Genomic DNA, 47,867 nt, shown 5'->3' with positions numbered 1-47,867 from the left:
GCACGATCGGCGCTTTGAGGCCGAGCGCGACCATCCAGGCATCGAGCAGCCGCGCCGTCGTCTCGATCGCGTAGCCGTCGGGCGCGTCATCGGTCAGGCCATGGCCCGGCAGATCGGGCGCGTAGACGTGAAAGCCCAGCCCGGCGAGAAACGGGCCGACGCGCCACCAGCCGCGCGCGTTGCTGGTAACGCCGTGCCAGAGCACAAACGGCGGCCCGTGATCGCCCCATTCGAGATAGCGCCAGGCGATGCCGCCAGCAGTGACGTGCTGCTCCGTGGGCGATAGGCCGTCTTCGCAGCGCAGCCCGGTGACAATTTTCATGGCAGCCTCAGGCGAGAACAAGGGAACAAGCGAACAAGGGAACAAGGCAGTAACGAATGTAAGTCTTTGTTCTTTTGTTCTTTTGTTCTTTCGCTACTTCACAACGATATTGACCAGCTTGCCGGGCACGACGACGATCTTGGCGACCTGCTTGCCGTTCATGCTGGACTGAACCTTGTCGCTTTGCAGCGCCAGCGCTTTGATCTGCTCCTCCTGCGTGTCGAGCGGCACCGTGATGCGGTCGCGGACCTTGCCGTTGACCTGCACGACCAGCTCCAGCGCCTCGGCGGCGGTCAGCGCCGGATCGTAGGCGGGCCAGGGCTGCTGGTGAACGCTGAACTCGCCGCCGAGACGCGACCACAGCTCCTCGCTGAGGTGCGGAGCCATGGGAGCCAGCAGCAGCACCAGCGCGCGGATCGCCTCCTGCCAGGCATCGGTGCCGTAGACCGCCGTCTCGCGCGCCTTGTACAGCTCGTTGACGAACTCCATCAGCGCGGCGATGGCCGTGTTGAACGCGAAGCGCTCCAGGTCGTCGCCAACCTTCTTGATCGTGCGATGGGTGACGCGCCGCAGCGCTGTCGGGTCGCCGCCCGACGCGGAGGATTGGCCGCCTTTGGCCTCCTCGGTGACGGCGTTCCAGGCGCGGTTGATGAAGCGCACGACGCCCTCCATGCCCCGGCTGTTCCACGGCCCGCCCTGGTCCCACGGCCCGATGAACATCAGAAAGGTGCGGACGGCATCAGCGCCGTAGCGCGCAACCAGATCGTCGGGATCGACCACGTTGCCGCGCGACTTGGACATTTTTTCGCTGTCCTCGCCCAGGATGATGCCCTGATTGAAGAGCCGCAGCATCGGCTCGTCGAAGCTGACGAGGCCCAGATCGCGCATCACCTTGGTCCAGAAGCGCGTGTAGAGCAGATGCATCACCGCGTGCTCCGCGCCGCCGGTGTACTGATCGACCGGCAGCCAGTGCTTGCCGATCTCAGGGTCGAAGGGGGCCTGCTCGTAGTGCGGCGACAGATAGCGGTACTGGTACCACGACGAGTCGACGAAGGTATCCATCGTATCGGTGTCGCGCTCGGCAGCGCCGCCGCACTGCGGACAGGTCGTGAAGCGCCAGGTCGGGTGCAGCTTGAGCGGCGACTGGCCGGTCGGCACGAAATCGACATCTTGGGGCAGCGTGACGGGCAGTTGATCTTCCGGCACGGGCACCTCGCCGCACTGCGGGCAGTAGATCATCGGGATCGGCGTGCCCCAGTAGCGCTGCCGCGAGATCAGCCAGTCGCGCAGCCGGTAGTTGACGGCGGCCTTGCCTTTGCCGTGCGCCTCCAGCCAGGCAATCGCCGCTTTGACGCTCTGGCCCTGGTCTTTGCCCGCCGGAGTGCCGTCGAGCGGCCCTGAGTTGACCATCACGCCATCGCCGGGCCATGCCTCGGCCATCGTCCGCCCATCGAGCGCCGCGCCTTCGGGCTGCACCACAACGACGACCGACAGATCGTACTTGCGGGCAAACTCGAAGTCGCGCTGATCGTGGCCGGGCACCGCCATGATCGCGCCGGTGCCGTAGCCCATCAGCACATAGTCGGCGATCCAGATCGGAATGCGCTGATCGTTGGCCGGATTGATCGCATAGCCGCCGGTCCAGACGCCGGTCTTCTCTTTGTCGGTGCTGAGCCGCTCGATCTCGGTTTCGCGGCTGGCCTGGAGCTTGTACGCCTCGACCGCCGCGCGCTGCTCGTCGCTGGTGAGCTTATCGACCAGCGGATGCTCCGGCGCGAGCACCATGAAGGTTGCGCCCCAGAGCGTATCGGGCCGCGTGGTGAAGACCTCGATCGGATCGCCCTGCTCGGTGTGGAAGATCACCTGCGCGCCCTCGGACTTGCCGATCCAGTTGCGCTGCATGGTGACGATCCGCTCCGGCCACTCGACGCCGCTGAAATCGAGCAGCTCATCGGCGTAGCTGGTGATGCGGAAGAGCCACTGATCCAGGTCTTTCTTGATCACGGGCGTGCCGCAGCGCTCGCAGACGCGCTCCTCGCCCTTGACCTGCTCGCGGGCCAGCGTCGTATTGCACGACGGGCACCAGTCGACCGGCGCGAAGGTGCGGTAGGCCAGGCCCCGCTTGTAGAACTGAATGAAAAACCACTGGTTCCAGCGATAGTACTCAGGATCGCACGAAACCATCTGCTGGTTCCAATCGACCATCATGCCCATCGCCTTGAGCTGAGTGCGCATGTAGTCGATGTTCGAGTAGGTCCAGATCCTGGGATTGATATTCCGCTTGATCGCCGCGTTCTCTGCGGGCAGCCCGAAGGCGTCGAAGCCGATCGGGAAAAACACGTCGTAGCCGCGCATGCGCTTGTAGCGGGCGCTGGTGTCGCTGGGGCTGTACGCATACCAGTGGCCGATGTGCAGGTTGCCGCTCGGATACGGCAGCATCGTCAGGGCATAGTGCTTGACCCCCTCCGGGCGGGGATGGAACCGATAGATGCCGCTCTCTTCCCAACGCTGTTGCCATTTCTTCTCGGTAGCAACAGGCTCGTATCGCTCTGCCATTATGTCTGCTCCTCATCGAACAATGTTTCAAGTTTCAAATTCCACGTTTCAAATTCCACGTTTCAAGTTTCAAGCTCAACGTTCCGGGTGCCATGCCGGGGTACCCTTTGGGTCTGGCACCCGCATGGCACCCGGTTCTCGGTTCTTAGTTCTCCGTTTGTTCTTTGTTCTTCCTAAAAAACTACCCGCCTTTGCTCGGCCAGTTCGAGCAGCCGGTCGGCCAGCGCGCTCAGCTCATCGCGGCCTTGCAACGGCTGAAGCCACTGCTCAGGAATTGCGGAGTAGCCCCAGTAAGCTCCGGCCAGCGCGCCCGCTACCGCGCCCTGCGTATCGGCATCGCCGCCCGCGTTGACGGCGGCTTTCACGGCCTCCTCAAAGCTATCGTGTGCCAGCAATGACCAGACCGCGATGCGCAGCGTATCGAGGACGTAGCCCGTCGTGGGCAGCGTATCGGAGCGCACATTGGCGTGGATCGTTTCGAGCACGCGGGCAACCTCGGCGGCGGCTTTCGGCTCGCGCCGGATGCGCTGCGCGACACTGCTGACGGCCTCGGCGCTCGACATGCCGTGCAGCAGATGATGAATCAGCAGATTGACGGCCATGCTGCCGCTTCCGGCCTGCGGGTCGAAGTGCGTGATCAGCGCCTCATCGCGCGACGTATCCATCAGCCGACGCTGATCGTACAGGTAGCGCAGGGCGATCGGCGCGCAGCGCATGATCGTGCCGTTGCCCGCGCTCTTGCCGCTAAACTGCCGATGCGCTCCCAGCGCGGCGGTCGGCAGCATATTGCCTTTGGTCCAGGCTCTCAGCGCGGCCCGTGTGATCTCGCCGACATCTTTTGGATTGGTCTGGAGCCAGCCGACATAGCGCGCGGCAACGTCGTCGACATCCAGATCGCCACACGCGACCAGACTTTCGGCGAGCAGGCGCGCCATCGCGGTATCGTCGGTCGTCTCGCCGGGCTTGAGCTTCAGCCAGCCGCCGCCGATCATCTTGCGCAGCGGGCCGCCGTACGTTCGCGCGATGTCGAAGCGGCTCATAAACTCGACGGGACCGCCGAGGGCATCGCCGACGGCCAGGCCAACCAGACAGCCGCGATACCGATCTTGCAATGTCGTCATGCTTTTACTCTTTCTGCGCGATATAGATCAATCGGGTTGCCGCCGGATGCGGCGGCTCGTCCTGCGGCGTGCGCCGCTCGACCAGCTTCAGCCCGGCCTGCTCGATCGCAGCCAGCATCTCGTCGTCGCTGTGGGCGCGCTGCCGGTGCGTCTCCGAGCCGCGCTGCCAGATGTCGCTGGCGGCCTCGCGCGCAAACCAGATGATCCGCCCGGTCGCCAGGCGCGTATCGGCGGCGTAGCGCAGACGATTGAGCACCAGCAGATCGTCACGGTCGGCGGTGATGACATACTGCCCGGTCCATGCGGTCGTATACTCGTAGGGCGTGTTCACGTCGGCGATAACGTACCCGCCCCGGACGATCGACCGCGCCAGCGTGCGCCAGGCAGTGCCCAGGTCCGCGATCGACGTGAGATAGTTCAGCGTATCGTAGAACGCGGTCGCCAGCTCGCCGGGCTGCTCGACCGGAGCGCTACACAGATCGGCCTCATGCCACGCGATCCGGCCTGCTGGCTGCGGGCGGCGACGAGCCAGCGCCAGCATCGCCCGCGATCGATCGATGCCCTGGACGTGCCAGCCTGCCTGGGCAAAGGACACCGCAGCCGCTCCATCGCCACAGCCCCAGTCGACGACTCGCCCCTCGGCGACGCCGCGAGCGGCGAGCCAGCCGAGCGTCCAGCGCGCCATCCGCTCGCTCCAGGCTCCCTGGTTCATCTGCCGATAGATCGGCGCGTATGCCTCGTAGATCCCCCGCATAACAAAAAAACCTTCATCCCGCTCAGGGACGAAGGCGCGCTCCGTGGTACCACCCCGATTTAATGCGGATCCCACAGCCCAGCGCGGCCCGATCCTGCACTCACTCGTTGCGCTATAACGGGCGAAACCCGTCGCCGACTACCGCGTGTCCGCCTCACCGACGCTGCCCATGAGCGAGTTCGGCACCATCTTGCGATCTTCCACCAGCCGATCGCTCTCTGTGCGCGTGCTTACTACTCTCATGCGTCGCTTCTGCCGCAAGTGTACCACGCTCCAGATACCACAGCAACCGACCGTAACTTGCAGGGGTTTAAGATCGTTTACAGAAGTAGTACTGTAGTACTGTTACGAATCATGACCTGATGCGGAATCGCGGCGCATGTTTGGACGACGGCGGATGCGATCCTGTATCAGCGTGGGGATCGCCGGGGGCATCCCCGACCGACGGCGTGCTAGCAACATCGATCACGGGATAGACGATGAATTGGCTTCTCACACTCTGGCATAGTATTCGGCCAGCGCAGCGCCTGCACCTGCTTCTGCTGAGCGTCTGCCTCGTCGTAGGCAGCGGCGTCGGCTGGATCGTGGCGAACGGCATGACCTTCTCGATCAGCCGCCGCACCGGGCTGGTCATGCTCAGGCCGACAGCGACGCCGAGCGTTCTCGATCAGCACATCGATCTTACCGACCGCCGACAGGAAAACGCGCCAGAATCAGCGCAGACGACGCCAGCCGAGAAAAGTGTCACGGATATGGTGCTGGATTTCTTCGGCCTCGATTCGGGACCGTCCGCGCCTGCCGCCGAGCCAACGCCTCAGGTTGCGATCGGCGCGGTGATCGGCGTGGGAGTCGAGCCGACGACGCTGATTCGTCGCACGGGAGTGCCCGCCAGGGCCGCACCGGGCACCGCCGGATCGCCAACGCCGGGAGCGAAGCGCGCCACGCCCACGCCGCGCCGGGGCCGCACGCCAGGTCCAGCGGCGGGACAGCCCACTTCGACAGCCGCTCCGGCAACAGGCCAGGCAACGCCCGCCGCATCGCCCACGAGGAATCCCGGCAGCGGAGCGACCGCTCAGCCGACGCGCGTGCCCGGGCACGCGCCAGCGCCCACCAGCACGCCCAACAGACCGCCCTCGGACGATCGCCCGACACCGATCCGCACGGCGACACCACAGCCTGGATCGACCGCCACGCCAGTCCGCTCGGCAACTCCGCTGCCGCGCCCGACCGCCACGCCCATGCCGGGCAACACCGTCATTCCGGCGACACCCGCTCCGAAGCCTCCGCAGACGCCTGTGCCGACGCCAACCAGCACGCCGCGCCCCACGCGCACGCCTGTGCCAACCCCGCTGCCGGAGCCGACCGAGACGCCTGTGCCAACCCCGCTGCCGGAGCCGACCGAGACGCCGCTGGAGCCGACCAGCACATCCATCCCTGAAGCGACGACGACGCCACAGCCCGATCCAACCGATGAGCCGAGCCCTGAGGCGATCGGCGGCGAATAACGCTCAGCGTTTCGAGTTTCAAGTTCCAGGTTTCGCGTTCAGGCCCTCACCCCCGGCGCTGCGCTCAGCACCCCTCTCCAGGCCGGGTGCCCATGCGGGTGCCATGCGGGTGCCCGCTGGGCATGGGCCATGCCACCCGGTGCTTTGTTCTCCGCCGTCCCTCTCCGTCACTGCGCGCTCGCGGCCAGCAGCGCGCCTTCCAGCAGCGCAGTCACCACATCGCCGGGCAGCGGACGACCAAAGTAGTAGCCCTGGCCGCGCGTACACTCCAGCTTCTTGAGCTGTCTCAGTTGCTCGACGGTTTCAATGCCCTCGCCGGTGACGCTCAGATTGAGCGCCTTGGCAAACGCGATCACCGCGCGAACGATCGCCGTATCCTCGACGTTCAGGCCCAGCCCGGCCACGAACGAGCGATCGATCTTCAAGGTATCGACCGGAAAGCACTTCAGGTAGCCCAGCGAGCAGTAGCCGGTGCCGAAGTCGTCGATGGCAAGCTGAATACCCAGGCGTTTCAGCTCGCGCATGATCGCCCCGTTCCGCTCGCCGTCTTGCATCATCATGCTCTCGGTAATTTCCAGCTTCAGGCTGCGAGGATCGAGGCCGGTTTTACGCAGCGTAGCGGCAATCTGCTCGACAAGCTGCGGATGCTGAAACTGCCGCGCCGACAGATTGACGCTCATCACCAGCGGCGGCTCGCCCGGAGCCAGCATCTGCCACGCGCGCACCTGACGGCACGCCTGCTCCAGCACATGCTGACCGATCTGCATGATCAAGCCGGTTTCTTCCGCGAGCGGGATGAACTCGCCCGGCGACACACGGCCACGGCTGGGATGATCCCAGCGCACCAGCGCCTCGACCTCGCACATCTTGCCGCTGACGAGATCGACCACCGGCTGATAGACCACCGTGAACTCGTTGCGCTCCGTCGCGCGGCGCAGGTCCGTCTCAAGCGCCAGGCGCTCCTTTGCTCGCGCGTTCATGCTCGGATCGAAGAGCGCGTACTGCGCCTTGCCCTGCGTTTTCGCGCGGTACATCGCCAGATCCGCGCTGCGCACCAGATCGTCGGGACGGCAGTGCTCTGCGCTGCTGATGACGATCCCGATACTGACCGTAGTAAACACCTCGTGGTCGTCGAGCGTCAGCGGCGCGCGCAGAACGTCGTGGATACGCTCCGCGACATGCACCGCATCTTTGACATCGGAAATATCTTCGAGCAGCACGATAAACTCGTCGCCGCCGAGACGCGCCACGGTGTCGGCGGGCCGGACGCAATCATGCATCCGCTGGGCAACGGCGCGCAGCAGGTGATCGCCCACCTGATGGCCCAGGCTATCGTTGATCACCTTAAAATTGTCGAGGTCCAGAAAGAGCAGCGCGACGCTCTTATGATTGCGCTGTGCCCGCTCCAGGCCATGCGTCAGGCGCTCCATGAAGAGCACGCGATTGGGCAGATTCGACAGCGGATCGTGGAAGGCCAGGTATTGGATCTGCGCCTCGAACATCCGGCGCTCGGTGACATCGCGGGCGATACACACGATTTCTGGCGAGCGCTGGCGGCTGCTGATCAGACGAGCGTGTACCTCGGTATAGCGCAGCCTGCCGTGCTTATCCAGCAGCGCCAGATCGAACGATCCACGCTCCTGCCGCCGCTGGCGGATCGGCTCCAGCGCCGTCACCGTCTTGGCCCAGCTTCCAGGCTCGCTCAACTGCGCCAGCGACACCCCCAGCAACTCCTCGGCGGTATAGCCCAGCAGTTGCGTGCCATAGCGGTTGATCGAGGTCAGCGCCGCGTCGAGGTCGAGCGTAAAGATCAGATCGTTGGCATGATCGAACAGATCGTGGTAGCGCTCCTGCTCCTCGGAAACCTGCTGAAAGAGCCGCGCATTCTCTAGCGCGATCGTGGCATAGTCGGCCAGCGCCGCCAGCAGGTATTGATCGTGCTCCGTGAACTGGCGCGACTGTTCGCAGTTGCTCATGCCCAGCACGCCGATCGCCTCATGCCCGGAGATCAGCGGCACCTGGAGCAGCGACTGTGCCAGGAAGTTGGTCTTGAGCTTAAGACCGCCCTCCGCCTGCGAGCGGTGCAGGCGGAGCGGCTGGCGCGTGCGAACGACATGTCCGGCAAAGCTATCGTCGATCGGCACGCGAAAGCACTGCACACGATCCTCGCCCAGATTTTTAGCCGCGCGCAGGTACATCTCGCCGCTCTCACGATCGACCAGCAGCAGCATGCCCTCCTCGGCCCTGGTCAGGTACACGCCCGCCTCGACGATCCGCTGCAAGACCTGTTCGCGATCGAGCAGCGCCGTCACCGACTTACCGATCGCCGAGAGGATCGACTGTTCGCGCACGCGCTGCTGGAGCGTCCGATCCAGATCGGCCTTCTCGCGGCGCAGCCGCTGCTCGCGCATAGCGCGCTCCACGGCGACGACGACCTCATCGTCGGCGAACGGCTTAATCAAGTAGTTGCGCGCGCCGTAGCGGAACGCAGCGACCGCCGTCTGCTCGGAGCCGTGCGCCGTCATCAGGATCACCGGAATCGTCTCATCCAGCTCGGCGATCCGCTGCAAAAGCTGCAAGCCGGAGGCATCGGGCAGTTGGAGGTCAAGCAGAATCAGATCGGGACGGCTGCTGCGCACCTGCACCAGGCCATCCCAGCCGGTAGTGGCGACCTGTACGGCATAGCCGTGCTGGGGCAGAATACTATGCGCTAGCAGCGAGGCGACGTGCTCGCTGTCGTCGATCACAAGAATATGTTCCATCGTTCCGGTTCCTCGCTCCCTGGAGCCTGCTTGGCCGATGCGACAACCTCTGATGAGCCGGGCACGCGGCGTGCGGCGCGGCAGTTCGATTCGCACGTCGTATAGTCGTTGGTTCTATCTTGCATGAAAGGATTGAGGAGCTGCTCTCTACCGCATGAGATGGGAGTCCTGCCTCGTAGATTCACTACTATGATTACTCTACCAGGATCGTATGACAAGCGCTAGTAGAACCAATCAGCGGTGAGACACATGGACGCCTGGATACGCCACAGGTGGATCGAGTTCTCGCGGATGGCTTAATCCCGCGCTGAGGATGCGGGGATACTCTACACCGCGCAGCTATGGGGCGCGTCGTACAAAGGTCTGAATCTCAGACGATGATCGATTGCCGCCTCGGTGTATAATCGCTGCATGTCGTAAAGTCCCACGTTTTCTAACGCAATGTCAGTCCAGGGCTTGGGCACCCCACATCATGCTCATCCTGTCACCGATCCAGACAGACAAGGCTTATCCGGAGGATCATCTCACATGGCAAAGCGTAACCCCGCCCCACCTCATCCGTTCCCGACCTGGGATGCCACAAATCCGACAGAGTCGCTCAAGGGTGTCTATGAGTGGGCAGCCAAGAATGGACAGGATCAGATCAGGTGGTATCAAGAGAAGAAACGGTCGAAACGACGAGGCTCGCTCTGGATACGCGCGCTCTCAATCCTGTTCGTTGCCATCGGCGGGCTGTGTCCACTCATCGATGCTACCGACCTCTTTGCAGATAGCACCACCTGGCTAAGCGGAACAAGCTTAGGCCAATGGGGCTACGTCTTCTTAGCGCTAGCCGCCGCCTTGATCGGCTATGATCGATACTTCGGCCTATCGACGGCCTGGATGCGCTTTATCGTCACACAGCTCTCGATCGAGCGGGCGCTCAAAGAGTTTCGGTACGACTGGCTTATACTGCTGGTTCAGCAAGACTCGACCGAGATGAACATTCCTGTGCTGCTCCAAAGAGCCAAAGATTTCACCCTCCAGGTAGAGAACCTCGTCAGACAGGAAACGGATAGCTGGGTTCTGGAATTTCAGAGTAATATCGCTCAATTGGAAAAAGTGCTAAAGACCGAGGCCGAAGCACGCAAGCCTGGGAGTATCAGAGTCGTCGTGGCAAATGGCCGAGATTTTGATAGGGTCTGCATACGGATGAACGATGCCCAGGTGAAGGAACTCGTCGGTGTGACCGAAGGCATCATCGATGGCGTTCCGCCGGGACGATACGAGATCGTGGTTGTCGGCAAGAAAGGCAGCGCCGAGCCCAGAGCCGCGAAAGTTGTCGAGGTGCAAGCCGACGCAATGGCATTGGTCGAGCTGGCCTTGCCGACTCCTGTGGCTGTGCCGATCCCCTAGGGCGCTGCGGGCGCGGAGAGCTGCCCGTGAGGCTGGCTGGTAAACCAAGAGAACCGTCATCCCCCAAGGAGTACATATGCGCTATCGATGCTGCCTGGCTCTTCTTGTCGTCTTGCTCGGCGTGCTGGGTGCTTCCACGGCGGCGGCGCAGACCACCACACCGCCAGCATCCACGCCGACCACAGGAGCGGCTGGCACGCCCGTGGCATCGCCCACGGCGATCGATGCTCAGGCGGTTCTGAAGCGCGCCGACGATGTTGCAGCCCTGGCGAAGGAGGCGGCGGAGCAAACGAGCAGAAATGCCGATCTGATGGAAAAACTGGTCTGGTTCTTGGGGATTGTCGTAGCGCTGGTCGGCGGCACGTTCGGCGTATTCGGCATCAAAACCATTCGTGATATACGCACCAGCATGCTCAGCACGGTGAAAGAATCGCAAACAACGCTCGACGAATACAAAACCAACCTGGAATCCTCGCGCGCTCAAATGAAGGCCAATATTCAGGAGCTAGACGCTGCCCGACAGCTTCTTCAGACCATGCAGCAGCAGCTCGATACTACGCAACAAGAGCTTAATCAGCTTGGCGTCTCGGTGAAGCGCCAGTTTGCCGCCACCCAGGCATCGCTCAAGATGATGAGCCTGGGCAATCAGCGGTTTAGCGAGGGCAACTACGACGAAGCGATTGCCGCCTACCAGCGCGCGCGCAGCCTCCAGCCGAACGATCCCGAAGCCAACTATCGCCTTGGACGGGCCTACAGCAACGCCGGACGTTACGGCGAGGCGATTCAACTGCTCAAAGAGGCGCTGAAAGCACGTCCGGACTTTGCGGAAGCCACGATGGAGCTTGGACTGGCCTATCGTCGGCAAGCCGACCAGGCGACGAGGGCGGAAGAGCGCGCGGCCAGCTACCGCCAGGCCGAGGATTATCTCAAACGAGCGATCACGTTGCGCCCGGACTTTGAAGATGCCTTAGGCGTGCTCGGCGGTCTTTACCGGCGAACCAGGCGCTACCAGGAAGCGCTGCAATATTATGGACAGGCCACGCTGGTCGATCCGAACTCATCCTATGCGCTAAGCAATGTTGCAAGCCTCTCCTGGTTTCTGGACGAGATCGACAATGCCCGCCGTTACTTTGTGCGCGTCGAGGAGGTTGCAAGTAGCCGCATTTTGATCGGACGCGAGCCGATCTACTGGGATTTATACGATCGTGCCCTGGCGCGGCTGGTGCTGGGCAAGCAAGCTGAGGCAGTGGAAGATTATCGACGCGCGATCGAGCTAACACCGCACGCTGAGAATATAGGCAGCGTCCTTGATACTATGCGCTTCCTGATGCAGGCGAAACGGCCAATTGAAGGCCTGGATCAAGCGCTCGCTCTGATCGAGTCGCGGCTCCAGGTACATTGAACGTTTCGGCTAGCGGCATAAGGACACCGACCACCCAGACGCACGCGAAAGTAACCTTCGAGGCTGATCATCCTTCGGAGCAACACCTGACAAAGCATAGATAGGGAACACGATGATGCGGATTGGCATTGTAGGCCATCGATTTTTTAGTCGGCCAGACGCTGCGGCATTCGTTACTCAGCAATGCCTGACTATTTTGCGGCAAGCGCAGGCCGCATACGCTGATGTCACAGCGCTGTCGGCCATCGCCGAAGGAGCAGACTCTCTTTTTGCGGAAGCTGCGCTATCGCTGAATATTCCGCTTGAGATCGTGCTTCCCTTCGAGGAATATGCTGCTGATTTTACAGGTACCATGGCAACAGCGTGCTATGCTCGGCTGCGTCGAGCGGCCTGTAAAGAAACACAGCTCGCGTACATCAGCCGCTCCGAAGAAGCCTACGTTGCGGCTATGCACTGGGTAGTCGCACACTCCGATGTGCTTATTGCAGCCTGGGATGGCGGGCCTGGTCGTGGCAGAGGTGGTACCGCCGATGCGGTGAGACAGGCCGTGCTTAGCGGACGGGATTGGATTCACTTAAACGTGGATGACCTATCGACCACCTTCCATGTGAGGCAACCATCAAGATATGTCTTTGAAAGGTAGGCTGATCATGATAGCCCAGAGTAAACGCTCTATCAGAGCGCGGCGGCGATCAGGCTTAAATCAGTTTATCATTATCGGTTTGATCGTTCTTCTCATATGCGCAATGATCACAGTGACGTACCTGTCGCAGATTCTTGTGGAGCGCGATGCCTTTACCTTCAATCCACCGCTCAACGTATCCACGCCAAAGGAACAGTACGAGATCGCGAAGCTCGCAGCAGAGATTCGGCAAATCCGCAGTGATACCAGCGGTAGCCTCTTCTGGCTCAAGCTGATCGCCCTGTTCGTCACCGTCGGCGGGGCGGTCGGAGGCTATCTCGTAGGACAGAGCCAAATAACACATGAGCGTTTGAACTTCGAGCATCGCAAAGATGTAGACGCCACCTATCAGGGAATCGTGCAGGAGCTATCGAGTACAGAGCCGATTCTCCGATCGGCGGCAGCGGTCAAGCTCGGCTCGATTCTCAAAGCCTTTCCCGTCGAATGGAACGTAAAGGATGAGCGACGGGACGAGCTGATTCAGCTAACCAAACAGGTCTTAGCGGCTGCATTATCCATCGAAGAAAACGATAAAGTCTTGAAGAGCCTGACCATTGCGCTCGTGCTGCACAAACCCTGGGAAAACAGCTCGACTGACAAGGAGAAGCAGCGCCTTGGCGATGTACGAGAGCTTGATCTCTCTGGAGCAAATGCCTGTGATGCCTACTGGGCACGAGTCGATTTTTCGTATACCGACTTTTATCGAGCAAATTTAGAGCTGGTATCATTCCGCAAGTCTATACTTCAGGGCGCGCAGTTCCGCGAGACGAAGCTAAAGGACGCGGTGCTCATTGAGGCAAATTGTGAGGGTGCCAATTTCAAGCTAGCAGACTTGCGCGGCGCGGATTTCAGCCAGGCCAGGCTTTTCAAGGCCAACTTTGAAGGGGCGAAAGTGCATGGCGTCAACATGAGCGGCGCTGAGCTTGGTGCTAATCCCAATGTTAAGGTCGATACCTCTGAAAAAGGCGATGGCTCGCAGATGGTAGACTTTGCAGATTGGCTTGCCGCGCATGCCGCAGACATCACACGAAGAGCTTAAAAAACCATCTCAGTTGGCGCAAAACACGACCCGGCAGGCGCAAGCAGATGTGCCAGCACCGCGCACGCCCCACACAATCAGATGATCTCCACGATCGCATTGTGTGGGGCACGCAAGGAATGCACATCTTCGCTAAGGCGCAGCCTCACGGTCACGTCTGGCGCGGGCGCATGTACACCGTCTCGCCGCCCTCAGGCCGCTCCTTTTCGATCTCGCCCTGGTAGGCCAGCGCCTCAAGGTGCGTCTTGGCCTCCTCGGTCGAGCAGCCGACCTGCTGCGCCATCTGCTCGACCGAAAACTGCTCGTTGGGATGCTCCCGCAGATAGTCGAGCATCCGCTGCGCGGTCGGTCCCAGCTCCTTGCTCGAATGGGGAATTCCAGACATAGCACCACCTCCTGATCGTCACTCCTTGTCAGAGCACAGCCCATGCCAGTGCTTGACCCAACGCACGGCCCGTGCTACAGTCGAGCGCATGTCGTTTGAAATCAACCTCAAGCCCGGTCGTGAGCGATCGGTGGTCCAGCGCCACCCGTGGATCTTTAGCAGCGCGATCACGCCCGGCGGTCGTGTGCCGCCCGATGGCGCGGTGGTGGACGTGCTGAGCAGCGGCGGCGACTGGCTGGCGCGCGGCACCTGGAGCGGCAAATCGCAGATTCAGGTGCGGCTCTGGACCTGGAGCCAGGACGACGCGGTCGACGGCGAGCTGATCCGGCGGCGGATTGCCCAGGCGATCGAGGGGCGTCGCGCGCTGGCGAGCGATCCCGCGACCAACGCCTACCGCCTGGTCTTCTCCGAGTCCGACGGCCTGCCCGGCCTGATCGCCGACCGCTACGGCGACTACATCGTTGCGCAACTGCTGACCGTCGGCGCTGCCATGCGCGCTCAGCCGATCGTCGAGGCGCTGGTTGCGCTGATGCAGCCGCGCGGCGTCTACGAGCGCTCCGACACGGATGTTCGGGCGAAGGAGGGGCTGGAGCCAGCCGCGCGGCTGCTGTGGGGCGAGGCTCCCGCCGGGCCGATCGAGATTCTGGAGAACGGCCAGCGCTATCTGGTCGATTTTATCGGCGGGCACAAGACCGGCGCGTACCTCGATCAGCGGACCAACCGGCGGCGGGTGGCGGCCTACTGCCACGATGCCGACGTGCTCTCGTGCTTCTCGTACACAGGCGGCTTCGAGCTACAGGCGGCAGCCGCGGGCGCGCGCAGCATCACGGCGATCGATAGCTCGGCAGAGGCGCTGGAGATCGCCGCGCACAACTTCGAGCGCAACGGCATCGCGCTGCCGGTCGAGCGGATCGAGGGCAACGTCTTTAGCGAGCTGCGCCGGTTTCGCGCCGAGGGCCGCAGCTTCGACGTGATCGTGCTCGATCCGCCCAAGTTCGTGCAGCAGCGCAGCCAGCTTGAGCGCGCCAGTCGCGGCTACAAAGACATCAACCTGCTGGCGATGCAACTGCTGCGGCCTGACGGCATCCTGGCAACCTTTAGCTGCTCCGGCCTGGTTTCGATCGACCTCTTCCAGAAGATCGTCTTTGGCGCGGCGGTCGATGCCAGGCGCGGCGTGCAGATCTTGGAGCGGCTGATGCAAGCGCCCGATCATCCGGTGCTGCTGACGTTTCCCGAAGCCGAGTACCTGAAGGGCTTGATCTGCCGCGTGGTCTGAGCGGACGCGCTGCGCGGCCTACATTGGCCGTGGCTGCGGATGAACGTCGATCTCGTCGGCCTCGTGCAGCGCCAGCACCTCGCGCGCCCGGTGGACCTCGGCGGAACTGCGCGCCGTCACGCCCAGCACGATCTGTCCCGCTTCGAGCGCCTGGCCGTAGCGCCGCGTGCGCTCCTGAGGCACGCCCAGCGCGACGAGATGCGCTACCCGCTCGCCGAGCGCCGATCCCAGCGCCGCGCCGCCGATCGTCGTTGCCAGCACGCCGACGCCGAGAAACGGACCAAGCGCCGGGATCGAAAAGAGCGCCAGACCGCCGAGCAGCCCGGCCAGACCGCCGAGCGTCCCGCCGATCGCCACATCCTCGCCCGTCTCTTCGGCCTCACGATCCAGCTCCACGACCTCTTCGGGCGATGCCTGAGTGGCATCGCGGTGCAGCACCACCGAAAGCTGCTCTTCGGCAAAGCCCTGCTGCTGCAAATCCCGCACGGCAGCCTCCGCCCGCGCCTGATCGTCAAAGATCGCCACGATAAGCTGCGTCTGATGCGGCGATGGTGGTTGCATGTCTGTCATCATACTGCCTCCAGCAACGATGTGATCTCGTAGTCGTCAGGCCGGGGGTCTGGAGGAGTCCCCAGATATTCCTCATCCTGAGCCGACTCCAAAAATGTCTCCTGACCATGCTCTAGGGTTCTGCTTATTAGACAGCGCCGCAAGGACTATGCCGCGCGTTGTTTCAGGCGGCGACGGCGTGTATAATCGCACTGCCAGAAGTAGGGATTTCATGCCTCAACGCCAGATCTTTTGCGCCGCGTACCGCTGCGGCAAAACCCAACGCCTTGTGGATGTTGCTGCCGCCGCGCTGCGTTCCGGTATGCCGCACACCCAGATCCTCGCGCTTGCCGTGCATCGTCCGGCAGCCGCCGTGCTGCGCGAGATGCTCCACGCTGCTACCGGACGCGACATTCCGACGACGACGCTACGCCAGCGCGCGCTGGCGATCCTGCAAGACACGCCCGCTGCGGCTCAGCTTCCATCGGGCTGGAGCGAGGCGGCGCTGCTGTCGGGGATCGATCGGCGCCGCCTGATGCGGCAGGCGTGGGCGCGTGTGGGCGCGGAGCACCCGTCGCTCTTTGCGCGGCGCGGACATCAGCCGGGCGCGCTCGATTGGCTGGCGCTGCTCTTCGATCGCTTCAGCGATTGGTGCGGTACCGCCGATCCGCATCGTCTGCCCGATCTGCGCCCCGCCGACGCAGGCTTGGCCGAGCTATGGCACGCCTATCGCGCCTACCTGCATCTCTGCCGACAGCACGGCGTTGTCGCCTTCAACGAGGTCTTCAACCGCGCGGTCGACGCGCTGCGCGTGCCTGAGGTGCGACAGAACCACACACGCCACCTGCTGCTGCTGGACGATCTCGATCTGTGGCAGCCCGCCGAGCTGCTCTTTGTCGCGGCGCTGATCGGGCCGCAGAGCGATGTGTACGCGGCCTGCGCCAACGCGCCGCACGCCGACAGCCCCCTAGCGCTTGAGCGGCTGCTGCATCGCTGGACGATGCGGCACGCGCTCCAGCCTGTGACGATCGACGCGGCAGCGCCGCCCGCGCCGGAGATGAGCGTCGGCGAGTACGCCACGCCCGACGCCGAGGCTCATGCCATCGCACGCCGGATCGCCGCCCTTACGCGCGCCACAGGCCAGCCCGACGACGCTGCGATCGTGGCGTTCGATCCAGAGCTGGTGCCGCTGCTGCAACGAGCGCTGCCGCAGTATGGCCTGCCGGTTCAGGGCCAGACCCCGCGCGATGGCTATACGCTCGCGCTCGCGCCGCTGGCCGTCGCCGGACTCAAGCTGCTTACCGAGCAGCCGCTCACGCCAGCGGAGACGATCGCGCTGCTGCAACATCCTGCGCTTGGCCTGAGCATCGCCGATGCACACGCTGCGGTCGAGGCGGTCGAGCAGCAGCGCTTCCAGCCGTTCGCCCTCGACGATCAGCGCTGGCCCGCCGCGCTCTCCGCCGCCGGACGCGAGCGCCTGACGGAGATGCGATCGGCCACCGCAGCCGCGCGCACGGACGATCAGCCGCCGAGCGCGCAGATCCAGCGCTGGCTGGCGCGTCTCGATCTGGATGCCCGCGCCTGGGAGCAAAGCGCTACCGTGCTTGAGCCGTGGGCCGTCATGATCGACCGGCAGCACTGGACGCGCCTGCTGGACTTCTTGCGCCAGTCGGAGGCGCTCAACGCCACGCTCGGCACGCCGCTGACGATCGCCGATGCGGTCGAGGTCTTCACAGCGGCGCAGGCGCTGATCCCGCCGCAGGGCCAGCCTCACGCCCACGCGATCCCGATCTGGCAGCCGTCGGCGCTGGGTGGCTGCACCGCGCGGCTGGTCTTTGCCGCCGGATTGCACGAGGGCGCGCTTCCACAGCCGATCCAGCCGCTGCCGCTGGCCGACGATACCGCGCTGATCGAGGCGTTCGGCGCGCTGCCCGGCTTTGTCGCGCCGCAGCATCAGGATCGGGCTGCCGCCTGGGAGCGGGCCACGCACGATCTTCAGCGTGTCGTCGGGCGAGCGTTGGAAGCGATCCATCTATCGTACAGCCGTACCGACCGCCAGGGCCGCGCGCGGTTGCCGTCGCCGGTGCTGGCCGCGACGATCGGCGCGTCGCTCGACCGCCACGGACGGCTTCAGTGCGCCGAGGGTCGCCCGCCGGTTGAGACAGCGCTGCCCGACGAGCGCGCCGACACGACCTTCACGCTGTGGCCGCAATCGTTTGTGACGGACAGCCTGATCGCAACGCAGCCGTCGCTCGACCTGCCGCCGCTGCCGGTCGAGTCGCCGTTTCAGGTCAGCCCCTCGGCGCTCGAAGATTATTTCACCTGTCCGCGCCGCTGCTTCTACGCCCGCATGCTCGGCCTGTACGACGTGGTTTCGTCGCCGCGCCAGACATTAGGCCAGGTGGTCCACGACGCGCTCAACGATCTGCTGCACGAGTCGCAGGGCGCTGCGATCGACGAGACTGGTGCCCGCGCGCTGGTCGCCCGCCACTGGATCGCCGACGACCACCGCTGGGGCTCGCGGCTCAAGCAGATAGTCTTTCGCCAGTTGGCCGAGCAGGCGGTCTTAAACTATGCGCGCTACGAGGCCGAGCGCGCCGAGCACACGACGTTTCTCGGCGGCGAGCTGCGCTTCCACTGGCCGCTCCCCGACATCGACACGATCATCACCGGGCGGCTCGACCGCATCGACCGCAGCGCGGCGGGCCTGCACGTGATCGACTACAAGCTCGGCCAGCACAGCCCGTCGATCAACGATCTGCTGGGCGAGTTCGTGCCGCCGCGCGATCCGCAGCAGGCAGCGGCGTGGCGGCCCGGCGATATTCAACTGCCGGTGTACGCGCTGGCGCTTGAGCAGGGCACGATCGAAGGGCTGGAGCTACAACCCGGTGAGCGCGTCGCGACCATGACGCTGGTCTATCCGCTCGCGCTCTACGGCGACAGCGGCAGGCTCAGCGCCAGAGGACGGCGCGAAATCAGGCTGATCGACCACCGTGACGAGGCATGTCCGGCGTGTGCCGCGCAGCCGGAGCGCAGCCCGAAAACTGGTACACTGTGCCGGGAGCAGCTTGCCGCTGTCGAGCAGCGCGTGCGTGAGGCGGTGCTGCGTATGCGCGCCGCTGAGTGGCAGCCTGATCCGCGTGAGGGCAGCCAGACCTGCGCGGGCTGCGCGTTTCGCCCGATTTGCAGCGATCCGCAGTAGCCGCGCTTGAGCAAGGAACGATAGACGGTTTTGGAAGAGCGAGTTATTCGATCGCGACGATTCGCGCAGTGGGCAGGGATGCGGCCCAGGATCGTGGGCACGTTTGGCCTACTGCTGACGCTGTGGTTTGCGCTGTTCGGCCCGGCGCTGGCGCAGAGCACACCGCCCGCCGTCGTCGATCTGACGCTGGGCACCTCCGCGCAGGGACGCCCGATCAGCGCCGTTCGCATCGGCAACGGCCCGCGCAAGCTGGTGCTGGTCGGCGCGACGCACGGCTTTCCTGAGCGCAATACCTTCGAGCTGGTAGAGCAGCTTGCCGCGCACTTCCGCAACGATCCCGCGCTGGTGCCGTCGGGCGTGCGGCTGTACATTATCCCGCTGCTCAACCCCGACGGCCTCGCGCTGGGACGGCGGCAAAACGCCAACGGCGTCGATCTGAACCGCAACATGGACACCAGCGCCGACGCCTGTCCTGAGAACGATTGGAGCCAGCGCGTGTCGGGCGCGTACGGCATCGTCTCCGATACCGGCGGGCCGTACAGCGAGTCGGAGGTCGAAAGCCGCCTGATCCGCGATTTTCTGCTGGACGCCGACGGCGTGGTCTTCTTCCACTCCAACGCGGGCGTCGTCTTTCCGGCGTGCGATCACCAGCCATCCATCGCGCTGGCAAAGATCTTTGCCGATGGCGCGGGCTATGCCTTCCTTCCCAAGTGGGATCGCTACCCGATCACCGGCGGCATGCACGATTGGGCGGGCGGCCTGGGCATCGCCGCGATCACGCCTGAGCTGGTCACGGGCGATCAGCCGGAGTTCGCGCAAAACCTGGGCGGCATTGAGGCGCTGCTGCGCTCCGCCGAGGGCCTGCTGCCACCGCCGCAGCCGCAGACTATCGGCGGCTTTGCGGTTCAGCCGATTATCTGGCGGGCCTGGCGAGCCTGGGGCGGCGAGAATCTCTTCGGCATGCCGCTCGCGCCGCCGGTCGAGACGGGCGACGGCTGGACGCAGCTTTTCGAGCGGGCGATCTTTGAGTACAAGCCCGCACAGAGCGATACGACCGCCGTGGTGCAGATCGGTCTGCTGGGACGGCAGTTGTTCGATCCGGGCGTGCTCGTGCCCGAAGCGCCACGACCCGACGCGCGCTTCTTCGCGGAGACGCAGCACAACGTCGGCAGCCTCTTCGCCGACTTCTGGCAGATCAACGGCGGCATGCCGATCTTTGGCCTGCCGCTGGCCGCCGAGGAGCAGACCATCGACGAGCGCGGCGCGCCGATCGTGCGGCAGGTCTTCGAGCGCGCCGTGCTTCAGCGACCGCTCGACGCTACCAGCGTGCTCGATGTGCGGCTCGCGCCGCTTGGCCGCGTCCTCTGGGCACAGGCCGATGCGAAGTCGCCGGAGTCCAGCGTGAGAGTGCGGTGATGCGCCGTCAGGCCGGGGGTGTGGGGTGGCCCCATCATTATTTTCTCCCCCTCTGAACAAAAGAACAAAGAACAAAGAACAGGGAGGTCGGCTTGCTTTGTTCTTTGTTCCGCTGTTCTTTGTTCTGTCGTCTCCCCGCGCGGCATAGCTCTTGCGGTACAGCGATCGGAAAAAGTGAGCGAGAGTTATGAGCCGCGAAACAGAGCGACGCTCGATGATCCGCGAGCAGCTCCAACGCCGCAATATTCACGATGAGCGAGTCTTGCACGCGATGTCGGTAGTGCCCCGGCACATGTTCGTCCCGTCCGAGCTGGACGAGCACGCCTACGCCGACAATGCCCTGCCGATCGCCGAGAACCAGACGATCTCGCAGCCATACATCGTCGCACTGACCGTGACCGCGCTTCAGTTGCAGGGCCACGAGCGAGTGCTGGAGATCGGCACCGGCTCAGGCTACGCGGCGGCGGTGCTGGCGCAGCTTGCCGCCGAGGTCTGGACGATCGAGCGTCACCGATCGCTGGCTGAGGGTGCGGCGCGACGACTGGCCGAACTGCGCTATACCAACGTGCATGTGCTGCTTGGCGACGGCACAGGCGGGCTGCCCGAACATGCTCCCTACGACGGGATTGCCGTCGCCGCCGCCGGGCCGCATGTGCCCCGGTCGCTGCTCGATCAGCTCGCGCAGGGCGGTCGGCTGGTGATCCCGATTGGCGACCGCGACGAGCAGCGGCTGCTGCGCATCGTGCGCACGCGCGACGGGCTGCGCGAGGATTCGCTCGGCCCGGTACGCTTCGTGCCGCTGGTGGGCCGTGAGGGCTGGCAGGACGAGGGCGAGTAGCCGCAGCACAGCGAAGCTGGCGTATCCGCCGCATTCCCCCGCTGGCGGAGCTGCCACAAAATCGACAGCCGATCGCGCGTTTTGCCGCCTCCAAGTCGGTATAATGCACATCGAACCGGAGCAAGTACTCGATCGCCCTGCCCAGAGATCATCTGCACAGCAAGCGATTGCGTAGATCACCATCCATCGTGTCCCGCCGAATGTTGCGACGATCACCTGAGGATAGGCTTACCTGTAGCATGGTCGCCGTGGATCAGCACGGCGGCGAGGATGAGATATGCACCATCAACCATTGGCTCGGCACATTCAGGAGCTTCAGCGGCAGGTTGCCAGCCTTCATCGCCAGATGAGCGCGGCGCATGCGCGGCAGGCGAGCGCCCTCGCGGCGCTCTTTGCCACGATCGGCACGGCGCTGGAGAAGCTACGGCAGATCGAGACGAGCCAATCGTCACAGGCGGATCGATCCTCCACCCACGAGCATTTAGGTCGAACAACCGGCAATGGACACGTGCGGGCGGCGCTGCCAGCAGTGGACTCGCAGCCGTATGTGGTGGGGCTGGAGCGTACAGCCGCTCTTACCGAGAGCGAGCAGGCCCGGCGCTACCAGCCCCAGATCATGCAGATCATCACCGACAACGCCACTGCGGGCCTGTTCATGATGGATGCGCAGGGCCGCTGCACGTTTATGAATCCCGCCGCCGAGCAGATTACGGGCTACACGTTTGCGGAGATCGAAGGCCAGATCCTGCACGACATGATTCATCACACCCACCCTGATGGCACGCCCTACCCGATGGCAGAGTGCCCGATCGACCGCGCCCTGCCGCAGAATAATCAGATGCGGGCACATGAAGATGTGTTCGTGCGCAAAGACGGAACATTCTTTCCGGTAAGCTGTGCCGCCAGCCCGATCATCAAGAACGGCGTGCCCGTCGGAACCGTGATCGAGGTGCGCGACATCACCGTGCGCAAGCGGGCCGAGGAAGAGCGTACACGACTGTTTGAGGCCGAGCAGCGGGCCGTGCGCAAGGCGCAGCAGCAGGCGCAGCAGCTCCGCGGCCTGACCGCCGCATCGATCGCGGTCAATGTCGCGCTCTCCGTCACCGATGTGCTGCAACTGATCACCGAGCAGAGCCGCCAACTGATCGGCGCGCATCAGGCCGTCTCCAGCCTGACCGTCAACGAGGACTGGGCACAGGCGATCACCACGATCTCGCTCTCCGACAAATATGCCGCGTGGCACGACTACCACGCGCCGACGAATGGCTCAGGGATCTATGCCGAGGTCTGCCGCACCAACGTGCCGCTTCGCCTGACTCAGGCTGAGCTGGTGGCGCATCCGGCATGGCGTGGCTTCGGCGCAGAGGCTCACGCGCATCCGCCGCTGCGCGGCTGGCTGGCCGTGCCGCTGATTGGCCGCGATGGCCGCAACATGGGCGTGCTTCAGCTCTCCGACAAGTACGAGGGCGACTTCACGCCTGAGGATGAGTCGATTCTGGTGCAGTTGGCGCAGATGGCCTCCGTCGCGCTGGAGAATGCGCGGCTCTACACGGCGGCGCAGGACGCGATTCATGCCCGCAATGAGTTCTTATCGGTCGCCTCTCACGAGCTGAACACGCCGATCACCAGCCTGCGCGGCTATGCCCAACTGCTGATACGCCAGATCGACAAAGGCGGCGAGATCAACATGGAGCGCATGCAGCGGGCGCTTCGCTCGATCGACCAGCAATCGACCAAGCTGGTCGAGCTGATCAACCAGTTGCTCGACATCTCGCGGATCGAGTCGGGCCGTCTGATCCTCAAATGTCAGCCGTCGGATGTCGCGCAGCTTGCCCGTGAAATCGCCGCCAGCCTGCAAGCGACCACCAGGCAGCACGATCTGATCGTCGAAGCGCCCACGCCGATCATCGCCACCATTGATCCGCTTCGGCTGGAGCAAGTGCTGACCAACCTGATCGGCAATGCGATCAAATATAGCCCTGCGGGCGGGCCGGTTGTGATTGGCGTCGCGCAGCCAGCGCCCGACGCGATCGAGATCAGCGTCACCGATCGGGGCATCGGCGTTTCGCCGGAGCATCGCGCTCACATCTTCGATCGCTTCTACCAGGCGCATGGCGCGGGGCACTTCGGCGGTATGGGCCTCGGATTATTCATCAGCCAGCAGATCGTCACGCTGCACGGCGGGCAGATGCTCGTAGAATTTCCGCCGGAGGGCGGCACCCGCTTTGTGATCAAGCTTACGGCACCTGGATCATAAGCGTCTTGGAGGAAACCGTAACCGCATGAGGGACAACGTCCGCATTTTGATCAGCGTCTTGGAGGAAAACATAACCGCATGAGGGACAACGTCCGCATTTTGATCGTCGAAGACGACGAGAGCATCCGCGATTTTATCGAGATGGGCCTGGAGGATGAAGGCTACCAGAGCGCGGTTGCCGCCGATGGCGCGATAGCGCTGGCGCTGATTCCAACATATCGGCCCAACATTATCCTGCTCGACCTGCACATGCCGAATATGGATGGCCGCACCTTTGTCGATCTGTATCGCCAGACGCCCGCGCCCCACGCCAGGATCATCATGCTGACCGCCTCGCGCAACCCTACTACGGCGGCGGCGGAGATTGGAGCCGATGGCCTGCTCGCCAAGCCGTTCGATCTGGACGACCTTTACGCGACGATCAAGGCGTTCCTGCCCGCATAGTTTCGCGTTCCAGGCCCTCACCCCCGGCGCTGCCGCGCCGCCCCCGCTCCCATTTCATAGGAGCGGGGGCGTAGTGCTTGCCTGGTGCTTGATTCCCGGTTCTCGGTTCTCGTCCCTTTGTGCGCCGGGTGCCCATGCCCGGTGCCCGCTGGGCATGGCACCCGCATGGCACGCGGTGCTTTCGTTTGTTCCCTTATGAGCGCGACAACCTTTTCACAAGATCCCTATCGCTGTCGGCTGGAGTGGGGTAGAGCGGGCGCACGCCGGGCGGCGGAGCGCGGCGATCTGCTGGTCGTCGTGGATACGCTCAGCTTTTCCAGCACTACCGTGACGGCGGTTCAGCATGGCGCGATCGTCTATCCCTGCGCCCACGACGAAGATCCGGCGATGCTGGCGCGGCGCGTCGGCGGCGAGGTAGCAGTAGGCCGGGGCGATGTGCCGCACAGCGGGCGGTTCTCGCTGTCGCCGCTGACCTATCTTGACGTAGCGCCAGGCACGCGGATCGTCCTGCGCTCGCCGAACGGCGCGACCTGTAGCCGGTACGCGCCGCAGGTGCCGCACCTGTTCGTCGGCGCGCTGCTCAACGCGGCGGCGGTCGCGGCGGTGGTTGCCGATATGCTCGAATCGACTGAGGCGCGCGTGACGCTGCTGGCCTGCGGCGAGCGCTGGGCCACGTCCGGCGAGGATGGCGCGCTGCGCTTCGCGATCGAGGATGCACTGGGCGCGGGCGCGATCCTGTCGTATCTGCCCTATCCTAAATCGCCTGAGGCGCGTGTGTGCGAGGCCGCGTACACGGCGATGCGCGAGGATATAGGGGCGCTGCTGTGGGAGTGCGGCAGCGGTCGCGAGCTGCGAGAGCGCGGCTTTGGCGGCGACGTGGAGCATGCCGGACGGCTGAATCTGTATGACGCCGTGCCGGTGATGCGCGGCGCGTGCATCGAGCGCTGGCGCGGCTGATTCGCGCAACAAGGTGCTAGCCAGCGGCGTACAATGTACAATTGCCGGTAAGCGTTATGTCATTTCGTGAAATGGATACAGCATGATCCCTGGACTTCCCGACCATACCGAGGCCAGCCAGCGTAACGAGGCGTTCGAGTTCATCAAAGCCTGGCTCGGCACAGCATTAGCCTTCGCAATCCTGTATCGCGGCCTGCCGCTGCCCTTTGTGACGATCCTGCTGATCACCGGACTTACCGCCGGGCTGGGCGTGATCCTGCACGAGTGGGCGCACCGCGTGGTTGCGCGCTACTTCGGCGCGACCGCGCACTTCGTCGCCAACGATGCGATGCTCGTAATCTCGATCCTGATCGCCTTTTCGGGCTTTCTCTTCGCCGCGCCCGGCGCTGTCTGGCACAGCGGCTGGCTCACCAAGCGGCAGAGCGGCCTGATCGCGGCGGCTGGCCCGATCACCAACATGATCCTCGCGCTGCTCTTCGCGGGAGCGTTCGTGCTGGCCCAGAGCATCGCCGCGTCGCCGCTGATCGTCGTCGGGCTGGCGCTGGGCTTTTCGATCAACGCGCTGCTGGGAGTCTTCAACATGCTGCCCTTCGGCCCGATCGACGGCGCGAAGGTGCTGAGCTGGAACGGCGCGGTCTTTGGCCTGCTGATCGGCATCGCGGCGCTGATCGCCTTTGGGCTGCCGCGCATCGAGGCGCTGGGCCTGCCGCGTATGTTTTAGCCCGCCGATCGACACATGTCCTCATGATCGATGAATCATACCTGCATGTACCACTTGACAAAGTTTTAACATATGTGTATAGTTGGGGTATTCGATCGAATACCCTTTTTTACTTTTCCCACAGGTACACGTCCGTCATCGTCGGTTTCAGGAACTCAGCTCTCCAACCACACGTTGCACCCACAGTAGCCGAGGAGGTGCTCCTCCTACAAACGCTGGTTCGCCCCTAACGAAGAGAGTTGATTGTCGTACTCGTTTCCCTACCTAACCGAGGAGATCCTGTCCATGAATGCGTTGTCTCGCCTCTGGGCGCTCGTCGCCGTCGTCGCTATCCTGGCGCTCGCCGCAATGCCGTCTTCTACGAACGCAAATCATGCCTGGGGCAACTACCACTGGGCGCGCACTTCCAACCCGTTCACCATCACCGTTGTCGACAGCATGACCAGCAACTGGGACGACAACCTGGCCGGTGCCATCAGCGATTGGAACTCTTCGTCGGTCATGAACCTCAATCGGCAGCAGGGCGACGAAACCGCAACGTCACGCAAGCGCTGCGCGGCGATCTCCGGCAAGGCCCGCTCGTGCAACGCAGAGTACGGCACCAACGGCTGGCTCGGCCTGGCCCAGATCTGGGCGTCGGGATCGCACATCGTCCAGGCCACGGCGAAGATGAACGATAGCTACCTGGCAACGAGCCGCTATACCGAGACGAACCGCCAGCACGTGATCTGCCAGGAAATCGGCCACGACTGGGGCCTCGGCCACCAGGACGAGTCCGGCGCGGATCTCAACACCTGCATGGACTACTCGAACGCGCTCGACAATCCCAGGCCGAACGCCCACGACTACGCGCAGCTTGAGCAGATCTATTCGCACCTGGACGGCAGCACGACGATCGGCGCGATGCCTGAGAATGTCGCCAGGGCTGAGCTGAACACGCCTGCCGAGTGGGGCAAAGAGGTCCACAGCTCGGGCCGCAACTCGGTCTATGTGCGCGACTTTGGTAACGGCATCCGCATCATCACCTCGGTGACGTGGGTGGAAGAGCGCGGCCATCGCGATCACCACTAAGCGACGGCTGCTCAACGCAAAATACACGCGGTACACAACCTTGATAGATGCGCGCAGGGCGGGGCAGATGCCTCGCCTTTCGTGCGTCGATTCCCAGGAGCTTTTAGCTACGTCTCAGCCAGCAATCAGCTTCACAACTTGACGGTATTGAAAGCGCGCGGGGCTTTTCTGGTATAATGCCTCGCCGATGGCAACGACTACTACGATGACACCCGCCGCCGCTTCCACCCAGAGGGTGCCCGGCGGCGTTAGATTGTTTGGGCAGCGCTTCGTCGGCCTGGATCTGGCCGCCATGCTGCTGCTGCTCGGCGCGGCCCTGATCGGCCTGATGCTGGCCTACGCTCGCACGCCCGATGTGCAGATCGGCATCGTCGGCCTCGAAGACCCGCGCCGCATCCACTACCGGCAGCACCTCCAAGACTTCCACGAGCCGGAGGCGGTCGCCGGGCAGGAGCGCTACTACCGCTGGACCCAGCAGCGCAGCATGATCAATCTGCCGGGCCTGGGTCGCGGCCTGTGGCAGACCCGGCTCATGCTCGGCAGCCCGCAGCCAGCGGGGCAGCCCAAGCAGATCGTGATCGCGGCGGGCGCGTGGAGCCTGCCGTTGCAGTTGCAGGCAGACCAGCGCGATTACCATCTGCTGACGCCTTCCAGCGGCGACCTCAGGCTGGCGATCGACGCGCCCGCCGGACAGTACGGCGGCGATCCGCGTGCCCTGGGCGTGATCTTCGGCGGCCTGGATCTTCAGCCGATCGCCGTCGCCGCGCTGCCGCCCGCGCTCTTTTTGCTGCATACGCTCCTGGCGCTGACGCTGGCGTTTCTGACGCTGCGGCTGATCGGCGTGCCGACCTGGCTGGCGCTGCTCGGCGCGCTGGGCGGCCTGGCCGTGCTGCTGTGGGGCACCGCGCTCCATCGCGGCCCGCTCGGACTGTACAGCGTGCGGCTGCTGGCGCTGACGCTGGTGGGCCTGCTCGTGATGATCGCGACGCGCTGGGCCGTGCCCCGGCTGTTCCGCCTGGGCGGCGTCGAGGTGGGCGATGCGGCGCTCACGGGCCTGCTGGCGATCGTCTACATCGGCTACATCGTCAAGGCGGGCGGTCTGCTGTGGCCGTACTTCCTGTCGGTCGATATCGAATGGCACATGGAAAAGACCCAGCGCGTGCTCGACGGTCGCATCCGCGAGCTGTGGGACGCCAACAGCCCCTTCCACCAGTCGGTGATGCCGGTCGACGAGTGGGGCGAGAATAAGCCGGTCATTCCGTACTCGCCGTTCTACCATATCTTCTCGGCGCTCTGGGCGATCTTCCCGTGGCGGCTCAAGCTCTCGGCGGAGGTCTATAGCGCGATCCTCGACGCGCTGCGCCCGGTGATGATCTTCTTCATCACGCGCAAGTTCGGCTTCCGCGACCGCGTGGGCATCATCGCCGCAGCAACGTACAGCCTGATCCCGGCGGCATTCCTGCTGCACGCCTGGGGTAACACGCCCACCACCAACGGCATGTGGTGGTCGCTGCTGGCGACGACGCTGCTGGTCGGCGCGTGGGATCGGCTTGGCGAGAGCCGCGCGGCCTGGGCTGTGCTGACGCTGGTGCTGACCCTGACGATGCTCTTCTACGCCGTGACCGCCGTCTTCACCACGCTGCTGCTCTTTGGCATGGTCGCGGTGCTGCTGCTGACACGGCAGCGGCGCGCCGCGTGGCCGCTCTTGCTGAGCGCGGCTGCGGCGGTGCTGCTGAGCATCGCGATCTACTACTGGCAGTTCATCCCGGCGATTATCGAGCGGACGATCCCCCGGCTGACGGGCGGCATCGCGGAGAGCGGCCAGACCCTGGGCGGCCAGGAGATCGTCTTCTCCGAGTATATCGTCAAGTATATCTACCTGCTCGACATCTACGGCGTCTACCTGCCGCTGGGCCTGGGCATCGCGGGCTGGTGGCTGGGCGTGCGTAAGTTCGGCGCGCGCTCGCTCTTCGCGATCCTGATGACGATCTGGATGATCATCGCGATCCTCTTCTGGTTCGTCGGCCTCAAGCTGTCGATGGTCGATAAGCAGTTGTTCTGGCTGATGCCGTGGATGGGCATCGGCGCGGGCATCGCCGTGGACCGGCTGCTGAGCGAGCGCAGGCTGCTGCGCTGGGCCGCGCCGCTGCTGATCCTGGGCGCGCTCTATACCGGCAGCGAAGCGCTCTACCTCTGGACGCACCGGCTGAACGGCTATCCGATCGGCGAAGGATACGTAAGCTGGTATCAACTCTATTGCCGCACTGCCTACGATCGGCAGTTCTGTATTCCCGACTAGGAGCATAGGCTCGTGTGGAACGGTAAGACAGTTTCGGTTATTTTCCCGACCTACAACGAGAAAGACTCGATCTACGACGCGATTCAGGAGTTCTTTGCCACGGGCTGGATCGATGAGATCGTGGTCGTCAACAACAACGCCGCGCCGGGAACCGCCGAGGAGGTCGCGCGGACCAAGGCCCGGCAGGTCTTCGAGACGAAGCAGGGCTACGGCTACGCGCTGCGTCGCGGCATGGCCGAGGCTACCGGCGATCTGATCCTGTGGGCCGAGCCTGACGGCACGTTCGTGGGCAAAGATGTCGAGAAGCTGCTGGTCTACAGCGGCGATTTTCCGGTCGTCTTCGGCACGCGCACCTGCACCTCGCTGATCGGCTCCGGCGCGAACATGGGCATGTTCCTGCGCTATGGCAACGTCTTTGTTGCCAAGCTGCTTGAGGCGCTCTTCAACACCTACACGCTGACCGATGTCGGCTGCACGATGCGGGTGATGACGCGCGAGGCGCTGGAGATCATGCAGCCGCACTTCCGCTCAGGCTCGTCTTACTTTGGCCTTGAGTTCATGCTGCTGACGATCGTCTGCGGCTTCGACTTCGTGCAGATCCCGGTGACGTACCGCTCGCGGGTCGGCGAGTCGTCGGTGACTGGCGATTTCGGCAAGGCGTTCGCGCTGGGCATGCAGATGATCTTCTATGTGATCTGGTCGTGGATCGTCTTCTGGTTCCGGCGGGTGATCGGCAAGCCGCTGCCGTATCAGCGCGGCGCGGCCTCCAATGGATAAGACTATGCTGCGAAGCTCCTCGATCGACGCCAATCTCCGCGCCGAGCGCCGCCCGCTGGCCGCCGCGCTCACGCCGACGCGCATCCTGGTCGGCATGGTGTTGCTCTACTTCGTCGTTCTGACGGCGGGCATGGCCTTCAAGTGGACGCTGTGGGGCCAGGGCTTCGACCACGTCGACTACGAGCAGGCGATCTGGAACACGACGCAGGGCCGCCCGTTCCAGATCTCGCGCTACAACTTCACCGACTCGATCCTGGGCATGGACTGGATGCCGGGCCTGCTCTTCGCGGTGCCGTTCTACGCGCTGTGGCCCTCGGCCTACATGCTCGACATCCTGCAATCGGCGCTGCTGGCGCTCGGCGCGGTGCCGGTCTATCTGATCGCCCGCGACCAGTTCGGCAGTAGCGAGAAGGCCGGTCTGGCCTGGGCCGCGACCTATCTGCTCTTCCCGACGCTTCAGTTTGTGAACATGACGCCGCCCTGGCAGCCGCGCACCCTGGCGATCCTGTGTCTGCTGTGGGCCTTTCGCTTCTTCCAGCAGCGGCGGCTGTGGCCGTTTCTGCTGATGCTCGTCGTCGCGATCACCACCCGCACCGATGTCTCGCTGGTGGTGATCGCCTGGGGCATGTACGCCGCGCCGCAACGCCGAAGCTGGCGCTGGTGGCTGCCGCCGCTGCTGCTCGGCTTCGCCTGGTTCTACGTCTCGACCTCGATCATCACGCCGTCGTTCTACCACGCGGGCTACAATCCGAATGAGGGCCGCGTCGATTTCGATCCCAGCAAAGGCCAGCAGGCAGAGGCATGGCCCGGCAAGAGCGCGCAGCTTGGCTACTACGCCCATCTGGGCAAAGATCCGGTCGACATCGTCAAGAACATCCTGACCCATCCGGTCGAGACGTTCAATCTGATGTTTACCGGCGAGAAGCTGTGGTATCTCTTTCTGATGTTCGGCACGCTGCTCTTTCTGCCGCTCCTTGCGCCCGACGTGCTGCTGCTCTGCGCGCCGATCTTTTTGATCAACCTGCTCTCGACGCGCGTCTACCAGTACACGATCGAGGAGCAGTACCAGGCGCTGATCATTCCCGGCATCGTGCTGGCGGGCATCGTCGGCGCTGCGCGGCTGTGGGGCTGGATCGCGCGGCGGCAGGCACCGACGACCGAGGATCGGGCGGCGCTGCTGCGGCGGGTGCCGCTGGGCCTGCTGCTGGCGCAAGTGCTGATCATCGGCAGCCTGCATCTTCCGCTCAAAAATCCGGTGATCTCGGCCTTCCGCAACCACGAGCGGCCTGAGCGGGTGGCGCTGATGGAAGAAATCTCCGCGCAGATTCCGCGTGATGCGAAGGTCGCGGCGACATCGTTTCTCGCGCCGCATCTGCTGCCGCGACAACACCTGTTCTACCTGCCGCCCGGCCCGATGCACCACGACGTCGACGAGGCCGAGTACGCCTTTATCGACGAGCGCGCGGCGGTGCTGAAAGAGCATCCCAGGCTGCTTGAGCATCTGCACAGCGATCCGCGCTGGACGCTGATCGTGGAGCGGGATCAACTGCTGCTGTTCAAACGGCAGACCTAGCGCCGTCAGGCCGGGCGGGCACCCTCTGGGCGAAAGAATAAGGGAACAAAGGGGAGAGCAAGCGAACCGGATGAGAGAACAGGGGAACAAGGGGGCAAGGGATGAGGGCCTCAACCCGAAACTCGAAACGTTGAACGTTGAATGTTGAACTTGTGAAGACCGCCGCAGCAACAACAGGAGCACTCTTAACCGGGCGGGCCACTGCGGTCCGCCCGCTGCGGTTTGCCCTGCTGCTGGCCGCAACCACCGCACTGGCGATCGGGCTGCGCGTGATCTTCTGGTGGATGCAGAGCCGCAGCGGCGCGGTGCAGCCCGGCGACTCGACCGAGTATGTGCAGGGCGCGCTCCATCTGCTGCTCCACGGCGACTACGCGACCGGCTCAAAGTGGCTGCGTCCGCCGCTCTACTCTGCCTTTCTGGCGGGCGTCTTCGCGCTGGTCGGCGTCGATCTGGCGCTGGCAATGCTGGTGCAGGCGCTCATCACCGGGCTGGGCACGCTGGCCTTCGCCGGGATGGGCTACGCGCTCTTTCGGCGGCGAGATGTCGCCCTCGTCGGCGCGCTGATCGCCGCGCTGTTCGTGCCATTCGCGGCCTATGGCAGCGTCGTGTTCGCCGAGGCGCTCTTTATCGTGCTGATCGCGGCGTTCTTCGCGCTCGTGCCCTACGGAATATCCGACGAGCAGCCAAGTAATCGGCGGGCGCTTCTGGCGGGCGCGCTGCTTGGCCTTGCGACGCTCACGCGGGCGGTCGGGCTGTTCTTTATCCCGCTGGCTGTCGTGGGGATGATCGCCGAATCTTGGAAGAACAAGAGAACAAGAGAACAAGAGAACAAGGGAGCAAATGTAAAACAGCTATCCCCTTTGTTCCTTTGTTCCTTTGTTCCTTTGTTTGTCGTCCTTGGTTCTTTCTCCGTCATCGCGCCGTGGACGCTGCGCAACGCGCTGGCCTACGATCGATTCATCGCGGTCGATACGAATGGCGGCGTGTCGTTCTGGTACGGCGCGGCGCATAACGACGCGGAGCTGGCGCGTGGCGAGGCCCGGCTTGCGGCGCTGCCCAACCTGGCGGATAAGCAGCGGGCCGCGCTGGTGCTGGCCTTCGACGCGATTGCCCGCGATCCGCAGCGCTATCTCAGCCGCGTGCGCTATAAGGTGGTCAGCCTGTGGCAGCTTGGCAGCCGTAACTACGCCGCAGGCGGCATCGTCAGCTTCGATCCCGACGGCTACAGCCTGGGCCAGACGCCGGGCGAATTGCCGCTGCCGCTCTCGCTGCTGGCCGACGCGCAGTACGTCCTGCTGATGCTGGGCGGCGTCTGGGGCTTTTGCTTCGCGCCGCGCGAGCGCCGATCGGCGCTGCTGGTGCTGTGGGTGCTCTTCGGCACGCTGATGAGCGGCCTGACGATCGGGCATCCGCGCCTGCGCCTGCCGCTGCTGGTGGCGTTCGTGCCGTACGCGGCCTGGGCCGTGCTGCTGCTGCCGACGATCCTACGGGCGCTGCGAGTACGCTGGCGTGCGACGGCATGCGCGGCGCTGCTGAGCCTGGTTTTTGTAGCAATAATCTACACGCAGCACTATGGACGCTGGGCGCGGGCACAGGCGCTCGTCTGGCGCGGCGATCGATCCGATCCGGCGCTCTACCGACAAGCCTACGCGCTCAATCCGGCCAATCCGCTGTGGCTGATGGCCGCTGCCGATCGGGCCGCGCGGGCTGGCGACTGGATGCAGGCCGAGAAGGACTACGCGCAGGCGGCGGAGCAGGAGCCGCGCAGCCTGTACGCGCATGTCAGGCTGATCGAGGCGGCGCTGCGACGCGGAGACGAGCGGCAGGCGACAACGCATCTGGACGCGATCCGTGCGCTGGGCCGCGACACCAACGATCTCCTGATCTGGGCCTGGGCGCGGCTGGACATGCCTGCTGCGCCTGCGGTCGAGCCAGCGCAGCCCGGCGCGATCGGTCATATCACGGGCTTTGCGCCGACACAGCCGGACGAGAGCGAGCGCTGGACGCTGGCGACGGCGCAGATACGCTTGCAGCCGTCGCGGGATTGCCAGCAGGTGACGTTGACGCTGCGCGGATATCAAGACAGCCAGCCGGTCGCGGTCGTGGTGGCGGAGCGCCGCACGACGCTGCGCATCACGACGGCGCAGAAGGTGTATCATGTACCGCTGGAGGCGAGCGTCTGCCAGGCCGATCAGCCGCTGATCGTCACGCTGCGCACGCCGACGCTGGTGCTGGACAGCGATGCACAGCCGTGGGCGGCGGGCGTCGCGGTAGCAAAGGTGAGCCTTGAGTAGCATAACCACCGCAATCGAAGAGCAGCTTGTCGCGGCGATCGAGCCGTGGCTACAACATATGCGCTGGCGCTCCAACTTCGCCGAGTGGCGCGAGCGACGGATCAACCAGGAGCGCTACCAGGAGGCGCGGCTGCGGCAGCTTGAGTCGATCGCCGGGCCGATCGAGCGCCAGGTGCTACTGGATGTCGGCGCGGGCATGGGCGGCTTCGTCGTCGCTGCGGCGCTGCGGGGCGCGACCGTCGGCGCGTGTGAGTTCAACCGGGCCTACTGCGAGATCATCAGGTTGCGCGCGGCGCGGCACGATCTGACGCTGCCGGTCTATAACGCGGCGGGCGAGGCGCTGCCCTTCGCCGCTGCGAGCTTCGACACGATCGTAAGCTGGGATGTGATCGAGCACGTGCAAGATCCGGCGCGGATGCTGGCGGAGTTCAACCGCGTGCTGCTGCCGGGCGGCGTCGCGCTGGTGACGGCGATCAACCGCTGGGCCTGGAAAGATCCGCACTACCATATCCGTGGCCTGAACTGGCTGCCGCGTCCGTGGGCCGAGTGGCTGATTCGGCGGCGCGGACGCTCCAAGGAGGGCGCGGCGTTTCAGGATATGCAGCGGCTCAGCGAGATGCACTACTTTAGCTACGGCGCGTTCGTGCGGCTGGCGGCGCGCTACGGCTTCCGCGTCTACGATCTCAAAGAGCGCGAGCTGCGCGCGGGCAAGCTGCACAGTCCCAGGCGCAGCCGACGGCTGATGCGTGGCGCGCTGCGCAGGCTGGGCCTTGAGCGGCTGGCGTATCGCGCACAGCGGCAGTGGTACGTCGGTATGTTCGAGCTGGCGCTGGTCAAGGAGCGCTAGATGTCGGCGTCGAGGCCACAATCATCGTTGAGCGAGCGCGTTGCCGGAGCGATCTTCTGGAACACCGTCGCGTTTCCGATCAAGGCGGCGATCAAGTTTCTGGCCGGGCTGGTGCTGCTCTGGGCGCTGCTGCCCGAAGGCTACGGCCTCTTCCAGGCGGCGGTCGGCGCTGTGGTGGCGACGGTCTGGACCTTCACCGGCCTGGGCATCAGCCCGTCGATCCTCAAGTTCGTCCCGGAGGTCATGGCGCGGCAGGGCTCGACCGGCGTGGCTCGCTTTCTGCGCCAGCTCTTTCTGATCCGGCTCGGCTTTCTGCTGATCGTCGTGCTGCTGCTCAACATCTTCAGCGCCGACGTGCTGGGCTTTTTGCGCGCGCAGGCCAGCGGCGACTATGCCCGGATGCTGAGCGCCGACGGCCTGTTTCTGCTGCGCGTCGCCAGCGCGATCGTGCTGCTGCGCGTCGCGACCGACACCTGCGCGCGGACGCTGGTCGCCTACTTCAAGCAGAAGACGACCAACTCGCTCGACATCGTTTCGGCGCTGGTACAGCCGGTGCTGACCGTGCTGCTGGTGCCTGCCTGGGGCCTTGGCATGGGCATTCGCGGCGCGGCGCTGGCAATCCTGATCGGCTCGACCGTCGATCTGCTGCTGGCGCTGTTCGCGGTGCGGCGGGCACTGCGGCACCTGCCCGCCGAGCACCAGACGATCGTCGCCGTCGAGCGGCTGTGGCAGCGCTTCAGCTCAAGCGCGCTGATGAACTACGTGATGGACCAGAGCGTCTTCGTCACCTCTCCCGACTTCGTGGCGCTGGTCTTTCTGTGGCTGGCGCGGCCAGCAGCGCTGGCGAATATCGAGGCCGGATGGAATCAGGTGCTCGTGCTGCTGACCTATCTGGTGATGCCGCTCAACGGCATCTACGTGCCGATGTTCAGCGAGATTTTCGCCAAAGGCGACGATCACAAACTGCAACCGGCCTACGCCACGCTGACCCGCGCGCTGCTGCTGGCGACGGTTCCGGCGGGCATCGGGTTTATCACGCTCGCGCCGCAAGCCTTCGAGCTGCTGCATCTGGCGGCGAAGTATCCGCAGGCGGCGGCGGTCGCGCAGGTCGTCACGCTCTTTCTTTTCGCCGAGTCGATCGTCGTGGTGCCGCACGTGATCCTGATGGTCTACGAGCGCTACCGCGTCGTCGCGCTCTCGCGGCTGCTGGCGGTCTTGAGCGCGCCGCTGATCGTGCTGGTGGCGATCAACGGCTCGGCGGTGACGACCGCGCTGGCGATCGGCGTGTTTCGCTTCGGCAGCCGGGCGGTGCTGACGCCCTACGCCAGCCGGGCGTTTGGCCTGCGCTTTCCGTGGCGCTTCGCCGGGCGGCTAGCGCTGCCGTCGCTGCTGTTTATGAGCGTACTGACGCTGCTGAGCCGCGTGCTGCCAGTGCTCGAATCGCAGCCGGTCTGGCGCAACCTGCTGCATCTGGCCGCGCTGATCGGCGTGGGCGTGGCGATCTTTGCGGCTGGCTTCAAGCTGATGGGCGGCATCGACGACGACGACCGCAAGCGGCTGGCGACGATGCGGATTCCGCTGCGCAAATTGATTTTGAGGTATCTGTAGCGCCGTAAGGCCGGGGCGGGTGCCCTCTGGGCACGGTCGTCCCCCAAACTAACCCCTTCTCAATTATTGGACAAACGACAAGGGAGAATATGGCTCGTTATATCAAACTGCCCGGCCTGCGCTGCATCCGCTACGAGGTCGCGCTCAACGGCTGGAAGATCCTCAAGCATACCGTCAACGATTTTAGCCTCTGGCGGCTGATCGAGTATCCGTGGGTGACGGAGCAGCTTCAGCTCAAGCGCGGCGATACCGTGCTCGATCTCGGCACCGGCACGTCGTCGTATCCGCACATGCTGGCGAAAGAGGGCGTCAACGTTGTCGTGCTTGAGCTAGAGCGCGACCGCGTGCGCTGGCAGCAGCAGAAGCGTCTCGCGACCGCGCTGCGGGGCGACGGCACGGTCTATCCCGTGGTAGCCGACGCGACCGCGCTGCCGGTGCGGGATGGCGTCGGGCATCGCGTCAGCGCGATCTCGTCGCTGGAGCACATTCCCGACGATCGCGCGGTTGGCCGTGAGATCGGGCGAGTGCTGGCCGACGACGGCATCGCGGTGATCACCATCCCATACACCAAGACCGAGCGCACGCACTTCTTCAAAGATCTCAAGCCCTTCAAGCAGGTCGAGCGCAATGCCTTCGTGCAGGAGGGCAAGGCCGGATCGTTCTTCCGCTTCTACACCGACCGCGACATTGAGGAGACGTATATCGCTCCGGCGCGCGCCAATGTCACCGCCTGGCGAGGCTTTGGGCGCTGGCTGCTCAACGGGCTGTATCACGAGACGCGGCGTAACCGCTACTGGCGGCGCTGGGTGCTCAAAGATTGGCTGCTGGCGAAGATCGTCCATCCGCTTGAGGAGCGCTTCGGCACCGCGACCGAGCCGCTGTACGTGATGTTCCGGCTGGAGCGCACGAAGTAAGGCATGGCGACACGAGGACACCAGATCGAACAGCATCCGGCCTGGATGGTGCGCGGCGGGCGCTGGATGGCGCTGGCGGCGCTGCTGGGCGCGGCGATCATGGCGCTGGCGGCGCTGGCGCTGCGGCCCGTGCCGCAGTACGCCGTTGATCTCCAGAAGTCGATCGAGTCGCTGCCGTTCGAGATGGACGGCGTTCACGCGATCGAGACGGCGGGCGGGCAGCCCTACCGCTGGGCCACGGACTATCCATTCGTGCAGATCCGGCATGCCTATCATCTCGCGCCGTCGTTTTGGGCCACGCTGACGATCCGCTCGGAGCGTCCCGACGGGCCGCAGCCGGTGATGTTCCTGGTCAACGAGCAGCCGCTGGCGACGACTCCGGCCACGGCTCAGATGCGAGCCTATCATCTGCTGCTGCCGCACCGCCCCGACGCCGACGGCTCGCTGCGGTTTGCGACGGCCACCAAAAACTTCACGCCGCCCAACGATCTGCGCCGCCTGGGATTTATCACCACCGCCTGGACGATCACGCCGATCTTCGCCAGCGGCGCGCTCGGCCCGCTTACCGTGGGCGAGATCGCGCTGGTGCTGCTGGGCGGGATCATGCTCTGCGGCTGGCTATGGCTGAGCGCTGGCCGCCGTATGGCGCTGACGGTTGGGCTGCCGCTGGCGCTGGCGCTGCTGGTGCTGCGCGGCTTTTATCAGCCCGCGCCGCTGCCGTTCACGCATCTGGCGCTGCTGGCGCTGCTGGCGACGGCTGCACTGCCGCTGGTGACGCGCGTCACCTGGACCGCGCTTGGCCTGGCGATCGTCGGGCTGGTGACGACCTTCGCGGGCGCGCTCTGGCCGAGCTGGATGACCGACGATGCGCTGATCTCGTTTCGCTACGCTCAGAATCTTGTGGCGGGCAATGGCCTGATCTACAACGTCGGCGAGCGCGTGGAGGGCTACACCAACTTCCTGTGGACGATGCTGGCGGCGCTGGTGCTGGCGCTGGGCGGCGATCCGGTGCGCGTGTCGTACTACGCCGGGATCGTGATCGCGCTGCTGCTGGTGGCGGCGACGTTCGTGCTGGCGCGGCGGCTGATCGACGAGCCGTGGGCGCTGGGCGCGGCGGCGCTGCTGGGCACCAGCCATAGTCTGCTGCTCTACACATCGCGCGGCTCCGGGCTGGAGACTGGCCTCTTCGCGCTGCTGCTGGTGCTGGGCAGCTATCTCTTCCTGACGGATCGGCCTGGCGCGGCGGGCGCGGCGTTTGCGCTGGCGACGATGACACGGCCCGAAGGCGTGCTGCTGCTCGGCATCGCGGGGCTGGTCCGGCTGATCGCGCGGCGGAGCCTGCTCGACGCGGGAATCTGGCGGATGGTCGGCGTGTTCGCGCTGATCGGCGTGCCCTTCTTCGCGTGGCGCTTCGCCTACTACGGCGATCTGCTGCCTAACACGTTCTACGCCAAGACCGGCGGCGGCGCGGCTCAGGCGTGGCGCGGCCTGCTGCACGCGGGCGCGTTCGCGCTCTTCGCGGGTGGTCCCGTGCTGGCGCTGCTGCTGGCGCTGGCGGCGATGCGTTTCGTGGGCGATATGCGGCAGCGCGTCGATGCGTGGTACTGGCAAAGCTTCGTCTGGATCGTCGTCGGGCTGTACACGGCCTATATCGTCGCGGTCGGCGGCGATCACTTTCCCGGCTATCGCTTTTTCGTGCCCGTGCTGCCGTTCCTGGTGCTGCTGCTGGCACGCGGCGCGCAGCAGTTGACGATGCTCGGCGGGGCGCTGCGGCGTGCGGCGGGGCCACTGGCGATCGTGCTGCTGGCCGGGCTGAGCGTCTTCAACCTCACGCGCTCCACGCCCTTCGATCAGATCGTACGCGGCGATGATGAGTCGGTCTGGCTGTGGCGCGAGATGGGCTGGTGGCTGGCCGATCACGCGCAGCCCGGCGAGTCGATGGCGGCGATGGGCGCGGGCGCGATCCCGTACTACTCCGATCGCGAGACGATCGACCTGCTGGGCCTCAACGACAGACACATCGCGCGGCTGGATGTCGAGGGGCTGGGCACCGGCGTGGCCGGTCACGAGAAGCGTGATCCCGACTATGTGCTGAACGAGCGCAGGCCGACGTACATTCCCGGCATCTGGACGGAGTACTTCGGCGGGTCGCAGGCGCTCAAAAACACGGGCCTCTACACGCGGCAGGAAGTGGTGACGCGCTATGGTCGCCGGATTGTGCTCTGGAAGCGAACATCATGAGAATTTTGTACTGGATTCCGCGCTACGACGCGGGGCTGATGGGCAATCAGATCCATGTCGAGGTGATCGAGGCGTGGCGCGAGATGGGCGTTGACGCCGAGGTGCTGACGTTTAGCGCCAGCCGCAAGCAGCGCGTCACGGAAGCGATTGATGGCATTGTGGTGCATCGGCTGCCGCTCAACCGCACGCTGCTGGAGAAGGCACTCAACCGCGCCGCGCAGCCGGTGATGCAGTATCCCTACTGGGTCGGCGCGCTGGCCCACTATCGCCGCTTCATCGCCGAGCAGGGCCGCCGCTTCGATTTGCTGCATATCGAGACAGCCTTTCCGCTGGGTGCGCTCGCCGCACTGACGCCAGGCCCGCAGCCGCCGCAGGCCGTCACGCTCCAGGGCGCGGATGTCATGGCCGAGCCTGCCTTTGACTACGGCTACGCTCGGTTTCGCGCGATCCGCGCACTGCTGCGACGAGTCTTTCAGAAAGCCGCCGTGATCCGCGCCGACTCGCCGATGATCGAGCGGATGGTGCTGGGCATGGGCGCGCAGCCCGCCAGGACCGTGGCGATCCCGTTCAACATCACCAACGCCGACTTTCCGCCTGCCAATGTGCCGCCGACGACGTTTCGGGCACAGGCGCGTCAGGAGATCTGCCAGCGCCACGGCCTCGATCCGGACAGGCCGCTGCTGATCAGCATCAGCCGCCTGCATCCCTTCAAAGGCGTCGAGTTCCTGGTCGAGGCGATCCCGGCGCTGCAAGCCGCCGTCGGGCCGGTGCAGGTGATCCTTGGCGGTCCCAGCCGCACGACGCCGCGCTTCGGCGACTACGGCGCGTATCTCAAGCGCCGGGCACAGGAGCTAGGCGTTGCCGAGGCAACGCATCTGATCGGGCGCGTCGAGCACAGCGCGATCCAGCGCTACTGGGCCGCCGCCGACATCGTGGTCGTGCCGTCGGTCGTCGAGTCGCTTAACCGCGTGGCTGCCGAGGCGGGCGCTGTGGGCACGCCCACGATCGTCACGCGCACCACGGGCATCAGCGAGTATGTCACGGCGCGCGACTGTGGGCAGATCGTCGAGCCGCGCTCCGGCCAGTCGATCGCCGCCGCCGCCACGCAACTGCTGACCGATCGCGAGCTATGGGCGCGACAGTCGGCAAACGGGCCGTGGCTGGCCGCCGATTTCCGCCCCGCCGTGATCGCGCGCCAACTGCTGGATGCGTATGTCAAGGCCCTCAGCCCCGCCCCCTCTCCAGGCCCAAAGGGCACCCCAGGCAGGAAAGGGGAGTAGGCGAGGCTAACTGCATGTCCTGAAGCTATCTTGTTGAGGAACGTATTCGCGGAAGCCACCCGCGCCGCTAGTCCGCCCTGGCAATTGCCGCCATCGCATCCCAGAACATCTTCTCATACGCCTGATAGAGCCGGGCGGAGCGCCGGATCTCGGCGGGGTCCGCGCCATGATCGAGGCCGTGCTGGATGATCGCGAGCGCCGTGTCCTCGAAGGACGGCAGAGTAGCAAAGTTGTCCAGAAACGCCGTCTCCTCCTCGGAGAAGCCGTACTTATCGCGGAGCGCCGCGCTCATCACGCCGCAGTTGTGGCCCCAGGCGGCGAAGTTCACCAGAATGCCGCAGACGATCGCCGCCGCCGAGGCATAGACCGACTCCCAGGCCATAAACGTGGTGTAGGTAAAGCCGTCCGGCGTGACCTCATAGCGTTGCAGGTCTTGCTCGGTCATGTCCAGCTTGCGCGCAAAGACCACAATCGCGCCGAGCGCCACGAACTCGCCCTGAAGTATCCCGTTGAAAAAGGCGCTAGCCAGCGGCTCGTCGCCGAAGCGGTGGACCATCTGCCCCATCGATCGGAGGTCGCTGATGACGGTATGGTACTCGTGGCCGGGAAACGCCCGGAGCGCTTCGAGGGATACCTTGCCTTTGCGCAGGAGGCGCAGATACCGGTGGTTCCGAATCTGCTCGTCGATCTCCCGCAGATCTTCGCGAATCTGTGCAACCAGCTCCACCGCGCTAATCGGCGCGTGCTGCGCCTGCCCACCGACCGTCAGACCAGCGGCGGAGGCGCCTAGCGCTTGATCGGAGGCGATCAGCGCCACACCTCCAATCGCGGCGGCGCATCCTTTCATAAAATCTCGGCGCGAGGGGCTAAGGGTACGTGTGGTGTTGGTCGTCATCCGATACCTCCTGTGGATTCAGGTATGGCGGTCGCCGCCAAACATACGGGCCAATGCACAATTGCGCTGACGGAGATCACAAGCTCGCGAAAGAATAGATCAGGCAGAGCAGAACAGGCCGTGCAGACAGGAGCGAAGCTCAAACGACGATCGAGCAAGATGAGGGCGAAGATCGGGAATAGGTAGACGTGGACAGGGAAGCTGCGAGCGTGCGGTCGCCGCCTCTCCGCTACAGCCATTGTACAGCCGCTGGCAACCTCGATTGCGCGATCCCAGAAAAACCCGTCGCCTTCCGAATGCAAGATCGCCGCAAGCGACAATCCTTATCCTATGTAAGGATCGCAAAGATGGCACAAATCGCCCTTGCTCCAAATACCGACCACTGGTACAATGCCGCAGCCCACCATAAATGAAAGGGCCGGTTCGTTCTCCCCCTGCTAGAGCACATGGTGTTACGGATCGTTCCATAACAACCGTATGATGATCGATGTAACATCGTGTGAAGCGCCCAGCACCACCGGCAAAAGACCCTGTGAATGCCCAAGATGAGCCTCGCCTCAGGCAGAGCGCGCGAAGGCTCGCAACATCGAACCAGCGAGCGCGCTGGTGGCAGGCCTGGTTAACCGTCTGGATGCTGTCCTAACACTAGAAGGAGTATATTCGGATGAAGTCGTTCAAGCTCTTGTTAGCGATTCTCGGCGTGCTAACAATCCTTACTATATCAGTTGCTCCCTCCTCAGCAGCCCCGCCAACGCCTGTGGTGACGGACGAGCGGATCGTTTCCCTTAATCCTTCATCGCCCAAGCTCCCGGCGGTCGCTGTAGGTAATGGACAGGTCCATCTCGCCTGGAGCGAGCCTGGTGCAGCGAAGTATGCCTTTCGAGGCGAAGAGACGCTCGATGCCTTTACCATCCAAACGCCCGGCTCAGTCGGTAACAACAGCACCTACTTCAACGCCGATGTCGCCGTCGGCGGCGACGGCAAGATCCACGCCGCCTGGATCAGCGGCGGCAGCACGATTCAGTACGCGAACAAACAGCCTGGGCAAGACTGGCCCGCGCCGCAGAACGTGGCCCTGTTCGAGGATTTCGCCAACGGCCTCTCGCTGACGGTCAGCGGCAGCAATGTCTTCATCTCCTGGCGGCACCAGGGCGAAGATCCCAACGGCTATATCCGGTTCGTCTACTCGAACAACGGCGGCGTGAGCTGGCCGATCAAACTTGATGTGCCGCTCCCCAGCGGCACCTATGCTGGGGTGCCCTATCTTGCGGCAGGCCGCAACAACGGCCCGGTCTTCCTGGCCTGGACCGGCAACGACGGCAGGGTCTATGTTGGGCAGTGGAACGGCAGCAACTTCGCGCCGGTCTGTGTCTCGTGCTTCAGAGCAGATCTGCCACAGGATCTGTTCAATCCAACCGTCGCGGTCGCGCCGAATGGGCAGCCGGTAGCCGCGTGGCGCAGCGTCAGCCAGGGCGTGATGTATGCGTCACGCCAGCAGGACGGAAGCTGGGGCATTTCCAAACAATTCCCAGAACCTGATGTTACAGGGCCGGTAAGCATCCAGGTCGACGGCGCTGGCAATATTCATCTAGCCTGGGTCAGCAAAGCGACGGGCAGCCTTACTACCCGGTACGCGGTCAAAGCATCAACAGAACAAGGCTTCTCCAATCCGATCACCGTATCGAATGACGGCGGCGCGTTCAAGACAAACGTTGACATGGCCGTGTGCGCAAAATCCGGGTATAGCCTGGCGCACATCGCGTGGGAGTCGTTCAGCAATGGTCAGTTCATCCGCTACTCGCGCGTGCAGGCCAACGGGATCGGCTTTAGCGCGGGCATGATGGACGAAACCGTCGAGGGGCGATCACTGGCGCCGTTGGGGCATCTCGATCCGTGGGTGTACCTCCCGATGATCACGAAAGCGCCACCGCCGCCACCCCCGCCTCCTACCTGCTAGTAGCCCGACAAGCCCTAGAACAATAGCGTTCCTTGGGGATAGCGCCGTACAGACCTGTATGGCACTATCCCCTTTTAGATGGGCGCATCCCCCCAGAGCCGTCAGTCGGAGCTTGTTCTCCGACACCGGCTGCCCTCATCCGAGTGCCCGGTCGGGCCGGGGCGGGTATACCTGGGGCCAGGGAGTCTCCCAACCATTCCCGATCCTGAGCCGATGCATGAGATCCCATTCCCGAAAAGGTTCCTTGAGCATGCACCAGGACATTGGAAAACGGAGGAACGCTGTCATGCGAACAAAACTGTACTCATTGCTGGCGCTACTGGCGCTAAGCATGCTGGCCTGGCCGTCGTCGCCAAGCAGCGCCGCCGCACCACAGCCAGTCTATCAATATGGTGAGAAGATCACTCCCGCCACCGGCGAACACAAATCCCCCTCGGCAGCTACCGCAGGCGGTCAGCTCCACGTCGTGTGGTCAGCGCCCAACGCAGCCAACTACGCGACGCGCGCCGAGCAGGCGCAGGTCTTTGCCATCAAAGATCCGCCTGTCGGCTCGATCGGCAGCAATAGCACCTACTTCAACAACTCCGTCGCCGTCGATAAAAACGGCGTGATCCACGCTGTCTGGATCGATAGCGGCAGCACGATCCGCCACAGCAGCAAGACAGGCGATACGTGGTCGGCTGTACACACCGCCGCGACCGGCCAGAACTTTGCCAATAACCTTGCGTCTGCTGCTGCCTCTACCGGACGCCTCTTCGCGGCCTGGCGGCATCAGGGAGATCCCGACGGCAATATTTCGTTTATCGTCTCCGACAACGGCGGTGCCTCCTGGTCTGCGCCCATCGGCGTATTCCTGCCGACCGGCACGTACGCGGGAATGCCCCGGCTGGCAGGCGGTCCGAGCGGACAGATGTACCTGACATGGACCGGTGTGGACGGCAATGTGTACGTCGGCGAGTACAACGGCGTCACGTTCACGCCTACCAAGATCACCAGCGGCACCAACTTCTTCAACTCCACGGTCAGCGTTATGTCGAACGGGCAGCCCGTCGCGGCCTGGCGCAACGCCGATAACGGGGTCTACTACGGCTACCGCACCACGGCAGGGCAGTGGGTTGTGCAGAAGGTCTTCGCCCACGGCGGCGTGACCGGCCCGGCCACTATCGTCGCCGATGCACAGGATAATCTCCATCTGGCCTGGGTCAGCCAGCAGGCCGGCAGCGGCATGTTCGAGACATGGTACAGCTTCAAGACGCCCGCCGACCCATGGAGCGCGCCGATGGTTGTCTCCCGCGAAGGCACCGACTTTAAGACTAATGTGAACATGGCGGTCAGTCTGTCGGGCGGCACCGCGCTGGCGCATATCGTCTGGGAGTCGTTCCAAAAACAGCCACCGGAGCAGTTTATTCGCTACGCGCAGATCAAGACTCAGGTTTCGATCCCGCTCGCCGGGAGCCTGACGATCAACGGCGGCGCGCCGTACACCAACCAGCCGCAGGTGAACGTCAGCATCTCCAACACGTCGACGGGCCAGGCGACGGCGTATAGTCTGGCCGACGGCATCGATCCGGGAGCGCCAAGCGCGCCGTTCTCGAATCCGATGACCAATACCACGCTCAATCTGAATGTCACAGACGGACAGTGCCGCGCCCACACGGTCTACGGGCGGCTCGGCAATGGCACCAGCACATCGCCGGTCTTCGCCGCAACGATCACCTACGATCCGTTTGCGCGGATCATCGCTCAGGCGCGCAATCCCAACTCGACCTTCAACCAGCCGCTCAACGACTTCAACAGCGCGCTGGTGCCCTCAGGCGAGATCGGCTATACCCGCGAGGAGCGCTTCAACCTCTCGGTCGTCGGCGCGATGGACGAGTGTACCGGCATCAAGCGCTATGCGATCGTCAAGCAGGGCGCGGCCAAACCGGGAACCGGCGATCCTGCCTGGCGCGCTATTACCGGCGGCTACGTCAGCGCGAACGTTCAGTTCAACGCGACGAGCGGGCAGGGAACCTACGATTTCGATGTGTACGCCCACGACCTCGTCGACAACGAGACGACGACGCCGACCACTGTCCAGATCATCTACGATACGCAGGTGCCAACCTATACCGGAGCGACGACTCCGCTGCCCGCGACCACATCGACCAAAGGCGGTATTGCCACGATTACGGTCGGCAGCCCCACGGTCAGCGATAACCTGTATCCCGGCGGCGGCGCGGGCAAGCAGTACTGGGGCTACTGGGTTGTGGTCAAGCAATCCAGCGCCGCTGTGCCAACTACCGCCGAGTGGGAGAGCTACGGCGTGATCAAGCCCGGCGAGCTGCCATCCACGCTGCGCTGGAACATGGCGGATGGATTGGTCGGCAGCTTCCAGCGCGACGCCAACTATACCGTGTATATTCGCTATCTGGATGGCGCGGGCAATGCCTCGGCGCCCATGAGCAGCCAGCCGCTCCGCGTTGGGCAGCTCGAATACTTCACGCATCTGCCGCTGAGCAGCAGATAATTCTGTCGCCGGTCGATCACGAATCCCTGGAGCGCTGGTGCAATACCAGCGCTCCGGCGTTTGCGGTACAAACTTTGATGAGGTTAGCGCGATCTGCGTGCAGAAGCTAAGCCCTATCAATATTCATATCTGAGCGTCCTGCACGGAAGTGTAAAGACTTGACATAGAAAAACAGATGTGCTACCATCGCCGATGAAAGGGGGCTGACAGCGTGCGCTGATCGTCCCCTTTTTATAAATCTGAAGGTGGGGTACTGTAAATCCAGGAGTCGCGGTATGAAGAAGCCGAAGCCAGGTCGGGTATGGTACTTCGTCGACGAAGCAGGCGATCCAACCTTCTATAGTAAGCGTGGTCAGCTTATTGTTGGTCAGCCCGGCTGTTCTCCTATCCTCATCCTTGGTTTTATCCAAACTTCCGATCCAGAACCTATTAGAAAAGCTGTTCGTGAGCTACAACAACAAGTCATCAATGATCCGTACTTTCACGGTAGGCGATCCTTGAAGCAAACAGCGGTTGCATTTCACGCAAACAATGATCTATTTGAAATACGCTATCTCTTTTTTAAGCTTATCGCTTCTCTTGATTTTCGAGCTAAACTTATTGTTGCACGGAAAATAGAGCAGATATTTATCGAGTATGATCAACGTAATCAAAACGCTTTTTATGACCATGTTGTATCATGTCTCTTCCGAGATGTCCTGCATCTTAATGAGGAAAATCATATCTATTTTGCGAAACGACAATCACGAGCACGACAGGCACCTCTAACTGCAGCCATCGAAAAGGGGCGGGCTAAGTTTGAACAATACTCCGGGCCAGCAACACCAACAAGGTTTATGGTGCAAGCTCAAACACCGTCGCACGAGCCTTGTCTTAGTGTGATCGATTATATCAACTGGGCAGTATATCAAGCATATACATCACGAGATATGAACTACTTTAACACGATACGACACAAGGTGAGTGTAGTAGGAGATCTTTACGATCGTAACAAACCACATCGCAACTGGTATGATAGAAAACATCTTTTTGACGTAGAAAAAATCACACCTCTGTAGCTAGTCCCGTCTGAGGGGCACACGGCATGTAACAGCCGACTTTCGCATACAGAGGAGTGATTTCTTACACAAAGATACCAGAGATATTCCCATCTGTCAATAAGAACTGTATAACACTTTCACCTCAATGCATAGGAAACATCTATACATATCGCCTCTATTGTGCCCACAGCGCGCGGATAGTTAGGGTTACTGGATGCTACTTTCATCTACTAAAAAGACGCAGCCAATGAGCTATGCCAAACCAAGGGTGTCCTATGTTGCCCAAGTATCATAGGAGACGGTACAATACGCGATCATGGTGACAACACGACCCGTGCCGCTTAGCTATGACCGTGCTCGCCGATGGGATCGCGGTCTGCTCGTTTTGATCGTAGTCTTTGCGCTGCTGCTGCCGCTGTTCACGCCGCGCATCTACGCCGTCGACTCGGTCGAGTATTACGTCTATCTACGCTCGCTCTTCTTCGACGGCGATCTCGACTTCACGAACGACTACGCCCGCTTCCACGCGCTTAATCCTGAGGCTGGCATCCAGGGCGGCCTTCTCGACAAGCGCGATCCCACCACTGGCAAGCCGATCAACGTCGCTCCAGTCGGAGCGGCGATCCTGTGGGCACCGGCGTTTTTGCTGGCGCATGGCGGCGTGCTCGTGGCGCGGGCGCTGGGCAGCAGCGTGGCGGCGGACGGCTATAGCGCGCCCTATATCTGGGCGGTCTGCTTTGCCTCAGTCGTGTATGGCCTGCTCGGATTGCTGCTCGCCTACGGGATTGCACGACGCTACGCCGGGGTTTGGGCCGCTACCGCCGCCGTGCTGGTCTGCTGGCTGGCATCGCCGCTGATCTTCTACATGTACATCTCGCCGCCGTGGTCGCACACGGCTGGCCTGTTCGCTACGACGCTCTTCCTGTGGTACTGGCTGCGCACCCGCGATGCGCGCAGCCTGCGGCAGTGGCTGCTGCTC

Annotated in this window: 35 protein-coding genes; 27 read left to right on the top strand and 8 right to left on the bottom strand. The window is 63.7% G+C overall.

Annotated features, from left to right (window positions below; translation table 11 throughout):
- The 4 genes from VFZ66_12310 to VFZ66_12295 form a co-directional block, all read right to left on the bottom strand.
- Positions 1–322 (bottom strand): alpha/beta hydrolase (locus tag VFZ66_12310; protein HEX6289970.1); only part of this gene is annotated, 322 nt, incomplete at its 3' end.
- Positions 323–415: 93 nt separating this feature from the next.
- Complete coding sequence (gene leuS / locus VFZ66_12305) at positions 416–2,878, bottom strand: leucine--tRNA ligase (protein ID HEX6289969.1); 2,463 nt, start codon at positions 2,876–2,878, stop codon at positions 416–418.
- A gap of 173 nt (positions 2,879–3,051) precedes the next feature.
- On the bottom strand, positions 3,052–3,999 hold the full coding sequence (locus VFZ66_12300) for an ADP-ribosylglycohydrolase family protein (protein HEX6289968.1): 948 nt from the start codon (positions 3,997–3,999) through the stop codon (positions 3,052–3,054).
- Between the two features lie 4 nt (positions 4,000–4,003).
- Positions 4,004–4,753: a class I SAM-dependent methyltransferase gene (locus tag VFZ66_12295; GenBank protein HEX6289967.1), complete on the bottom strand. Its 750-nt coding sequence runs from the start codon at positions 4,751–4,753 to the stop codon at positions 4,004–4,006.
- Positions 4,754–5,232: 479 nt separating this feature from the next.
- Between VFZ66_12295 and VFZ66_12290 the strand changes: the two genes are divergently transcribed.
- A complete protein-coding gene (locus VFZ66_12290; GenBank protein HEX6289966.1) occupies positions 5,233–6,258 on the top strand; it encodes a hypothetical protein in 1,026 nt (341 codons plus the stop codon).
- Between the two features lie 167 nt (positions 6,259–6,425).
- Here the strand turns inward: VFZ66_12290 and VFZ66_12285 are convergent, their stop codons facing one another.
- Positions 6,426–9,020 (bottom strand): EAL domain-containing protein, encoded by a 2,595-nt coding sequence (locus VFZ66_12285; protein HEX6289965.1) that lies wholly within the window; start codon positions 9,018–9,020, stop codon positions 6,426–6,428.
- A gap of 528 nt (positions 9,021–9,548) precedes the next feature.
- Between VFZ66_12285 and VFZ66_12280 the strand changes: the two genes are divergently transcribed.
- From VFZ66_12280 to VFZ66_12265, 4 genes are all read left to right on the top strand, one after another.
- A complete protein-coding gene (locus VFZ66_12280; protein HEX6289964.1) occupies positions 9,549–10,415 on the top strand; it encodes an SLATT domain-containing protein in 867 nt (288 codons plus the stop codon).
- 76 nt (positions 10,416–10,491) lie between these two features.
- Positions 10,492–11,817 (top strand): tetratricopeptide repeat protein, encoded by a 1,326-nt coding sequence (locus VFZ66_12275; protein HEX6289963.1) that lies wholly within the window; start codon positions 10,492–10,494, stop codon positions 11,815–11,817.
- A gap of 112 nt (positions 11,818–11,929) precedes the next feature.
- Entirely contained in the window at positions 11,930–12,460 is a 531-nt protein-coding gene (locus tag VFZ66_12270; GenBank protein HEX6289962.1) for a hypothetical protein, read from the top strand.
- 7 nt (positions 12,461–12,467) lie between these two features.
- Positions 12,468–13,538 carry a pentapeptide repeat-containing protein gene (locus VFZ66_12265; GenBank protein ID HEX6289961.1) on the top strand — a complete coding sequence of 357 codons (1,071 nt, stop codon included), beginning with the start codon at positions 12,468–12,470 and terminating at the stop codon, positions 13,536–13,538.
- 151 nt (positions 13,539–13,689) lie between these two features.
- Here the strand turns inward: VFZ66_12265 and VFZ66_12260 are convergent, their stop codons facing one another.
- Positions 13,690–13,923, bottom strand: a complete 234-nt coding sequence (locus VFZ66_12260; protein ID HEX6289960.1) for a hypothetical protein — start codon at positions 13,921–13,923, stop codon at positions 13,690–13,692.
- A gap of 88 nt (positions 13,924–14,011) precedes the next feature.
- Between VFZ66_12260 and VFZ66_12255 the strand changes: the two genes are divergently transcribed.
- On the top strand, positions 14,012–15,199 hold the full coding sequence (locus VFZ66_12255) for a class I SAM-dependent methyltransferase (protein ID HEX6289959.1): 1,188 nt from the start codon (positions 14,012–14,014) through the stop codon (positions 15,197–15,199).
- Between the two features lie 18 nt (positions 15,200–15,217).
- Here VFZ66_12255 and VFZ66_12250 read toward each other — a convergent pair whose 3' ends face one another.
- Positions 15,218–15,772 (bottom strand): general stress protein, encoded by a 555-nt coding sequence (locus tag VFZ66_12250; GenBank protein ID HEX6289958.1) that lies wholly within the window; start codon positions 15,770–15,772, stop codon positions 15,218–15,220.
- Between the two features lie 208 nt (positions 15,773–15,980).
- Here VFZ66_12250 and VFZ66_12245 point away from each other — a divergent pair, with 208 nt between their 5' ends.
- From VFZ66_12245 to VFZ66_12165, 17 genes are all read left to right on the top strand, one after another.
- Complete coding sequence (locus VFZ66_12245; GenBank protein HEX6289957.1) at positions 15,981–18,950, top strand: PD-(D/E)XK nuclease family protein; 2,970 nt, start codon at positions 15,981–15,983, stop codon at positions 18,948–18,950.
- A gap of 30 nt (positions 18,951–18,980) precedes the next feature.
- The gene (locus tag VFZ66_12240; protein ID HEX6289956.1) at positions 18,981–20,366 is read left to right on the top strand and encodes a M14 family metallopeptidase; all 1,386 of its coding nucleotides are present in this window, start codon (positions 18,981–18,983) and stop codon (positions 20,364–20,366) included.
- Positions 20,367–20,553: 187 nt separating this feature from the next.
- On the top strand, positions 20,554–21,204 hold the full coding sequence (locus tag VFZ66_12235; protein ID HEX6289955.1) for a protein-L-isoaspartate(D-aspartate) O-methyltransferase: 651 nt from the start codon (positions 20,554–20,556) through the stop codon (positions 21,202–21,204).
- A 277-nt stretch (positions 21,205–21,481) separates the two neighbouring features.
- The gene (locus tag VFZ66_12230; protein HEX6289954.1) at positions 21,482–23,461 is read left to right on the top strand and encodes a PAS domain-containing sensor histidine kinase; all 1,980 of its coding nucleotides are present in this window, start codon (positions 21,482–21,484) and stop codon (positions 23,459–23,461) included.
- Positions 23,462–23,539: 78 nt separating this feature from the next.
- Positions 23,540–23,905 carry a response regulator transcription factor gene (locus VFZ66_12225; GenBank protein ID HEX6289953.1) on the top strand — a complete coding sequence of 122 codons (366 nt, stop codon included), beginning with the start codon at positions 23,540–23,542 and terminating at the stop codon, positions 23,903–23,905.
- 195 nt (positions 23,906–24,100) lie between these two features.
- The gene (locus VFZ66_12220; protein HEX6289952.1) at positions 24,101–24,862 is read left to right on the top strand and encodes a 2-phosphosulfolactate phosphatase; all 762 of its coding nucleotides are present in this window, start codon (positions 24,101–24,103) and stop codon (positions 24,860–24,862) included.
- A gap of 82 nt (positions 24,863–24,944) precedes the next feature.
- Complete coding sequence (locus VFZ66_12215) at positions 24,945–25,583, top strand: hypothetical protein (GenBank protein ID HEX6289951.1); 639 nt, start codon at positions 24,945–24,947, stop codon at positions 25,581–25,583.
- A gap of 285 nt (positions 25,584–25,868) precedes the next feature.
- Positions 25,869–26,654, top strand: coding sequence for a hypothetical protein (locus VFZ66_12210; GenBank protein ID HEX6289950.1), 786 nt, complete (start codon positions 25,869–25,871; stop codon positions 26,652–26,654).
- 187 nt (positions 26,655–26,841) lie between these two features.
- Complete coding sequence (locus tag VFZ66_12205; protein ID HEX6289949.1) at positions 26,842–28,953, top strand: hypothetical protein; 2,112 nt, start codon at positions 26,842–26,844, stop codon at positions 28,951–28,953.
- 12 nt (positions 28,954–28,965) lie between these two features.
- On the top strand, positions 28,966–29,730 hold the full coding sequence (locus tag VFZ66_12200; GenBank protein HEX6289948.1) for a glycosyltransferase family 2 protein: 765 nt from the start codon (positions 28,966–28,968) through the stop codon (positions 29,728–29,730).
- Between the two features lie 4 nt (positions 29,731–29,734).
- Positions 29,735–31,303, top strand: coding sequence for a DUF2079 domain-containing protein (locus tag VFZ66_12195; protein HEX6289947.1), 1,569 nt, complete (start codon positions 29,735–29,737; stop codon positions 31,301–31,303).
- Between the two features lie 137 nt (positions 31,304–31,440).
- The gene (locus VFZ66_12190; GenBank protein HEX6289946.1) at positions 31,441–33,597 is read left to right on the top strand and encodes a glycosyltransferase family 39 protein; all 2,157 of its coding nucleotides are present in this window, start codon (positions 31,441–31,443) and stop codon (positions 33,595–33,597) included.
- Entirely contained in the window at positions 33,590–34,444 is an 855-nt protein-coding gene (locus VFZ66_12185; GenBank protein HEX6289945.1) for a class I SAM-dependent methyltransferase, read from the top strand. Before VFZ66_12190 ends, VFZ66_12185 begins: the two co-directional genes overlap by 8 nt.
- Positions 34,445–36,052, top strand: coding sequence for a polysaccharide biosynthesis C-terminal domain-containing protein (locus VFZ66_12180; GenBank protein ID HEX6289944.1), 1,608 nt, complete (start codon positions 34,445–34,447; stop codon positions 36,050–36,052).
- Positions 36,053–36,141: 89 nt separating this feature from the next.
- Positions 36,142–36,966: a class I SAM-dependent methyltransferase gene (locus tag VFZ66_12175; protein HEX6289943.1), complete on the top strand. Its 825-nt coding sequence runs from the start codon at positions 36,142–36,144 to the stop codon at positions 36,964–36,966.
- 3 nt (positions 36,967–36,969) lie between these two features.
- Positions 36,970–39,207, top strand: coding sequence for a hypothetical protein (locus VFZ66_12170; protein ID HEX6289942.1), 2,238 nt, complete (start codon positions 36,970–36,972; stop codon positions 39,205–39,207).
- A complete protein-coding gene (locus tag VFZ66_12165; protein HEX6289941.1) occupies positions 39,204–40,487 on the top strand; it encodes a glycosyltransferase family 4 protein in 1,284 nt (427 codons plus the stop codon). Before VFZ66_12170 ends, VFZ66_12165 begins: the two co-directional genes overlap by 4 nt.
- 67 nt (positions 40,488–40,554) lie before the next feature.
- Here VFZ66_12165 and VFZ66_12160 read toward each other — a convergent pair whose 3' ends face one another.
- Complete coding sequence (locus VFZ66_12160) at positions 40,555–41,382, bottom strand: twin-arginine translocation signal domain-containing protein (GenBank protein ID HEX6289940.1); 828 nt, start codon at positions 41,380–41,382, stop codon at positions 40,555–40,557.
- A gap of 664 nt (positions 41,383–42,046) precedes the next feature.
- Between VFZ66_12160 and VFZ66_12155 the strand changes: the two genes are divergently transcribed.
- The 4 genes from VFZ66_12155 to VFZ66_12140 all read left to right on the top strand — a co-directional run.
- Complete coding sequence (locus tag VFZ66_12155) at positions 42,047–43,339, top strand: hypothetical protein (protein HEX6289939.1); 1,293 nt, start codon at positions 42,047–42,049, stop codon at positions 43,337–43,339.
- Between the two features lie 286 nt (positions 43,340–43,625).
- Complete coding sequence (locus tag VFZ66_12150) at positions 43,626–45,848, top strand: hypothetical protein (GenBank protein ID HEX6289938.1); 2,223 nt, start codon at positions 43,626–43,628, stop codon at positions 45,846–45,848.
- 275 nt (positions 45,849–46,123) lie between these two features.
- Complete coding sequence (locus VFZ66_12145) at positions 46,124–46,906, top strand: DUF3800 domain-containing protein (GenBank protein ID HEX6289937.1); 783 nt, start codon at positions 46,124–46,126, stop codon at positions 46,904–46,906.
- A 298-nt stretch (positions 46,907–47,204) separates the two neighbouring features.
- Positions 47,205–47,867, top strand: a 663-nt coding sequence (locus tag VFZ66_12140) for a hypothetical protein (protein HEX6289936.1), incomplete at its 3' end; no start/stop codon positions are given.

The sequence above is a fragment of the Herpetosiphonaceae bacterium genome, from assembly GCA_036374795.1.
Lineage (GTDB): Bacteria > Chloroflexota > Chloroflexia > Chloroflexales > Kallotenuaceae > LB3-1.
The sequence above is the reverse complement of the archived record's forward strand: the minus strand, read 5'-3'. Positions and strand labels throughout refer to the sequence as shown.

Bases quoted from the DNA above. Each gene is read 5' to 3' on its own strand.
- VFZ66_12150 (HEX6289938.1), top strand. From the start codon at position 43,626: ATGCGAACAAAACTGTACTCATTGCTGGCGCTACTGGCGCTAAGCATG.
- VFZ66_12290 (HEX6289966.1), top strand. From the start codon at position 5,233: ATGAATTGGCTTCTCACACTCTGGCATAGTATTCGGCCAGCGCAGCGC.
- VFZ66_12175 (HEX6289943.1), top strand. From the start codon at position 36,142: ATGGCTCGTTATATCAAACTGCCCGGCCTGCGCTGCATCCGCTACGAG.
- VFZ66_12280 (HEX6289964.1), top strand. From the start codon at position 9,549: ATGGCAAAGCGTAACCCCGCCCCACCTCATCCGTTCCCGACCTGGGAT.
- VFZ66_12155 (HEX6289939.1), top strand. From the start codon at position 42,047: ATGAAGTCGTTCAAGCTCTTGTTAGCGATTCTCGGCGTGCTAACAATC.
- VFZ66_12205 (HEX6289949.1), top strand. From the start codon at position 26,842: ATGGCAACGACTACTACGATGACACCCGCCGCCGCTTCCACCCAGAGG.
- VFZ66_12180 (HEX6289944.1), top strand. From the start codon at position 34,445: ATGTCGGCGTCGAGGCCACAATCATCGTTGAGCGAGCGCGTTGCCGGA.
- VFZ66_12295 (HEX6289967.1), bottom strand. From the start codon at position 4,753: ATGCGGGGGATCTACGAGGCATACGCGCCGATCTATCGGCAGATGAAC.
- VFZ66_12230 (HEX6289954.1), top strand. From the start codon at position 21,482: ATGCACCATCAACCATTGGCTCGGCACATTCAGGAGCTTCAGCGGCAG.
- VFZ66_12245 (HEX6289957.1), top strand. From the start codon at position 15,981: ATGCCTCAACGCCAGATCTTTTGCGCCGCGTACCGCTGCGGCAAAACC.
- VFZ66_12270 (HEX6289962.1), top strand. From the start codon at position 11,930: ATGATGCGGATTGGCATTGTAGGCCATCGATTTTTTAGTCGGCCAGAC.
- VFZ66_12250 (HEX6289958.1), bottom strand. From the start codon at position 15,772: ATGATGACAGACATGCAACCACCATCGCCGCATCAGACGCAGCTTATC.
- VFZ66_12255 (HEX6289959.1), top strand. From the start codon at position 14,012: ATGTCGTTTGAAATCAACCTCAAGCCCGGTCGTGAGCGATCGGTGGTC.
- VFZ66_12260 (HEX6289960.1), bottom strand. From the start codon at position 13,923: ATGTCTGGAATTCCCCATTCGAGCAAGGAGCTGGGACCGACCGCGCAG.
- VFZ66_12210 (HEX6289950.1), top strand. From the start codon at position 25,869: ATGAATGCGTTGTCTCGCCTCTGGGCGCTCGTCGCCGTCGTCGCTATC.
- VFZ66_12165 (HEX6289941.1), top strand. From the start codon at position 39,204: ATGAGAATTTTGTACTGGATTCCGCGCTACGACGCGGGGCTGATGGGC.
- VFZ66_12235 (HEX6289955.1), top strand. From the start codon at position 20,554: ATGAGCCGCGAAACAGAGCGACGCTCGATGATCCGCGAGCAGCTCCAA.
- VFZ66_12220 (HEX6289952.1), top strand. From the start codon at position 24,101: ATGAGCGCGACAACCTTTTCACAAGATCCCTATCGCTGTCGGCTGGAG.
- VFZ66_12215 (HEX6289951.1), top strand. From the start codon at position 24,945: ATGATCCCTGGACTTCCCGACCATACCGAGGCCAGCCAGCGTAACGAG.
- VFZ66_12160 (HEX6289940.1), bottom strand. From the start codon at position 41,382: ATGACGACCAACACCACACGTACCCTTAGCCCCTCGCGCCGAGATTTT.
- VFZ66_12145 (HEX6289937.1), top strand. From the start codon at position 46,124: ATGAAGAAGCCGAAGCCAGGTCGGGTATGGTACTTCGTCGACGAAGCA.
- VFZ66_12195 (HEX6289947.1), top strand. From the start codon at position 29,735: ATGCTGCGAAGCTCCTCGATCGACGCCAATCTCCGCGCCGAGCGCCGC.
- VFZ66_12300 (HEX6289968.1), bottom strand. From the start codon at position 3,999: ATGACGACATTGCAAGATCGGTATCGCGGCTGTCTGGTTGGCCTGGCC.
- leuS (HEX6289969.1), bottom strand. From the start codon at position 2,878: ATGGCAGAGCGATACGAGCCTGTTGCTACCGAGAAGAAATGGCAACAG.
- VFZ66_12265 (HEX6289961.1), top strand. From the start codon at position 12,468: ATGATAGCCCAGAGTAAACGCTCTATCAGAGCGCGGCGGCGATCAGGC.
- VFZ66_12170 (HEX6289942.1), top strand. From the start codon at position 36,970: ATGGCGACACGAGGACACCAGATCGAACAGCATCCGGCCTGGATGGTG.
- VFZ66_12285 (HEX6289965.1), bottom strand. From the start codon at position 9,020: ATGGAACATATTCTTGTGATCGACGACAGCGAGCACGTCGCCTCGCTG.
- VFZ66_12225 (HEX6289953.1), top strand. From the start codon at position 23,540: ATGAGGGACAACGTCCGCATTTTGATCGTCGAAGACGACGAGAGCATC.
- VFZ66_12275 (HEX6289963.1), top strand. From the start codon at position 10,492: ATGCGCTATCGATGCTGCCTGGCTCTTCTTGTCGTCTTGCTCGGCGTG.